Here is a 57,671-nt window from a genome sequence, read left to right on the forward strand (position 1 = left end):
CGGGAACCGAGCCGGAACGCGGTGTTTGCCACCGGGAATCCAACGGCTTCCCGCCCGCACCAATCATAACACCAATCAAACACACAGGGATCCATCATGATCAGCGGATAGCGCATGAGCAGCTCCGGGGTGACGGTCTCCACCTCGGCCAGAGGATGAGCCTGCGGAAAGACGACATGCATGCGGTCCTCGATGGCGAGCAGCACGTCGACGTCGGCGGCGTTCGTCGGGCCGCCGGTGATGCCTATATCGGCCTCCTCCGCTTCCACGAGCGCCAGAACGCGGCGGGCGATGACGTCACGAATGCGGAAATCGGCCCCGGCATGGGCGGCACGGAATGACTTGATCGCCTTGGGCAGCAGGGCGGCAGCCGCCGTGGGCAGCGCGGCGATCCTCACCAGACCCTGATAACCGGTTCCCTGGTTGCGAACCTCGCCGAGCAGGCCGTCCAGATCCTGGACCATCCGCCCCAGCACCGGCAGCATGTCGCGCCCGGTCTGCGTCAGCGCGACCGAGCGCGAGGTTCGGTCGAACAGCCGGACAGCGAGAGCCTCCTCGAGTTTCCTGATCTGCACCGTCAGGGTCGGCTGGGCCACATGCAGCAACGCGGCGGCGCGGGTGAAGCTGCCCAGCCGCGCGACGGCGACAAAGGCCCTGATTTGCCGAACGCTGAAATCCATAGAGAAAAGCTATTTCAGAGATTGAATCATTTCAATTGTTCGATCGCTTCCGCCGGCCCAGTGTTGGCCGCATGCGAACCATCAGGATCGGTGCGGAGGACGGGTTTCGCGGGGGATCGGATCGAGCCCGCCATCGCATCGGCTCTCTTGCCCGAAGGCCTCGTCGCGACGCGGCTGAGCTTCGTTGAGGTCTGACGCGATGAAGCTGCGCCAGACCGCGCATTCCCCGACCGGCGACATGGGCAATGTCTCGGTCATCGCCTTCGACGAAGCGGACGACCTTTTCATTGCCGAGGAGGTCACGGCGGCGCGGGGCGCGGGCATCGTGGCAGGGCCGGTCGCACGCTACGAGCTCCCGGGACTGGGCGCCCTGAACTTCGTCTTGCAGGACGCGCTCTGCGGCGGCGTCACCCGGTCGCCGGCGCTGCGCGCGCGCGACAAGGCGCTGAGTTCCGCGCGGCCCGAGCTCGACTTGCTCCATCTCGGCCTGTCCGCCCCGCCACGCTCGGGGAACGGCACGGCCTGACGAGGCAATCATCATCAAAAAAGGGGGATCGACCATGACCACAAGACGCGGATTTCTCGCCGGCATGACATCGGCGCTGAGCCTGCCTTCCATCGTGCGGGCACAGGGCGCCTCGGTTCTCAAATTCGTGCCGCAATCGGACGTCGCGATCCTCGATCCGATCATGAGCGTGTCCTACGTCACGCGAAATCACGCCATGATGATCTTCGACACCCTCTACGGAGCCGACGAACACAACCGCGTCCAGCCGCAGATGGTCGAGGGCCATCTCGTGGAGCAGAACGGCCTGCAGTGGACTCTCACCCTGCGGGAGGGCTTGCGTTTCCATGACGGGACACCGGTGCTCGCCCGTGACGTGGTCGCCAGCCTGAAGCGGTGGTGGGCGCGCGACAATGTCGGCCAGGTGCTGGCGGCGACCACGGACGAGCTTTCGGCCGTCTCGGACCGCGCCATCCGTTTCCGGCTCAAGCTCCCCTTCCCGATGCTGCCCGATGCGCTCGGGAAATTCGGCACCAACAACGCCGTGATCATGCCCGAGCGGCTGGCGCTGACCGAGCCCACGGTTCAGGTCACGGAGATGGTCGGCAGCGGCCCCTATCGTTTCCTGCCCAAAGAGCGCGTTCCCGGCAGCAGGCTCGTCTACGAGAAATTCGCCGGTTACGTCCCCCGTCAAAGCGGGCTCACAAGCGCTCTGGCCGGTCCGAAGCTCGTCCATTTCGACAGGGTCGAGTGGCTGGTCATGCCCGATGTCGCGACCGCAGCATCGGCTCTCCAGACCGGCGAGATCGACTGGTGGGAACAGCCCGCGGCCGATTATTGGGAGCTCCTGGGAGCCAACAAGAACGTCAGGCTCGACCTCATCGACCCGTTCGGATCGGCAGGCGTCATCCGTTTCAACTTCCTGCAGGGGCCGACCAGCAATGCGCTCGTGCGGCAGGCCGCGCTGGCGGCGATCAGCCAGAAGGATGTGATGACCGCCGTCATCGGCGAGGATCGCCAGCGCTGGAAGGACAAGGTCGGCTTCTTCCTGCCCGGAACGCCGATGGCGAGCGAGACCGGCCTCGACGCTTTGAAGGAACCGCCCGACGGGGACGCCGCGCGACGCCTGCTCAAGCAGGCGGGGTACAAGGGCGAGCCGCTCGTCTTCCTCGTGCCCGGCGACATCGCCTCGATCAAGGCGCAGGGCGAGGTGGTGACCGACGCGCTGACCCGGGCCGGCTTCACCGTGGATATGCAGATGATGGATTGGGGCACGGTCCTCGCCCGGGCCAATAACCGGCAGGCGCCCGACAAGGGGGGCTGGCATCTGGTTGGGACCTTCACCGCCGGTGTCGGCCTGCTCAATCCGTCGAGCAACAATTTCCTGCGCGGCAGCGGTACCTCCGCCATCTTCGGCTGGTCCGACGTCCCGCGCCTGGAGGAGCTGCGGATGAACTGGTTCCGGGCGCCCGACGAACAGGCGCAAGCCGCGATCTGTGCGGAAATCCAGCGCGTCGCCTTTGAAACGATGCCCTACGCGCCGACCGGCCTATATTTCCAGAAAACGGCCTATCGCAGCAACCTGACGGGCGTGCAGAAGGGCCTGCCGCTGTTTTACGGAGTCCGCCGGACATGAGCTCTGACACCGCGCAACCGCGCCAGTATCTTCCGCGCGGCGAGGACTTCCTGCTGCTCTCGCCGAGCTGGCAGGCCTATGCCTACCGCAATGTCGACCGCATCTTTGCGACGCGGGCGATCGCGCGGGGCGAGGCTGCCTTCCCCCTGGCGCGCGGCCCGGAGATCGCGCCGGACTATCAGCTCGGCGGCGCGCTTCACGGGGTCGAGGATTATATCCACCGCACCAATGTCGCCGGGCTTCTGGTGCTGCAGGGCGACACCATCCGGCTCGAGCGCTATGGGCTCGGGCTGGAGGAGCAGCTGCGCTGGTCGTCGATGTCGATGATCAAGTCGCTGACCTCGACGCTGGTGGGCGCGGCCCTCAAGGACGGCGCGATCGCCAGCCTCGACGATCCGGTCTCGCGCTATCTGCCGGCGCTGGCCGGCAGCGCCTATGATGCGGTCAGCGTCCGCACCCTCATCACCATGTCGTCGGGTGTCGACTGGAACGAGGACTACACCGACCGTACCTCGCATGTGAACCGCTACAGCAAATCCCTTGGCGACAAGGTGGCGGGCGGCGTGCTCGCCTTGATGCGCAGCGTGCGCGGCCTGCATCCGCCGGGCCACCGGTTCAACTACAATACCGGCGACACCTATGTGCTGGGCGCGCTGCTTTCGGCGGCGACCGGGCAGACCCTGGCCGACTACATGTCGCGCAAGATCTGGTCGCGCTTCGGAATGGAGTTCGACGCCTTCTACACGCTGGAATCGGAGGGCGGGCAGGAGATCGGCGGCAGCCGCGCCGGCATGGCGCTCAGGGATTTCGGCCGCTTCGGCCTCTTCCTGCTCGGCGGCGGCGTCATCGCCGGCGAGCCCATCCTGCCGGAGGGCTGGCTCGATGCCGCGGGCTCGCGCGTCTTTGCGCTGGATCCGGCGACGAACAGCTACGGGGCCGATGGCTATGGCTATAGCTGGTGGATCGATCCCGATGGCGCCATGGTCGCCTCCGGCTTCGCCGGCCAGACGCTCTACGTCAATCGCCGGGAGAATGTCGTCATTGTGACGCTGTCATGCCACCCGCAGCCGCCCTTCGCCGCAAGCTACGGCATGGATTTCAAGGCCGAACGCTTCGCCTTCAAGCGGGCCGTGCTCGACCAGCTCTAGGACACCGTTTGAGCAATGAGCCCTCATCCTGAGAGCCTGATTCGGAATGAACCGAGCGATATCAGAGACTTCCGATCGGTAGACATCCCCCACGCGGTCATCCCGGACAAGCGGCGAAGCCGCGCCGATCCGGGATCCATTCCTGAGCCTAACCAGGCAGCGCTCCGGCATGGATCCCGGGTCTCCGCTTCGCTACGCCCGGGATGACGGCGTGTAGGGTGTCAGGACATAGCCATTGAAATCTCTGGGTTCATTTCGGGCCAGCCTCTCAGGATGAGGGCTGAGGGAATTCTCGAACGGACTCTGAGATCCGGCGCCGCGGCCGGCGATGATGCCGCGCTGGCGCCGGCGAGACCGGCCGGGCCGGGGCACGCCAACGCGGCGGCACATGTCGGCACTGCATGCTGTCGGGGTTGAAACCAAGGCCCTCAGCGCCGCTATAAAGGCGCCGACACGCAATGATGCAATAGAATCGCAGGAAGGAATGCCCGAATGGCCCAGGAACTCACCGGCAAGGAACTCACCGGCAAGGAATTCACGGGCAAGGAATTCACGGGCAAGGAATTCACGGGCAAGCGCGTGATCGTGATGGGCGGCAGCCGTGGCATCGGGCGCTCCATTGCGCTGGGCTTCGCGGCATCAGGCGCATCCGTTTCGATCTGTGCCCGGGGTGCGGGACCGCTCGAAGCGACGCGCCGGGAGCTCGAGGCGCTCGGTGTCACCGCACACGCGGCGAGCGTCGACCTCGCCGATGCGAATGCGATCGCGGCCTATCTGCCTGAGGCGGTGCAGGCGCTGGGAGGGCTCGACGTCCTCGTCAACAACGCCTCGGGCTTCGGCCATTCCGATGACGAGGCGGGCTGGGCCGCCTCGCTCAATGTCGACATGATGGCCGTCGTTCGCGGCAGCCATGCGGCGATCCCCCATATGAAACCGGGCTCGTCGATCGTGAACGTCTCGTCGATCTCGGCCCTGCGGGCCTCGTCGCGCTCGGCGCCTTACGGTGCCGTCAAAGCGGCCGTGATGCACTATACGGCGAGCCAGGCGAAGATGCTGTCGCGGCAGGGCATCCGGGTGAACTGCGTCGCGCCCGGCTCGATCGAGTTCCCGGGCGGCACCTGGGAAGACCGCAAGACCTCCAACCCCGACCTCTATCAGTCGACGCTGGCCAACATCCCCTTCGGCCGGATGGGCAAGCCCGAGGAGGTCGCCGAGGTCGTGCTCTTCCTCGCTTCCGCGAGAGCCAGCTGGGTCACCGCTCAGACCATCGTGGTCGATGGCGGGCAACTCGTCGGGCCCTGATCCCAGCCCATATGAAGAGCCGCGGCAATCAGGAATCCGAAGCGCGTCATGGCCGGGCTTGACCCACTGCTGTCCGGTTGGGGGGGTGCCCCCTGAGCGGATCATCCGCGGCTCTCCCCTCGCGGACGAGATGAAGCGAAGTGCCGGATGAAGGGCGCGGGGAACCCTTCTCCCGGATGGGAGAAGGGCAGGGATGAGGGCCTGCCGCTGATTGTTGGGGCGAGACTGAGCCGCAGCGCCGTCTTCATCCTGAAAGCACAAGAGGCGATGCGGAGCCGCTTGCGCAATCTGGTTGTTTGGCCTGCCCTCACCCCTGCCCCTCTCCCACACGGGAGAGGGGTTCCCCGCGCCTGCCTCATTCGTCCTCGCCCACTAGAAAGCCTTCAATGAACGGGACTTTTCGATCGGATGCTCGCGGCGAACCCGGCAGTCGAGGGCCCGACCCGACCATCTCGTCAGCCGCAGCGCGCTGGTTGTGAGATTCTTAAGGCCCAAGCCCGAGAATGACGCGTTGTGATGGCTCCCGGTCGGCGCCGCGGCGGCGACGCCATGCCGCGTTGTCTCACCGGGCTTGCCAGCCACGCCCCGGGACGGCAATCTCCGCCCGGCCAGACAATCCCCGCTCGGCAAGACGCTCAGCGGGCTCGCGATGATGCTCTCGTCGGGCAACAGGATATGGGACGACCAAGATCATGATCATGAATGGTGGGAATGCCGCCCCCGGCGAGGATGCCGGCAAGCTGGACGCGAGCGCTCGGCTCAAGCCTCGGGCGGGGCTTCTCGACCGCCGCGCGTTCCTGGCGGGCTCGGCCGCCGGTCTCAGCGCGCTCGGGCTCGCCGGCTGCGCCACAACCGACGGCATGAGCCTCGCCGAGGCGCAGAAGGTCTACGGGCCGGTGCCGCAGGAGAAATTCCCGATTCCGGCGGTCGATGTCAGCAAGGTCGATCCGAAATATTTCCGCCGCACCGTGCGCTACGAGACCAAGGAAGCGCCCGGCACGATCATCGTCGATCCCGGCAATTACTATGTCTACCGCATCGAGGAAGACGGCTCCGCCACCCGCTACGGCGCCAATGTCGGCCGCGACGGCTTCCGCTGGAACGGTGACGCCTATGTCGGGCGCAAATCCGAATGGGCGACCTGGACCCCGCCCAAGGAGATGATCAAGCGCCAGCCCGAGGCCGCGCAATATGCGCGCGGCATGCCCGGCGGCCTCGACAACCCGCTCGGCGCCCGCACGCTTCATCTCTACCAGAACGGCGCCTACACGCTCTACACGATCTATGCCTCGAGCGACCCGGAAACGATCGGCTCGGGCATCACCAGCGGCTGCGTCGGCCTGCTCAGCCAGGACATGATCCACCTCTATGAGCGCACGCCGGTGAAGACGAAGGTCATCGTCCTGCCGGCGTAAGGTCCTGCCCGCGTAAGGTCCTGCCGGCGTTATTCTCTGCCGTCATTCCGGGACATGGCCCTCGGGTCCGACCTTTGGTCGACCCAATGATAAACTCCGCCATGGGCCCGGAACCCAGAACCGATGCGCGTCCTCGTGATGCGCGCCGGTGTGCACTTCGTTCGAAAACGCTCTACCCGCGCCTTCCCAAGCAGCGGCATCAGTTCTGAGTTCCGGGCTCGATCCTTCGGATCCCCCCGGAATGACGGGGGAGCCTCAGCCATGAACCGCTGAGGCACAGGCTCACTCATCTTCGGAACCACGCCGTCGTCCCGGGCGTAGCGAAGCGCAGACCCGGGATCCATGCCAGAGCGCTGCCTGTTAGGATCAAGAATGGATCCCGGATCGGCGCGGCGGCTGGAACATATTACCTCCTGGTTCGAGGCGCAGTAGCGCCCGTCCGGTTCGTGGCCGCTTTCGAAATCATCCGCCGACTCGACATCGGCTGCGTCAAGGGCGTACGAGCGAACCTACGCGGCTTTGGCGTCTACAATGGCATTCGGAGTATTTCCGGTCGTGGACACCAGCGGTTTGATGTCGATCGATCTGGGGTTACGGGGCGCCGTCGTCGCATTGTGCTTGCTGATCGCAGCCATGGCGCTGCGCGATCGCCGCGACAGCACGGCCGCGCTGCTGGGCGCCGCGCTCGCGATCGGCGCCGCGGCTTCGATGATCTGCTCGGCGCCGACCTTCCCGCGGCCATTTGCGTGGTGGGGCCTGTTGCTGCTGGCGTTGTCCAGCGCGAACTGTGTCGTGTTCTGGCTATGGGCGCGTGCCGCCTTCGATGACGATTTCGTGCCGCGGCCCTGGCATGGCGTCTTGTGGGCGGCCGTCGCCGTCGCGCAATGGCTGGACGCCAGCGGCATCACCCGATCGGCCGCGCTGGAGCGTGCGATCGAACGCACGCTGTCATCTGCCTTTCTCGGCCTGGCGTTGTTGGCGGTGGCGCAGACGCTGCTCACGTGGCGGGCGGATCTGGTGGAGGGCCGACGTCGGCTTCGGCTGGTCGTCCTGATCGGGGCGTCGGCCCAAATCGTTCTCAACTCTTACTTGAACTTCGTGCAGCAGCCCTCGATCCCCACTTTTTCCATGGCCAGCGTCGCCAACGCCTTCGCTCTGTTCGTGTTGGTTGGCTTGAGCGCATGGAATCTACTGGATGCGGGGACGCGGAAAGGTTCGATCCTGCTGCCGGCGACAAATGTCCCCTTAGGCGCGCCAGCCAAGGCGTCTGATGATCAGGGCAAGCCTGCCTCGATCGAACCGGCTCTCTTGCGCCGCTTGGAACGGCTGATGACCGTCGAGCGCATCTACCGGCGTGAGCGATTGACGATTGGATTGCTATCCGCCGAGTTGGGCGTGCCGGAATACCGGCTTCGGCAGCTCATCAATGAGGGCCTCGGTTACCGCAATTTCAATGCGTTCCTTAATCATTACCGGATCGGGGAAGCCAAGGCCGCACTGGTCGACCCCGAACAAGTGGAAGTCCCGGTGCTGACAATTGCGATGGACACAGGTTTCCAGTCGATCGGGCCGTTCAACCGCGCCTTCAAGGCCGCGACAGATCTGACCCCGACCGAATTCCGCCGTCTTGCAATGGCGGGAAATGCCGCCCCGAGGAACGAGCGATTGAAAATCGGCCAGTCGAGTTGAGGAATCGGCCAGCCGGATTGCAGGAATCGGCGAGAAGGAAGCGACAACATTCGACAGGCTGATGGCGGTTTTTCCTCGCAATAGCTGCGACAACGAGGCTGCCCATGCGATATCAGCAATTTGCCGTTTCATTGACCGCGCTGGCGGCGCTCACGCTCGGTCTGGTAGGTGCGGTGCTTGCCGACGATTTGCGGACCGTCGGCGATCCGGACAGTCTCGGCTTTTCGGCGCGGCGACTGGCCCGCATCACCTCCTGGTTTGAGGCGCAGACCAAAACGGGCGATCCCTCCGGCTTTGTCGTTGGGATCGCCAGAGGCGGAAAGCTGGCTTATTTGCAGCCCACCGGCTTTGAGGATCACGACAAGACAATTCCGATGCGGCCGGATTCGATCTTTCGTATCGGATCGATGTCCAAGCAGATCACCAGCGTCGCCACCATGATGCTGGTCGATGACGGCAAGCTCGAGCTTGATGCTCCCGTGGCGCAGTATCTGCCGGAGCTCAGGGATATGCAGGTCGTCAAGACCAATCCGGCTACAGGAGATGCGATCCTGCTGGAGCTTGAACCTGCCAGGCGGGCGATGACCATCCGGGACCTTCTGCGCAATACGTCCGGCCTCGTTTATGCTTCGCCGGACTACGCCGATCCCGGATTTGGCAATGCCGCGCTTCACGCACTGTACGGAGCCAAGGCCCCATTCCGACGCGACAAGCCCATCGCGTCCTTTATCGCAAGCCTCGGAACACTTCCGCTTCTGCATCAGCCGGGCGAAGTCTGGGAATATTCTATCGGCTACGATGTTCTCGGCCGCGTAATTGAAGTCGTATCGGGCCAGAATTTCGACCAGTTTCTGCAAAGCCGTCTATTCGGGCCGCTGCATATGGTCGATAGCGGCTTCTCGGTGCCGAAGGACAAGCTTGCCCGTCTCGTCGCCGTGCCCGGCGCCCAGCCCCGACCTCTTTCGGATGGCGACGTCGGCAAGCCGCAGACGTTCTTGTCCGGCGGGGGAGGAATCGTCTCGACGGTCCCCGACTTCCTGCGCTTCTGCCAGATGCTGCTCAACAGCGGCGAGCTTGACGGCGTGCGCATCTTGAAGCCCGAAACGGTCAAGCTGATGACGACGAATTCGCTGCCGCCGGATATGCACATGGCGGGACACGAAGCCGGCCCGGCTGTTGGCACGGGATGGGGGCTCGGCTTCGCCATTCGCACCGACCCGGATTTCAGCCTCATCCCAGGCGCGGTCGGCAGCTTCAACTGGCAGGGAAGCTGGGGCACGTTCTTCTCGATCGATCCGGCACAGAAGCTGATCCTGGTCATGATGATGCAGCGGAGCCAGTTCAGTGAAAACGGTTTCTATTTCAACGCGATCCGTCGCCTACCCTATGCGGCGTTGACGATTCCCCAAGCTCCCGCACCTGTGGTATCGGAACAGGAAAGCGCCGGCGCTCTCACCGAATATGTTGGACGTTACGAGTTCGGTGGGTCCGCAAGTTCGCTGGACAGACAGATATTGGTCGCCGACGGCAATAGTTGGACCGGGCTTGAATCCGTTGTCGTGGAGAGCGATGGCCTCAGGGTGATCAAGCCGGCCGAGGGCGGCCCCGCCGCAAGGGCGGGCGTCATGGCGGGAGATCTCATCACCGCTATCGGCGATAGATCGATCAAGGGCCTGACTCTGGAAGCGGCCTTTCGCCGGATTTCAGGTCCGGTCAACGCCCCCATCAAGCTCAAGATCATCCGCGAGCGGCACAACGATCCGATCGTGATCGCCTTTGCCAGGGAGGCGGTCCCCTCGCACAGTGTCGCGCTTCAAGTTCGTGTCGCGGACGGCAAGCTTGTCGTTGAAGCCATGGGCGCCTGGTCGATCCTTGATTTCGACAAGGGCGAGCCGATGCCCGTAGCGTTCCTTTCGAAGGATGAATTCCATGTCGAGAGCGGCGATCATACGCGGATCGCCTTCATTCGCGACGCCGCCGGCAAGGTCAACGGCGCGGTTCTCAATCCCGGACCATGGGAGCAACGCGGCGCAATCACCCGATAGCGCACACTGACAAATGGCGGAAGCTTGCGCGGCTCGAACATTAAGGTGCACGACGATCGCCCCAATGTCAGCGGTCCGACTTCCGCTTGGGGTCAATCGCTACACGGGCGACCCTGCGGCAAGTGGCGCTGGGACGATGCAGGTGGTGCCACCTATCGCCCCTCGGCTCCAAGCTGGTGAAGGAAGCTCCGGTAATCAGTCCGCACCCACTCCTCAACCAGATGACCGTGATCGTCGAACCGGAAGATGTTTGACAGATCCCAAAATACCCGCTTGCCATTCGGAGGCAGAGGGCCGGCCGGTGATTGTGTGAACTCGCGGACAAAACGTCCCTCGATCCAGGTCTGACAGGCTATGTAGTTGCCCTCGACGATTATGATGCCCCGACGGATCGAACGATCGTCGAACGCTGCGCGTACGGATTTGAAGTAGTTAGTGAGCCCGCTGTAGTCCGCTTCAAAGCCGCCAGGCCCGTGGAAGCGGAACTGCTCCGTGTCAAAATAGCTGTCGGTCTCAGCCTGATCCCCACCCATCACCTCAAGCTCGCCCGCTTTGACTAAACGGGCGATGAGTTCGTCGCGCATAAGATTCATGTCTTTTCCATCGGTCACATTCGTTCTAGTCTTGGCGCTAATTACACACGCAAGCTGAACAACTGAGCCTTGCGAAGGTTCTGTTTTGGGTCATTCGCGTCGATTTTCACATATAAGCACGTCCGCTATCCGGCCCTGACGACCGGTGAGGCTCACGATAATCGGCTCGTCACAGAGCTGCTGTCTGATTTAAAATCAGGCACGATGTTGCATGCTGATCGAGGACACGACGCGGATTGGATCAGAGCTTTCGCTGGTGAACATGCTGCGTGGGCTAACATTCCTCCTAGGCGAAATCGCAGAGACCCAATCTGTTTTAGCCCATATCTGTATCGGGCGCGCAATTTGGTCGAGCGCTTCTTCAACAGGATCAAGCAATGCCGCCGCATCGCAACCCGGTATGACAAACTCGCCGCGAACTACCTTGCTCTCATCAAGCTCGCAGCCATTCGGATTTGGCTACGCGCTTATGAGTCCACGCCCTAGAAGCCTCCTGAGCCCTCATCCTTCGAGACGCTGCTTCGCAGCCGTTCAACGGGAGGAGCGGGATGAGCGTCGCGCGGCGTCGGATGGCGTTTCGCCGAAACGGCGGCGAAAGGCCGCGGCGAAGCGGGACGAATTGGTGAAACCGTAGCGGCGCGCGACGGTGGTCACCGAGGCGCCGGATGCGCCAAGACCAGATGCGCCACCAGTCAGATCGTCGCGCGCCAGCTCGAGCCGGATGGCGTGCAGCATGCCAAGGGGCGTGCTGCTGCGGAAATGCTTGAACACATGCCCCAAGGTCCGCACGCTGCAGCCGGCAGCGGCTGCGACCTGCGCCATGCGGATCGGTTCCGCGCCATTTGCGCGCATGAAGTCCTCCGCGCGCCGAATATAGGCCGGGATCACACCGGAAGCGCCGCTGTCCAACTGATCGACGTAGTTATGTGGCGCGCCACGGAGCACCAGCGAGACGAGCAGATCGGTCAAAGACGCCAATGCGACAGGGTTGCTAGCCACGCCATCCGGCCGCTGAAACTCGTCCATGACAAAATCGAGCTGGCGCTTCAGGCTGGCTGCAAGCCCGCTGCCCCAATCGAGATCGGCCCAGAATTCGAGTGGTTGCCGCAGGCGCTCATCGAGCAGGTGCTCCAGCGCCTCCTCGACATCAGCGACCTTGAAGAAGACATTCCTGCGCGCGTTGTCATCGCTGATCAGGAGCCGGCCGCCGGGGCCGGGCCTCCAGACCAGGCCGCGACCGTCCGTGGTCGTCGTGGAATTGCCGTTTTTGACCAATGTGATGTGGCCGCTGAGCATCGTCGTGAAGCAAAACAGGTCGCCTTGGTCGCCATCGACCGAGACATCCGTTGCGAAGCTGCTATCGGCGTAGCTTGCCAGGATCGAGCCGGCGACACGGGTCGCGAGCGTAAAAATCGGCTTCTCGAACTTCGCGCTCCACAGCGCGCGGTTCTGGAGCTGGTAGGTGTAGATGCGCTCCGATTTGGCGACGCGCTCGGTGACGCGCAAGCGGCCGTCCAGATCTCCCGGATGCCTTGCCCGGACGACATCGAACATCGCCAGCAGCGCTGGATCGATCATAGGCGCGGCCATCGATATGTTCCCATCCCGGCCGCGTCAGCCGCGCACACCCATAGCATAGACAGATTTCGCGATGCGTGGACAGATTTGGCGACCAAGACGCAGGAACCTTCAGAATTGGCATCCGGCACGTCGATAACGTGGCAGGCTGAGCCGATCGCAAGCGGGTATTGTCAGGTTCGCCCCCTGCCCGGCCGCCTTGGGCAGCGGGGAATCTGTTTTGGTGGGGACTGACCAACTGGAAACGCCGCGCAGGCTCCTGGCCTTCGATGGCTTCATCCTCGACCTCACGCGCGGGGTTTTGACTGCTGAGGCGCGGGAGGTGGTGCTGCGCCCCAAGACCACGGCAGTGCTTGCGCATCTGCTCGCACATGCCGGTGAGATCGTGTCGCGTGAGACCTTGCTCACGGTCGTCTGGGGCGATGTTGCCGTCTCGGACGATAGCCTGACGCAATGCGTTTCGGAAATCCGGCGCGCGCTGGGAACGGCCCAGGCGGAGATGCTGCAGACCCATGCGCGGCGGGGCTATGTGATGGCGACGCGGTTGCGCCCGGTCGCGCCAGCCGCCGATCCGTCAGCGCTGCCCATCCCGGGTGCCGGCCCCAATGGCGCAATGCCGCCCGGCTCGGAAGCAGCGATGCAGGCCACCGCTCGACCGCGCAGCCGCATGGTCTGGGCCGCCCTTGTCATGGGTGGCTTCGCCCTTGTCGTGGGAGGCTTGGGTCTCGTGTTTTCGGCCACCACCTGGATCAGCGCAAACCGCCTGCCTGCTCCGGCAGCGCCGTCCGTCGTGGCGGAGCCCTCCTCTTGGGACGAGGGGCAGCGTCTGGTGCTGGAAGGGCGCATCGCCCAGCAGGGCGGCGGCACGTATGAGGAACGCCTGCGTGCGAGCCTGCCGCTGTTCCTGCGCGCGCTCGCGGTCGAACCGCGCCTGGCGGAAGCGGCGTCCGAGGCGGCCTTCGTCCATACGAATCTGCGCACCAACGGTAGCAGTCGAGACCCGGAGCTGGACTTACGCGAGGCGGAGCGCCTGGCCGCCCTGGCGATGGCCGCAATGCCTGAGGCGTCCCTTTCGCTATCGTCCCAGGCGGCCGTCCTGCGGCAGCAGCGCCGCTTCGCCGAGGCCATCGTTTTCTACGAGCGCGCTGGCGCAAACCCCGTCCGAGTCGTGGACCGTGCCAATGTCGGGATCATGCATCTGATGCTGGGCGACGCCGAATCCGCCCAGCCGCCGCTGCGCGCCGCCTTGCTGGAAAGCCCGCTTCACCGGTTCGCGGCGACATGGCGGGTCTATCTCGGCTTGGCGAAGCTGATGACGGGGCACCCGGACGAGGCAGCCGATGATTTTCTGACGTCGACCGGGCTCAATCTCCCAACTGAGGAACGGCTTTTTTATCGCCTGGTTGCGCTGCATGGCGCCGGCCGCCTGGCCGAAGCGCAGGCGCTCGATACCAATCTGCGGCAGCGGGACCTGGCGCTCCTGGCGCGTCCGCTGCGGGCGCTTGGCATGTCGGACGAGGCCGCCTATCGCACCCGTTTCGAGAGGGCGGTGCTGGCCCCGCTGCACCGGATGGGCTGGGTCCAAATTGGCCGTTAGAGCGCTCTCGAAAGCGTCGAGGACAAGCCTCACCCGTCGCGTTTCGGGTAAATTTCGGATGTTTTTCGTTCGGGTTTCAGGACGGACGCCGCCAGGTCTGCCTAGTTCCGCGCAGGGGTCATCTCGCCCTGCCGAAGACCTCGCCATGAAGAGCGCCACGGCCCGCCTGAAACTGTAGCCCCGCTTAACGGGTCCACGCACGACCGGCACTGCAAAGGCCGGGACCTTCAAACGCGATATCTGGGCTGCGGGGAATTTGTTTTGGTCTGTATTCTGGTCTCATCGGGCAGCATTCTTTCACGCAGCGATCGTCGAGGCGTGAATGCCTCGGAACGTCATCGCGGCCTGCTTCGCGCCACCGCGCTCGTCGGTCTCATGTCACTCGTCCAGGTCGCCGGACTGACGGTTTACCCCGTTCCGGCCGCCGCCGAAGGTGGCGACGGCGGCTCTAGCGGGGTCTTTGGCGGCAACGGTGGGGCTGCCGGCCAAGCGGGGGCGGACGGAATCTGCGGCTCTTGCGTAGCAGCGGGTAACATATCGGGCGGCGGCGGCGGCGGGGGCGGCGGTATCGGGAATACGGTCGGTGGCGCCGGCGGCCAAGGCGGTATTGGCGATGCTCCCGGTGACATAGGTGGCACCGGTGGCGTGGCCGGCACGGCTGGTGGGGCTGGCGGAGCAGGAGGCACAGGTACGCAATTCGGGGAAGGCGGCGGCGGCGGTGGCGGCGGTGGCGGCGCCATCGGCTCGACGATCGCGGGACCGGCCACGATCCTCGCTCCCGTGTCCGCCGGATTCGGCGGAGCGGGCGGCGCCGGCGGCGTAAGCGCGATGCCTGGCTCAGCTCAAACCACTGGCGGCGGCGGCGGCGGCGGTGCCGGCGGTATCGGACTTCTGGTGACGGGGGCTGCATCCATCAGCAACCTCTCCACCATCACCGGCGGTGCCGGCGGGGCAGGCGGCGCTCCTGGAGCGGCGACCGGCGGGGAGACTTCCGGCTATGGCGGCCAAGGTGGCGATGGCGGGGTCGGCCTCAAGTTCGCGGCTTCGGGTTCGACACTGACGAACAGCGGAACCATCACAGGTGGTGCCGGTGGCCCCAACGGCGCGAACAGCTTCGCCGGCATCCCCTTCGGCGGCGCCGGCGTCAGCGGTGCCAACCTGACTATCGTCAATAGCGGAACCATCGCCGGTGGCGTGAATCAACTCGGCAACACCAGCTCTGCGATTGAATTCACAGGTGGCGCCAACACGCTGACCCTCCTGCCGGGCTGGGTTCTGACCGGCGCCATCAGCGTCAGCGGCAGCGTGACGTTCAATCAGTCCTTCAATACCAATGTGGCCTCAAAGGTCACGGGTGATGGGGCGGTCATTCAGAATGGGACCGGAACCCTGACGCTGTCAGGGATAAACAACTACAGCGGTGGCACGACGATTTCGGGCGGTACGCTGGCCATAACGAATGTCTTGTCGGTCAGCAGCGAGCTCATCACGCTCGATGGTGGGACGTTCCAGGCTGCCGCTGCTGGTCTCTATATGACCAATGCCGTCGCGATCAACACGACCAACGGCACGGTCGACACGCAGGCGAACACTCTCACGCTCGCCCGAATCATTGCTGATGGCAACGGCTCCGGCGCGCTCAGCAAGAGCGGATCCGGCCGGTTGGTGCTGGGCGGTGTGAATACCTTTAGCGGTCTCACCTCGATCAATGAGGGCACGCTGGCGCTTGGCGTGGTGGGCGCTTGTAATGGCTTTTTCTGTTTTGCCGACGCATTCGGCAGCGTCGCGGCCTCGAGCGGCGTTGTCATAGCAGCGGGTGCGGTGTTCGACCTTTCCAATGCTCACGAACTTTCGGAGGCCCTCGGCACGACCATCAAGTCGCTGGCGGGTACTGGAACCGTGGTGCTCGGCTCCGGCACGCTCGCCCTGTCGAACGCAGCCGGCACGTTCGGCGGCGCGATCAACGGAGCTGGCGGGCTGACGCTGACGGCAGGCACCCAAACCCTGACCGGGAGCAATGGCTATACCGGCGCGACCACCCTCAACGGTGGCACGCTGGCGCTGAGCGGTGCCGGCAGCATCGCGGCTTCGAGCGGCGTGATCACCGCAGCGGGCGCGGTGCTTGATATCTCCGCTGCGACGGGCGGCGGCGCGACCATCCAGTCGCTGGGTGGCACTGGCGGCACCGTGACGCTCGGCACCAAGACGCTGACGCTGTCGAACGCCACTGCCGGCTTCTTTGACCCCTCCGGCACATTCGCCGGCGCCATCAATGGAACCGGCGGGCTGACGCTGACGGCCGGCAGCGAAGCTCTGTTCGGGAACAATGGCTATACCGGCGCGACGACCATCAATGGCGGCGTTCTGGCTATCGCCGGCAATGGCAGCATCGCCGCGTCCAGCGGCGTGAACCTTGCGGCCAATGCGGGGCTCGACTTCACTTGGACGAACTCCGGCGTGACTCTCCAGGCGCTGGCCGGCGCTGGAGGCACCGTGACGCTCGGTTCGCACACGCTGACCCTTTCAAACGCCTCGGGAACGTTCGGCGGCGCGATTATGGATACGGGCGGGGTGACGCTTGCGGCCGGCACGCAGATTCTCTCCGGCACGAACACCTATACCGGTGCGACCATGATCGACGGCGGCACGCTGGCGCTGAGTGGGGCCGGCAGCATCGCGGCCTCGAGCGGCGTGAGCATGGCATCGGGCGCGGTCCTTGATATTTCCGCTTCGACAGGCGGCGGAGCGACGATCAAGTCACTGGCCGGTACCGATGGCAGCGTGACGCTCGGCACCAGGACGCTGACGCTCTCGAACGCCTCAGGCACATTTGGCGGCGCGATTGCTGGAGGTGGCGGGCTGACGCTGACGGCCGGGACCGAGAGCCTGACCGGGAGCCAGGGCTATTCGGGCGCGACCACGATCAATGGCGGCACGCTGGCGCTGAGCGGCGCCGGCAGCATCGCCGCATCGAGCGGCGTGAGCACGGCAGCGGGTGCGGTGCTTGATCTGTCCGCTTCGACAGGCGGTGGCGCCACGATCAAGTCGCTGGCCGGCACCGGCGGCAGCGTGACGCTCGGCACCAGGACGCTGACGCTCTCGAACGCCTCAGGCACATTTGGCGGCGGCATCAATGGCAGCGGCGGGCTGGCACTCTCGGCCGGGACCGAGACCCTGACCGGGAGCCAGGGCTATTCGGGCGCGACCACCATCAATGGTGGCACGCTGGCGCTGAGCGGTGCCGGCAGCATTGCGGCCTCGAGCGGCGTGAGCACGGCCGCGGGCGCATTCCTAGATATTTCCGCTTCAACAGGCGGTGGTGGCGCCATCAGGTCGCTGGCCGGCACCGGCGGCAGCGTGACGCTCGGCACCAAGACGCTGACGCTGTCGAACGCCTCGGGCACATTTGGCGGTGCGATCAATGGCAGCGGCGGGTTGGCGCTCACGGCCGGCACCGAGACCCTGACCGGGAGCCAGGGCTATTCGGGCGCGACCACCGTCAATGGTGGCACGCTGGCGCTGAGCGGTGCCGGCAGCATTGCGGCCTCGAGCGGCGTGAGCACGGCCGCGGGCGCGTCCTTTGATATTTCCGCTTCGACAGGCGGTGGCGCAACGATCAAGTCGCTGGCCGGCACCGGCGGCAGCGTGGCGCTCGGCACCAGGACGCTGACGCTGTCTAACGCGTCAGGCACGTTTGGCGGCGTCTTTGTCGGAAGCGGCGGGCTGACGCTGACGGCAGGCACACAGACCCTGACCGGGAACAGCTCGGCTTTCACAGGCACGGCCACTATCAATTCCGGCAGGCTGCTGATGGGCGCGAGCGGAACGCTCGGCAACGGCGCGGCCGCCGTCAACGTCAACAATGGCGGCACGCTGGGCGGAACCGGCACGGTCGGCGGCAATGTCGCGGTCAATGCAGGCGGCACCCTGTCCGCGGGCTTCAGCCCGGGGACACTGACCATCACCGGCAATCTGGTTCAGGATACTGGCGCGATCAGCACTTTCGAGCTCGGGCAGTCCGGTGTCGTTGGCGGTGCGAGCAATGATTTCGTGAATGTCGGCGGCAATCTGTCGATGGGCGGCACGCTCAACCTCAATGCTGCCACGGCAGGCTGGTACCGCCTTTACGAGGTGGCGGGAACGATCTCGGGATCCTACGGCACCGTCAATTCCGGCGCGTTGACCAATACGATCTACGCGACGATTCCGAACCAGCTGAATGTGCTGCTGGCCGGGGCCGGTCAGATCGTTCAATTCTGGGATGGCACTGACACGACCGGCAACGGAGCCGTCAATGGCGGCACCGGCTCCTGGAGCGCCGCCAACACCAACATGACCTCGCAACCGGGCGCTGGGATCAACGACCAGTGGCGTGGCGGCGTCGGCGTTTTTGCGGGCGTGGCGGGAACAGTCACCGTCGCTGGCACGCAGAGCATCCAGGGCCTGCAATTCACGGTCGACGGCTATTCGCTGGTCGGCGGAACCTTGAACCTGACCGGCGATCCCTTCAGCGATCCGACCAGGAGTTTCATCACGACCGATGCAGGCGTCACGGCGACGATCGGCTCGACCATCGCCGGCACCGGCATCGGCCTGACCAAGCAGGGCGCCGGCACGCTCGTCCTGACCGGCGCCAATAGCTATGATGGCGGCACCACGATCAACGCCGGCACCTTGCGAATCGGCGATGGCGGCACCACCGGCTCGATTATCGGCGATGTCACCAACAACGCTGTCCTTGCGATCAACCGTTCGGACACGCTGACCTTCGCCAGTATCGTGTCCGGCACCGGCGCCCTGCATCAGAACGGCACCGGCACGCTCATCCTGACCGGCGCCAACAGCTATACCGGCGGCACCACGATCAGCGCCGGCACCTTGCAGATCGGCGACGGCGGCACCATCGGCTCGATCGTCGGCGATGTCACCGACAATGCGATCCTTGCGGTCAACCGCTCGGACACGCTGACCTTTGCCGGTGTCGTCTCCGGCAGCGGCGCGCTGCAGCAGAACGGCATTGGCACGCTCATCCTGACCGGCACCAACACTTACACAGGCGGCACCGCAATCAATGCCGGCACCTTGCAGCTCGGCAATGGCGGCACCACCGGCTCGATTATCGGCGATGTCAGCAACAACGCGATCCTTGCGGTCAACCGCACGGACGCACTGACCTTTGCCGGTGTCGTTTCCGGCACCGGCGCATTGCAGCAGAACGGCAGCGGTACGCTCATCCTGACCGGCGCCAGCAGCTATACCGGCGGCACCATGATCAATGCCGGCACCTTGCAGATCGGCAATGGCGGCACCACCGGTTCGATTGCCGGCGATGTCACCGACAACGCGATCCTTGCGGTCAACCGCACGGACACGCTGACCTTCGCCAATATCGTGTCCGGCACCGGCGCACTGCATCAGAACGGCAGCGGCACGCTCATCCTGACCGGCGCCAGCAGCTATGATGGCGGCACCACGATCAGCGCCGGCACCTTGCAGATCGGCAATGGCGGCACAACCGGCTCGATTATCGGCGATATCGCCAACAACGCTGTCCTTGCGGTCAACCGCACGGACACGCTGACCTTTGCCGGTGTCGTGTCCGGCACCGGCGCATTGCAGCAAAACGGCAGCGGCACGCTCATCCTGACCGGCGCCAGCAACTATACCGGCGGCACCACGATCAATGCCGGCACCTTGCAGCTCGGCAATGGCGGCACCACCGGCTCGATTGCCGGCAATGTCGCCGACAACGCGATCCTTGCGGTCAATCGCTCGGACACGCTGACCTTTGCCGGTGTCGTCTCCGGCAGCGGCGCGCTGCATCAGAACGGCAGCGGCACGCTCATCCTGACCGGCACCAACACTTACACAGGCGGCACCATGATCAATGCCGGCACCTTGCAGATCGGCAATGGCGGCACCACGGGCTCGATCGCGAGCAATGTCACCAACAGCGCGATCCTTGCGGTCAGCCGCTCGGACGCGCTGACGCTGCCCGGCGATATCTCGGGCACCGGCGCGCTGCAGCAGAACGGCACCGGCGTCACCACGCTGGCGGGCGCGGCGAGCTATCTCGGCGCAACAGTGGTCAATGCCGGTACGCTGCGGGCGAATGCAGCCAACCGGTTCAGCGCCGCGAGCGCGGTCACGATCGCAGCCAGCGCCGCCCTCGACGCCAACGGCTTCGATCAGGCCATCGCCTCGCTCGCGGGCGCGGGCAATGTGGCGCTCGGCGCCGGGCGATTGACCCTCGCCAACGCCGCATCCACCACATTTTCCGGTACGATCGCCGGCAGCGGCGGGCTAACGCTCGCCGCCGGCACGCAAACCCTGTCGGGCGTCAGCAGCTATACCGGCGCGACCGCGATCAATGGCGGCAAGCTGATCGTCAACGGCTCGATCCTCGCGTCGTCCGGCGTCACCGTGGCAGCCGGCGCCTCGATCGGCGGCTCGGGCCAGCTGCCCTCGCTGACCATAAGTGGCACGGTCTCGCCCGGGAACTCGCCGGGCACGCTGACGGTGAACGGCAATCTCGTGCTGGGGGCGGGCTCGACCTATCTTGCCGAGATTCAGGGCGCGGTGTCCGACCGAATCAATGTCACCGGCACCGCCTCGCTCGCCGGCACGCTGCGGCTGGTGCCGCTGGGCGGCGCCTTTCTGTTCACGACGCCCTACACGCTGCTTTCGGCGGCAGGCGGGCGGACCGGCAGCTTCAGCCCGGTCGATACGACAGGTGTCTTCGGCGACGGCGTCACCACCAGCGTCGCCTATACCGCGACCGAGGTGCAGCTGACCCTGACGTCAAAGCCGCTGGCGCCGATCGTTGCCGATCCCACCCCGACGCCAGCCCCGGATCCTGGTTTGGGCCAACCAGGCTCGGGCCAACCAGGCTCGGGGCAACCAGGCTTGGGCCGCTCGACCAATGCCTATGCCGTGGCACGGGGCATCGACGCGGCAGTGGCGAACGGCGCCGATCCGTCTGTGCTCTTCGCGATCTACAACCTGCCGGCGGCCGCGATTCCCGGCGCCGTGAACCAGCTCTCCGGCGAGGCCCACACTGCCGCGCCAGCCATGGCCAACAGCGCGGCGGGGCAGTTCCTGCGCACCATGCTCGACAGCTCCGCCACCGGGCGGCTCGCGAACGGCCCCGCGGGTGCAGCCGGCTTCACCGCCGATCTGCCATCGCGGCAGGACACGTCAAGGCAAGACGGGCCGGTACGGGCGAGCCTCGACCCGGCGCGCTTCTCGCTCTGGGGCGCGAGCTTCGGCTCGACCGGGCGCACCGACGGCGACAGGGCCGTGGGCACGGCGAACCGCAACCTCTCCGACGGCCATCTCGTTGTCGGCGCCGATATCCGGCTGGGCAGCAACACGGTGGTGGGCGCCGCGGTCTCGGGCGGCCAGTCGCGCGCCTCGCTTTCAGGCGGGCTCGGCAAGGCGCAGGCCGACGTCTTCCAGGCCGGCCTCTATGGCCGCACTGTCCTCGGTCCGGTCAATCTCGGCGCGGCGCTCGGCTATTCCAGGCTCGACACCGATACCAACCGCGCCATTCCCGCCCTCGCCCGCAGCGGCGTCGCCGCCTCCTATGTCACGCAGGCGTGGAGCGGGCGGATCGAGGCAAGTCTCCCGATGGCGACTGTCCCGATGGCAGGTTGGGGCGGGATCATTGTCGCGCCCTTCGCCGCGTTCCAGGCAGTGCAGGCCAGAAGCCCTGCCGCTGTCGAGCGCGACAAGGCCGGCGCAACAGCAGGCATGCTGACGCTAGCCCGGCGCTCCGACATGACCAGCCGCAGCGAGCTCGGCCTCCAGCTCGACGCCACGCTGATGCTCGGCGCGACCCCGGTCACCGGCTTCGTCCGCGCCGCCTGGGCGCGCTACTACCAGCGCGATGCGGAGCTCACCGCCTCGATCAACGGGCTTGCCGGTGCGAGCTTCAGCGTCACGGGAGCGAAGCCGGACCGCAACGCAGCCCTGCTCTCCGCGGGGGCCGACATCAAGCTCAGCCCCAGCGTCAGCCTCGGCATGCGCCTCGACTCCGAACTCGCGGCAAACACCCGCCGCATCGGCGGCACCGCCCAGTTGAGGGTCAGCTTCTGAGCTCAGCGATGCTGCTCTCCTGCCCCGGCTTGCCTGTCGCTGCGCCATGGCCCTCGCCCGGCTCAGCGTTCAGCGCGATGGCGCGCCTCACTTCGGCGAGTTGGTCGCCCGCGACAGCAGACGACGCCTGCGGAAGCAGCGGTATCGTAGTAGGTAAAGCCGGTCCCGCTATCGCGGCGTCCCTTCGAGAGAACGCCCATGCCGGCAGCCTTGCCCTGCGCTTCGGCAGCCCAGGCCGCGAAGCCCTGCGCGCTCGTCATGCCCGAGACGGGCTTGCGCGAAAGCCGCTTTGCCCGATGCCGACGCTACGCCATGAGCCGACATCGGCATCACTCCGGAAACCGGACCTTCGCCACCATCCCCGGGCTGGGTGAGCGCCTTGCGCAAGCAGTCGCCCGGCTCGACCAGACAATCAGGACAAATTCACACGGGCCTTGAGCTCACCGAAAGAGATGATCTCTCCGGCAATCGCACTCGCCGCCACGGTTGGCGGGCTAGCCAGCCAGACCTTGCCGGGCCCGGACCGGCCTGGAAAATTGCGGTTGATCGCGCTGATCGTGACCTCGTCTTCGCTCGAGGAAACACCAGGGCCGCATTGGGCGCAGGCGCCGCAGGCGGGATTCAGCAGCTCGGCGCCGACCTGGCGAAAGGCTTCGAGATAACCGCGCTCCTCGCAATATCGGCGCACGGCGAGCGTGCCGAACTGGAGATAGAACGTCACCCCCTCCGGTACCTTGAGCCCACGCGCCGCCGCCCAGGACAGGACCTCGTGATATTGGTCGAAGTCATCGCGCTTGCCGGCCGTGCAGGAGCCGCCATAGGCGATGCCGACAGGCACCGGCTGGCTTAGATCGCCATAGGCGATGCCGTTGCCGGGATCGCCCGGCGCGGCGAGCATCGGCGTCAGCGACGAGCAATCGAGCGTCAGCGTCGCGGCATAGGGAGCGCCGGGATCGCTCCTCATCCAGTCCTCCAGCATGACATCGACGCCGCGGCGCTCCTTGATGAAGCGAACCGTCTCGGCATCGGGCGCGACAATGCCGGTGAAGCCGCCGAGTTCGGCCGTCATATTGGTCAGGGTCGCACGCTCGTCGACCGACATGGCGGTCGTGGCAGGCCCGGCGAACTCGAAGACCTTGCCGAGCCCGAGGCCGGCGCGGATGCGAGGCTCAGCCAGCAGCTTCAGGACGACATCCTTCGCCGTCACGCCGATGGGCAGCGCGCCATCGAGCGAAATCAGCAGGGTTTGCGGAACAGTGAGCCGCACTGCGCCCGTCATGAAGGCGTTCGCCATGTCGGTCGTCCCGACGCCGAAGGCGAGGCAGCCAACTGCGCCTGAATGCGGCGTGTGCGAATCCGTGCCGACGCAGATCTCGCCGGGCATGGCGTAGCTCTCCGCCATCATGGCGTGCGAAATGCCCTCCGAGCCCTCCTCGCCCGGCAGATAGCCATGATCCTTCAGGCCGTAGTCGCTGACGAATGCGCGGTGGCCCTGCGAGAGCCGGCGGATCGCCGGCAGCAGGTTGCGCCGCAGATGCGTCGGAGAGCGATGGGCATAGGAGTTGTGATCCTCAAAACAGAGGATCGACTCCGGCTCGTGGAGCCGCAGCGGCCGGCCATAATGGCGATGCAGCATATGGGCCGCCATCGCCGTGTAGATTTCGTGGATGAAGCGGAAACGCGCCCGCACGAAGCCGCCCGTGCCGGGCGCAGCGTCCCAATTCTGGCCGTCACGGCTGAGGATGTTGCGCGCGATGATCTTCTGGACGAGCGTTCGCGGCTCGATCGTCGGCGCCGCCAGCTGCGGTGAAAGACCCATCAGGTTGTTCTGGCCGTATCTCAGCAGGCCGCCAGCCGAGAGGATGTCCGCCGCCAGCATGTCGCGGCCCTCCAGCAGCTCGGCGAGCGGGATGGCCTCGCCCGCCTTGATCCTCTCGACCAGTCCGGGATCGGTCGCGGTGAACAGGCCGATATTGTCGCAGTTCTGGCGGTAGATCCGTTCGAAGCTCTCGGCGATGACCAGCCGGATTCCGGCCGTGTATTCGGCGAGCGGCGAATGCTCGCGCGAGGAGCCCTTGCCGTAGCGGCGGCCCGCGACAAGGATGCCGAACCCGCCGTCGCGAAGCCCGTCGAGCGGGATGGGATGCGTCTCGCCCGCGCGGAAGCCGGTATGCGCATGCCGGCCGATCTCATCGTCATAATGGACGAGAGACGGCAGCGGGGTGATCTCGTCGGTCGAGATGTCGTCGCGCAGCCGCCCGGCGCCTGCGCGATCAATGTCCTCTCCGCCGATCTGGCGCCCGACGATATCGGGGTCGATCGAAAGGAACAGGATGCGCCCGTCAAATCGGATCGCGTGCATGGCAGGTCAGCTCTGGCTTTCGAATTGCGGTTGCCAGCGCAGCAGATAGCTCTGCAGCTGGCGCACGATGGTCGCGAGCACGATGCCGACGACCATCATGACGAAGATCGCGACCATCATCTCGGCGGCATTGGCGCGGGCCTCGGCCTCGATGATCAGCTTGCCGAGACCGCGCTCGGCGCCGATGAACTCGCCGACGATGACGCCGATCAGGGCAAAGGAGACCGCAGGTGTCAGCGAGGCGAAGACCCAGGCCAGAGCTGAGGGCACGACCACGGTCCGCAGCACAGTCAGCTCCGAGGCTCCGAGCAGCCTTGCCGCCGCGATCTGGTCGCGATCGACGGCGCGGGTGCCTTCGAAGGTGTTGAAGAAGACCACGAAGAAGACGACGATCCAGGCGGTGACGATCTTCGACATGTCGCCGAGGCCGAACATCAGGATGATCAGCGGAACCAGCGCGATGCGCGGGACCGAATTCATCGCCACGACATAGGGCTGGAAAATTCGCGAGAGATAGTCCGAGCGCCCGAGGATCAGGCCGCAGAGCACGCCCGACGCAGTTCCGAGCGCAAAACCCCACCACATGTTCTTGAGCGTGACGAGCAGCGCCAGCCAGAGATTGTTGTCGTTGCGGGCAAAGCAGGCGCCGAAGCCCGCCGCATCCCCAAAGCAGCTCAATTTCAGGAAGCTGGTCCAGATCATCGACGGCTTGGAGACGAAATAGGGGTCGAGGATGCCGGGCACGAAGGGCTTGAGCGCGGCGACGCTGCGCAGGCCATAGCCCCACTCCCAGATTCCGAGAGCGACAGCGAGGATGCCGATCTGCCAGAATAAGACTTTCGCGGAGCTGTGTTTCATCATCAGTCCGCCTTGGTCCGCCGGAATTCTTCGCCGAGCGAATGCCAGATATGCGAGTAGAGCCGCCCGAATTCCGGCGTTTCCCGCAGCGAGACCGCGTCGCGCGGTCTGATGAAGGGAACCTCGAAATCCTCCTTGAGCCGGCCGGGCCGGGCAGAGAGCAGGATGATGCGGCTCGCCAGCGTCAGCGCCTCCCCGAGATCATGCGTGACGAACAGCACCGTCTGCCGCTCGCGCTCCCAGATCTCCAGCAGCGTCTTGTGCATTTCGAGCTTGGTATGGGTGTCGAGCGCGCCGAAAGGCTCATCCATCAACAGGATCTCGGGCTCCATGATCAGGGTGCGCATCAAGGCGACGCGCTGGCGCATCCCTCCCGAGAGCATGCGTGGGAACTTGCCGCCGAACCCCTCCAGCCCGGCCGTCGCGATGGCGCGTGTGACCTTGTCCTTGCGCTCGGCTGCACTGACGCCGGCAATTTCGAGCCCGTAGCCGATATTGGCTTCGACCGTGCGCCAGGGAAACACCGTATCGCGCTGGAAGACGTAGCCGACCTTGCGATTGACCTCGCCCAGCCTGACCTCATCCCGGTCGATGGCGATATCGCCGCCGCTGCGGGGGATCAGCCCGGCCACCATATTCAGAATCGTGCTCTTGCCGCACCCGGACGGCCCGAGCAGCGCGACGAATTCGCCTTGCCTGACCTCGAACGAGACCTTGTCGACCGCCATGACGCCGCTTTCACCGGAGCCGTAGCGCTTGTCGAGATTCTGGACGGTGATGCGGACGCGTTCGCTGGCCGCATTCACCGCTGCGAGTTTCATTCGCTGCGGCGCCCCGATCATGACGTCACTTGAACTTCGCCTGGGCGGCGTCGAGGAAGCTCATATCGACGATGTCCTCATACTTCGCCGGCGGGATGTCCGTGCCGGGCCGGTACCAGACCTTGCCACCCCGCTCGAAAGAAGCCTTGTCGATGCGCCCGTCATAGTCCCAGGTCTGCTTGTCGAAGCCGAGCTCCGCCTTGACGGCGTCGGGGTTCTGGCCGCCGAAGTATTTTTCGCCGACCAGTGCATAGACCTCGTCGATCGGCGTCGCCTTCACCCACTTCATCGCCTGGTACATCGCGTTGACGAAGGCCTGGACCGTGGGCTTCTCCTGCTCGCAGGTCTCGGCGAGCGCATAGATCACCAGGACGGGCACCGTGCCGCCATAGGCCGAGACGAAGACGCCCGGTTTCGAGGTATCGAAGATCGCCTTGCCGAAGCCCTTGGCCTCGGCCTCGATCACCCAGCCGGGCACCCCCATGATGGCGTCGAACTGCTTGGTCTCCAGCCCGGGCAGCATGGTGTTCAGCCCGCCGCCCGCGACCCAGGTGACCTTGTCGCCCAGCCCCTTCGCCTCGAAGGTGTAGGTGCCGTACATCCAGGTCCCGGAGCCGATCGCGGTCGCGGCGATGATCGGCTTGCCGCCATTGGGGCGCTTATAGGCAGCGAGCTTCTCGACACTGTCGATGCCCGCATCATAAAGGTCCCTGCGGACGACGATGTTGGCGATCGAGGAGATCATCTGCGTCGCCAGGATGATCTTGCAGGGCTTGCCGCGGGTCGAGAGCTGCAAGGGGTGGCTCGCATCGCCATGGGCGAAGAGCGCCTGGCCTGCGGCGAGCGTCTGGCGGCCATGGGTCCCGGCATTGCCGACAACGAGCTTGAAATCCAGCTTTTCGGCCTTGAAGAGGCCGCGCGCCTCCGCGATCCCGCCGAGCGCATAGACGGCCGTCGACGGGCCATAGGCGAGCGAGGCGATGCCTGCCTGCGCCCGGGCCATAGCAGGGATCAAGCCGGCTCCGACGAGGGAACAGCCACCGGCAAGCATGTGGCGGCGCGAGAAATCCATGATGTCCTCCCGAGACATTGACTATCGTGACGTGCCGGTTTTCCGGTCTTGCAGTTCCGCCAGAACCTCTTGCGTGTGTTGGCCGACGGCTGGCGGATCGCGGCGCTTCTTCAGCCTCTGGCCGTTGAAAGTGAAGGGAAGCGCCGGCGTCTTCACCTTGCGCCCGTCATTCAGGGTGAGTTCGAGCAGGCCTTCCGATGCGTTGAGATGCGGATCGTCGAAGAGATCGCCCGGCCTGTTCACCGGCGCGAAGGGCAGGCCGAGACGCTCGAGGATAGGGCACAGCTGGGCAATTTCGTACCCGGCAATGATCGCCGCGATCTCCGGAATGATCCAGCTGCGGTTGTCGACCCGGCCCTGGCTGGTCGCCAGGCGAGGGTCGTCCAGCCAGGCTTCGCGCCCGAATGCGCGACAGAACCCGTCCCAGTGCTCCTCCCCGACGATCGAGACGAAGATCTTCTCGCCGCCCCTCGTGTCGAAGAGGTCGTAGACGGGCCAGGGCGATTCCTTGACCGACCAAGGGATCGAGCGCTCGCCGGTGACGCTCTCGAACATCATTGCCTGCGCCATCAGGAAGACGTTGTTCTCGAACAGCGCGCTCTGGATATATGCGCCCTTGCCGGTGCGGGCGCGTTGCGCCAGCGCAGCCTGGATGGCGATGACGCCGAACATGCCGCCCATGATGTCGTTGACGGAGGCACCTGCGCGCATGGGCTTGCCCGGCAGGCCGGTCATGAAGGCGAGCCCCCCCATCATCTGGACGACCTCGTCGAGCGCCAGCCGGTTCTCATAAGGGCCCGGCAGATAGCCCTTCAGCGAGCAGTAGATCAGCCCTGGAGCCTCGGAGGCCAGCGAGGCATAGTCCAGCCCGTAGCGGCCAAGCAGGCCGGGGCGGAAATTCTCGATCAGGACATCGGCGTCGATGATGAGCTTGCGCGCGGTCGCCTGCCCCTCCTCCGTGGTGGTGTCGATGACGACGCTGCGCTTGTTGCGGCTATAGGTGTTGAAGAAGCCCGAGGCGACGCTCTTGAAGTAGCGCGTCCGGTCGCCCTTGGGCGGCTCGACCTTGACGACGTCGGCGCCCAGATCGGCCAGGATCATCCCGCAGGACGGCCCCATGACCATCTGCGAGAACTCGATGACGCGAACGCCCTCCAGCGGCAGCGCGTTCATGCCGCGACCCCGTAGACTTTCGGCAGCCCCGCTTCGCGGAGATGGCTCCTGATCCGCTCCTCCGGCAAGGCGGCTGCGAGGATCTCCGTCGCCGCCAGCAGCCGGCCGAGATCGACGCCTGTCCTCAGGCCCATCTGTTCCAGCATGAAGACCAGGTCCTCGGTCGCGATATTGCCGGAGGCGCCGGGTGCGAACGGGCAGCCGCCGAGACCACCGCAAGCGGCGTCGAAGGTGGTGACGCCGGCTTCCAGCCCGGCGAGCACATTGGCGAGGCCGAGCCCCATCGTGTCGTGGAAGTGCAGGCGGATCGGCATGTTTGGGCCGACGGCTCCACGGACAGCCTTGACCAGCGAGCGCACGAGAGTGGGATCGGCATATCCGACGGTGTCAGCAAGGCCGATCTCATCGACGCCGCGCGCCACGAGCAGCTCCGCGACATGGCAGACGTCGCGCTGCGCCACCCGCCCCTCGATCGAGCAGCCGAAGGCGGTCGGAATTCCGCCCATCACATGCGGCCGCGTGCCCTCGCGCGCCCTAGCCTGCAAGACGATGCTGCCGACGATCTCGGCCTGCTCATCACGGGAGCGGCGGGTGTTGGCCATGCTGTGGCTGTGGCTGGCCGAGACGATGCAATAGAGCATCTGCGCGCCCGCTGCGATGGCGCGCTCGGCACCCTTGGCATTGGGCACGAGTGCGCCGACCCGCCATTGCGCGCTCGCGGCCCGGGCGGCCGGCACGATCTCGGCGGCATCAGCGAATTGTGGGAAGGCCTGCGGTGGCACGAAGCTCGTCGCGTCGATCTCCGGAAATCCGCATTGCGCCAGCGCTGCGATCCACGCGCGCTTGGTTGCCGTGGGCATGACCTGCCGGACGAGTTGGAGACCGTCGCGAGGCCCGACCTCGCAGATGTGAACGTCGCGCATGACCACCCTAGAGACGTTTATTTTGTTATTTGTCGCATAGAAATACAAAATGACCGATTGGATTGTCAACGGGGGGCTGATAGCTGTTTCCCTTGGAAAGAGCGGGAGCGCGTTGAGGCGGCGCGAGGCGGATATGAGCGAGATTGAGCCGATTTCGGCCAAAACGATGGAGTTGGCCGGCCAGATCGTCGAGATTGCGCGCAGCGAGAATGTCCGGCGCGGCGACAGGCTCTACGAACACCGGTTGGCTAATCGGCTCGGCGTCTCGCGCGGGCCGGTTCGCGCGGCCCTGCGTTCGCTCGCCCAGTCCGGCCTCGCCGAGGCGGTTCCCAATAAAGGCTTCGTGCTGGCGCAGGATCTCGACTCCGAGATCGCGCTGAGGGCGCTCCGAGCCGGCGACACCAGCGAGGCGGCTTACCTCGCCATTGCCAATGACCGGCTGACGGGCGCGCTACCCGATACCGTCAGTGAAGCCGAGCTGATGCGTCGCTATGATCTGAAGCGCGCCGAGCTCTTGCGCCTGCTCGACCGGATCGCTGCGGAGGGCTGGGTGGAGCGCCTGCGCGGTTATGGCTGGAAGTTCACCCAGACGCTCAACAGCCCCTTGGCCTATGCCCAGACCGGGCGGCTGCGCATGATGATCGAGCCTGGCGGCATCCTTGAGCCGACCTTCCAGTGGAACGCGGAATTGATGGGACCGGTGCGCGAGCATCAGAAGCGGGTGCAGGCCGATGGCATGCGCGTCTTCACCCTCTCGGAAATGTTCCGGTTCGGCTGCGAGGTCCATGAAGCCATCGCCGAATGCTCGGGCAATGCCTTCCTGGTCGAGACGCTTCGACGCATCAACCGCGTTCGCCGCCTCTTTGCCTACAAGTTCATCCCCGACCTCCAGATGGTCGAACAGCACACGCATGAGCACCTGCAGCTGCTCGACTTGCTGGAAAAAGGCGACCGCGCCGAGGCCGCCGCGCTCATGCGCAGCCACCTTCATTGGAGCGGAGGTGGCGATCAGATCGCCTGAAGCGCAGCTGTCGCGCATTCCTGCCAGGTCCTCTTGCTTGCCAAGTCACGCTTGCCAGATCTTGCTTAATTGGATGGCTTATATGGCGCCCACGGCAGGATCGGGCGTCCTTGCCGGAGCGAGCCCGGCCAATTCCGGGCAGTCAGGCCGACGGGCCGTCGATTGTCTGCGAGGGCTGGGCCAATACCAGCAAGGCTTCGCGGTCGCGGATTTCGATTGCCGGGCCGGACACGGCGACCCCGTAAGGGATCAGGGCCGAGATCGAGCGCGACAGAACCTCCGGGGCCATGCCCAGGCGCGCGGCCAGCACCTTCTTGTCGAAAGGCAGGGTGAAGCGGCCGCTCTGGCCGGTTTCGAGATCGTGGCTCAGCAGCCAGTTCGCGAGCCGCTCCAGGCTGGAGCGGAGCTTCTGGTTCTTCAACTCGCGCACGACGCCGCGATAGGCCATCGCCAGGTCCAGCGCCAAGGTTCGCGCGAAGGCGGCATCCTCGGCGAAGACCCGGCGCACCATCTCCGCCGGAATCAGCAGGACGCGCGAGGGAGCCAGCGTCCGGGCCGACTTCAGATAGACCCGGTCACTGATCACCGCCGCGACGATGAAGCCGTGCCCGGGCCCGACGATCGATATCGTCGTCTCCCGGTCGCGATAGGCGGAATACATCTCGATCTGGCCGTCGATGACGACATGCAGGAAATCGGCGGGATCTCCCTCCCGCGCCAATTCGACATGCGCGGGAAAGCGCTGCAGGAACGAAGCCCGCAGCATCATCTCGGCATGTGCCGGGCTCACGCCGTCGAACAGCCGAATCGTGCGCATCTCCTCGATTTCGTCGTTGCGCATGTCCAATCCCTGTCGCGTGGCGATACAAGTCGCAACTTGATTAATATCAAGAATACGAGCCGTTGATCAAGACAATTGAATTGTAGAAAAAAGCCCCGGCCCTTGATCAAACACCAGAGTATCCTTGAAAGATTTCGATGCTGCTTCCGCGTTGATTTGGATCAACGCCAAACTATAGCCGCCCTGAAAATCCTGTCGCCAGCAAGTATCGCTAGCTTGGCGAAGGACACGACACATGGCGGGCGCCCCAATCTCATCGGCTGAACAAGGCAGGGCCCTGTGGCTCTCCACGGTCGCCTTCACAGTCTGCTTTGCCGTCTGGACGATCTTCGCGATCATCGGAATCCAGATCAAGAAGGACCTCGGGCTGTCGGATACGCAGTTCGGCCTCCTGGTCGGCACGCCGATCCTGACAGGATCGCTGATCCGCCTGCTGCTGGGCATCTGGGCCGACCAGTATGGCGGACGGGTGGTCTACACCATCACCATGCTCTCGGCGGCGGTGATGACCGCGCTGCTGGTCTTCGCCTATGACTACACCACCTTCCTGATCGCGGCGCTTGGCGTCGGCATCGCCGGCGGCTCCTTCTCGGTCGGCGTCGCCTATGTCGCCAAGTGGTTTCCTAGGGAGAAGCAGGGCACGGCGCTCGGCATTTTCGGGGCGGGCAATGTCGGCGCGGCCGTCACCAAATTCGCGGCGCCCGTCATCATGGTCGCCTATGGCTGGAAGACGGTCGCGCTGGTGTGGGCGATCGTGCTCGCGCTCACGGCGGTGGTGTTCTTCCTCTTCACCAAGGACGACCCCGATCTCGCCCGTCGCCGCGCCTCCGGCGAGAAGCCCGAGCCGCTCTCGGCGATGATGGAGCCGCTGAAGAACATTCAGGTCTGGCGCTTCTCGCTCTACTACTTCTTCGTCTTCGGCGGCTTCGTCGCGCTCGCGCTCTGGCTGCCGCGTTACCTGATCGGCGTCTACGGCCTCGACATCACCACGGCGGGCATGGTCGGCGCCGCATATTCGATCCCGGCTTCAGTGTTCCGGGCCTATGGCGGGCATCTCTCCGACAAATACGGCGCACGCCGGATCATGTACTGGACCTTCCTGGTCGCGGTCATCTGCACCTTCGTTCTCGCCTATCCGCCGACCCAGTATGTGATCGAGGGCATTCGTGGTCCCGTCGCGTTCTCCACGCGGATGAGCCTGGGCGGCTTCATGGTGGTGGCCTCCGTGCTCGGCTTCTTCATGAGCCTGGGCAAGGCCGCGGTCTACAAGCACATCCCGGTCTATTATCCCGATCGCGTCGGCGCGGTCGGCGGCGTGGTCGGCCTTGTCGGCGGCCTCGGCGGCTTCGTCATGCCGATCGCCTTCGGCGCGCTCAACGATCTCACCGGCGTCTGGCAGAGCTGCTTCTGGCTGCTCTTCCTGGTCGCGTCCGTCTCGCTGATCTGGATGCATGTGGCCGTCCGGCAGATGGAGAAGGCCGCTGCCGAGGCCGGCGTGCCGGCGCGCAACCTGCCCGAGCTTCCCGAAATGCAGCCGGTCCATGGCGCGGCCCAGACGGGCGCGCTCGCGGCCAGCGGCGCCATCGCCGACTGGCGCCCCGAGGACGGGAGCTTCTGGGACACTGAGGGCAAGGCCATCGCGCGGCGCAATCTGTGGATCTCCGTTCCCTGCCTGCTGCTCTCCTTCGCGGTCTGGATGGTCTGGTCGGTGGTCGTCGCCAAGCTGCCCGGCGTCGGCTTCGCCTTCACCAATGAGCAACTGTTCTGGCTCGCCGCGCTGCCGGGCCTGTCGGGCGCGACGCTGCGCATCTTCTACAGCTTCATGCCGGCCATCTTCGGCGGCCGGCTCTGGACCACGCTGGCAACCTGGTCACTGCTGATCCCGGCGCTCGGCATGGGCTTTGCCGTGCAGGACCCGCAGACGCCCTACTGGATCTTCCTCGGCCTGGCGCTGCTATGCGGCTTCGGCGGTGGCAACTTCGCCTCCTCCATGGCCAATATCTCCTTCTTCTTCCCAAAGGCGGAGAAGGGCAACGCGCTCGCCATCAATGCCGGGCTCGGCAATCTCGGCGTCAGCGTGGTCCAGTTCGTGGTGCCGCTCGCCATCACGGCCGGCGTCTTCGGCAGCCTGGGCGGCCTACCCCAGACGGCGACCGTCGCAGGCGTCACCTCGACGCTCTGGCTGCAGAATGCCGGCTTCGTCTTCGTGCCCTTCATCGTCGCATCGGCCTTCGCCGCCTGGTTCGGGATGAACGACATCGCGACGATGAAGGCCTCCTTCGCCGACCAGGCGGTGATCTTCCGGCGCACCCATAACTGGATCATGTGCTGGCTCTACACCGGCACCTTCGGCTCCTTCATCGGCTTCTCCGCGGCGTTCCCGCTGCTCTCGAAGATCCTCTTCCCGGAGGTGAACGTCCTGCAATATGCCTTCCTGGGGCCATTGGTCGGCGCGGTCTCGCGCGCCGTCTCCGGCAAGGCCTGCGACAGGATCGGCGGCGGGCGGATCACCTTCTGGGTGTTCATCGCGATGAGCCTCGGCGTCGCCGGCGTGCTCTACGCCATCGGCATGAAGGGCGACCCGAGCGCCTTCCCGGTCTTCTTCGCGAGCTTCCTCTTCCTCTTCGCCGCGACCGGCATCGGCAACGCCTCCACCTTCCAGATGATCCCCGCGATCATGCGCATCGAGGTGGCGCGCCTCGAGCCCGGCCTGAATCCGGCGGAACGGGTCAAGCAATCCGACAAGGAGGCCGCCGCCATCATCGGCTTCACCTCGGCGGTGGCCGCCTACGGCGCCTTCTTCATCCCCAAGAGCTTCGGCACCTCGATCGCCGCCACCGGCGGCGCCTCGGCGGCGCTCTACGGCTTCCTCGGCTTCTATCTGAGCTGCATCGCGATCACCTGGTGGTTCTACACCAGGCGCGGCGGCCTGCTCTTCGAGACCGAGCACGGCCGCAAGGCAGCGCCCGCCGCCCCTGCCCTGACCGCAGCCGAATGATCCTCGCTTTGCGCCTCTGACCTCCCTGAGAGGGATCCGACATGAGTCATTTTCTCGATCGCCTGACCTTCTTCAACAAGGTCTCCGAGCCCTTCTCGAACGGTCACGGCATCATGACCAGCGAAGACCGGCGCTGGGAGGACGGCTACAGGAAGCGCTGGCAGCACGACAAGATCGTGCGCTCCACCCATGGCGCCAACTGCACCGGCTCCTGCTCCTGGAAGATCTACGTCAAGGGCGGCATCGTCACCTGGGAGACGCAGCAGACCGACTATCCGCGCACCCGGCCGGACCTGCCCAACCACGAGCCGCGCGGCTGCTCGCGCGGCGCGTCCTATAGCTGGTATCTCTACTCCGGAAACCGGGTGAAATACCCGCTGATCCGCGCCCGGCTGCTGAAGCTGTGGCGCGAGGCGCGCGCCACCCTGACGCCGGCCGCCGCCTGGAAAAGCATCGTCGAGAACCCCGACAAGCGCGCGGCCTATACCGCCAAACGCGGCCATGGCGGCTTCATACGGGCCGGCTGGGACGAGGTGACCGAGATCATCGCCTCCGCCAATGCCTATACGACCAGGACCTATGGCCCCGATCGCGTTTTCGGCTTCTCGCCGATCCCGGCGATGTCGATGGTCTCCTACGCCGCGGGCTCACGCTACCTGTCGCTGATGGGCGGCGTCTGCATGTCCTTCTACGACTGGTATTGCGACCTGCCGCCTGCCTCCCCCCAGACCTGGGGCGAGCAGACGGACGTGCCGGAATCGGCCGACTGGTACAATGCCGGCTTCATCATCCTGTGGGGCTCGAACGTGCCCCAGACCCGCACGCCCGACGCGCATTTCTACACCGAGGCGCGCTATCGCGGCATGAAGAGCGCGGTGATCTGCCCCGACTACTCCGAGGCCTCCAAATTCGGCGATATCTGGCTCAGCGTGAAGCAGGGCACGGATTCAGCGCTGGCGATGGCGATGGGCCACGTCATCCTCAAGGAATACCATGTCGACCGGCAGGCGGCGTATTTCCGCGATTATGTGCGCCAGTACAGCGACATGCCGATGCTGGTGAAGCTGGTGAAGCAGGGCGACAACCTCGTGCCCGACCGCTTCCTGCGGGCGTCGGATTTCGACGCCGGCCTCGGCGAGGCCAACAACCCGGAATGGAAGACCGTCGCCTATGACGAGACCTCCGGCAAGATCGTCGTGCCCGGCGGCACGATCGGCTTCCGCTGGGGCGAGAGCGGCAAGTGGAATCTCGAGGAGAAGGACGCAGGCGGCGTCGAGACGCGGCTGCGGCTTTCGCTGGCCGAGATCAGGGACGATCTGGCCGAGGTCGCCTTTCCCTATTTCGGCAATATCGAGCATGAGCATTTCGCCTCGACCGATCACGGCAGCATCCTGAAGCGCCGCCTGCCGGTGAAGCGCCTGGCACTGAGCGAGGGCGAAACGCTCGTGGCCTCGGTGCACGACCTCTTCCTCGCCAATTACGGCGTCGATTGCGGCTATGGCGGCGACAACGTCGCCGCCTCGCTGGATGACGACACGCCCTATACCCCGGCCTGGGCGGAGAAGATCACCGGCGTCTCGCGCGACAAGATCATCCAGGTCGCCCGCGAATTCGCGACGAATGCCGAGAAGACCAAGGGCCGCTCGATGATCATCATCGGGGCGGCGATGAACCACTGGTACCACGCCGACATGAACTATCGCGGCGTGATCAACATGCTCGTGATGTGCGGCTGCGTCGGCCAGTCGGGCGGCGGCTGGGCGCATTATGTCGGCCAGGAGAAGCTGCGCCCGCAAGCCGGCTGGGCGCCGCTGGCTTTCGGACTGGACTGGGGCCGCCCGCCGCGGCAACAGAATTCGACCTCGGCCTTCTACGCCCACACCGACCAGTGGCGCTATGAGACGGTCCGCGTCGGCGATCTCGTCTCGCCGACCGCGCCCGATGGCCCCTGGGACGGCGCGCTGATCGACTACAACATCCGCGCCGAGCGGATGGGCTGGCTGCCCTCTGCGCCGCAACTGGAAACCAACCCGCTTCAGGTCGCCAAGGATGCAGCAGCCGCCGGCATGGAGGCCAAGGACTATGTCGCGAAATCGCTGAAGGACGGCTCGCTGAAGCTCTCCTGCGAGGACCCCGACAACCCGGTGAATTGGCCGCGCAACCTGTTCGTCTGGCGCTCCAACCTGCTCGGCTCCTCCGGCAAGGGCCATGAGTATTTCCTGAAGCACCTTCTGGGCACGACCCATGGCGTGCTCGGCAAGGATCTGGGCCAGGAGGGCAAGGCGCGCTCGACCGAGGCGGTCTGGCACGAGAAAGCGCCGGAGGGAAAGCTCGACCTCCTGGTCACGCTCGACTTCCGGATGTCGACGACCTGCGTCTATTCCGACATCGTCCTGCCGACGGCGACCTGGTACGAGAAGAACGACCTCAACACCTCCGACATGCACCCCTTCATCCACCCGCTGACCAGCGCGGTCGATCCGGCATGGGAGGCGCGCTCGGACTGGGAGATCTACAAGGGGCTGGCGAAGGCCTTCTCGCAGGTCGCCCCCGAGGTGCTCGGCGTCGAGCAGGACGTCGTCCTCAACCCCATCAAGCACGACAGCGCCAACGAGATCGCCCAGCCCTTCGAGCCGAAGGACTGGAAGAAGGGCGAGTGCGAGCCGATCCCCGGCAAGACGATGCCGGTGGTGAGCGTGGTCGAGCGCGATTATCCCAACCTCTATGCCCGCTTCACCGCGCTCGGCCCGCTGATGGACACGGTCGGCAACGGCATCAAGGGCATGGCCTGGAAGACCGGCCATGAGGTGGAGCATCTGAAGGCGCTGAACGGCGTGCATCTCGAAGGCGCCAATAAGGGGCTTGCCCGGATCGTCAGCGACATCGACGCCGCCGAGATGATCCTGATGCTGGCGCCAGAGACCAATGGCGAGGTCGCGGTCAAGGCCTGGGCCGCGCTCGGCAAGGCGACGGGACGCGAGCACACCCATCTGGCGCTGCCGAAGGAAGACGAGAAGATCCGCTTCCGCGATGTCGTCGCGCAGCCTCGCAAGATCATTTCCGCGCCGACCTGGTCGGGGCTGGAAAGCGAGAAGGTCTGCTACAACGCCGGATACACCAACGTCCACGAGCTGATCCCGTGGCGCACGCTGACCGGCCGCCAGCAGCTCTATCAGGACCATCTCTGGATGCGCGCCTTCGGCGCGGGCTTGTGCGTCTACCGCCCGCCGCTCGACCTGCGCTCGGTCGCCCCGGTGATCGACCTGAAGCCCAACGGCGAGAAGCAGATCGTCCTCAACTTCATCACGCCGCACCAGAAATGGGGCATCCACTCCACCTATACCGACAATCTGATGATGCTGACGCTCTCGCGCGGCGGGCCGATCGTCTGGCTGAGCGAGACCGACGCCAAGCGCGCCGGCATCGTCGACAATGACTGGGTCGAAGCCTTCAACAGCAACGGCGCCCTGGTTGCCCGCGCCGTCGTCTCGCAACGCATGAAGGACGGCACGCTCTTCATGTACCACGCCCAGGAAAAGATCGTGAACGTGCCGGGCTCGGAGATGACCGGCAACCGCGGCGGCATCCACAACTCGGTCACGCGCATCGTCATCAACCCGACGCACATGATCGGCGGCTACGCGCAGCTGTCCTACGACTTCAACTATTACGGCACGATCGGAACCAACCGCGACGAGTTCGTGGTCATCCGCAAGGTCAAGACCGTCGACTGGCTGGAGCGCCCGCACAAAGACGCTGCGAACGCCTCCCCCCTCGCCCAAGCCGCCGAGTGAAAAGGACGACGACGATGAAAATCCGCGCTCAGATCGGCATGGTGCTGAATCTCGACAAATGCATCGGCTGTCATACTTGCTCGGTCACGTGCAAGAACGTTTGGACGAACCGCGAGGGCATGGAATACGCTTGGTTCAACAACGTCGAGACCAAGCCCGGCATCGGTTACCCCAAGGATTGGGAGAATCAGGACAAGTGGAAGGGCGGCTGGCGCCGCAAGTCGAACGGCAAGATCGAGCCGCGGATCGGCGGCAAATGGCGGATCCTGGCGAACATCTTCGCCAATCCCGACATGCCGGAGATCGACGACTACTACGAGCCCTTCACCTTCGACTACGAGCACCTGCAGAAGGCCCCGGAGCTGGAGGCCTTCCCGACCGCCCGGCCGCGTTCGCTGATCACCGGCGAGCGCATGGAGAAGATCGAATGGGGGCCGAACTGGGAGGAAATCCTGGGCGGCGAATTCGCCAAGCGCTCCAAGGACGCCAATTTCGAAGGCATCCAGAAGGAGATGTACGGCCAGTTCGAAAACACCTTCATGATGTATCTGCCGAGGCTCTGCGAGCACTGCCTCAATCCGACCTGCGCCGCCGCCTGCCCCTCGGGCGCGATCTACAAGCGCGAGGAGGACGGCATCGTCCTGATCGATCAGGACAAGTGCCGCGGCTGGCGCATGTGCGTCTCGGCCTGCCCCTACAAGAAGATCTACTTCAACTGGTCCTCGGGCAAATCCGAGAAATGCATCTTCTGCTATCCGCGCATCGAGGCCGGCCAGCCGACGGTGTGCTCGGAAACCTGCGTCGGCCGCATCCGCTATCTCGGCGTGATGCTCTTCGACGCCGATCGCATCCAGGAGGCGGCATCGACGCCATCCGAGCAGAATCTCTACGAAGCCCAGATGGACATCTTCCTGGATCCCAACGATCCGGCGGTCATCGCCCAGGCGCGCGCCGACGGCATCTCGGAAAACTGGCTCGAGGCGGCGCGCCAATCGCCGATCTGGAAGATGGCGATGGAGTGGAAGGTCGCCTTTCCGCTGCACCCGGAATACCGCACGCTGCCGATGGTCTGGTACGTGCCGCCGCTCTCGCCGATCACCGCCGCTGCGGAAGCCGGCAAGATGGGCATCGATGGCGGCATGCCGGATGTGAAGTCGCTGCGCATCCCGCTGAAATACCTCGCCAACCTGCTCACCGCGGGTGACGAGGCGCCCATCGCCAGGGGGCTCGAACGCATGCTGGCGATGCGCGCCTATATGCGCGCCAAGACCGTCGACGGCGTGATCGACGAGGCCATCGCCAGGCGCGTCGGGCTCACCGCCGCGCAGATCGAGGCGATGTACCACGTCATGGCGATCGCCAATTACGAGGACCGCTTCGTCATCCCCACCACGCATCGCGAGGTCAGCGAAGACGCCTATGAGCTTCGCGGCAGCTGCGGCTTCAGCTTCGGCGACGGCTGCCTGCCCTCCGATACGGGCGTCAACCTGTTCGGCGGCGTCAAGGCCAAGAACGACAAACCGAAGCTGGGAGCGCTGTGAGATGAAAACGCTGAAGGTTCTCTCCGCGCTGCTGTCCTATCCGACCGAGGAGCTGCTCGCGGCGCGCGGCGAGCTCATCGAGGTGATCGAGCGCGAGGGCGTCCTGCCGGGGACCGAGCGCGCCGCGGTGAAGCGGCTGATCGACGGCCTGGCGGATGGCGATCTGATGGATCTGCAGGAGCGCTACATCCTGCTTTTCGACCGGACGCGCGCGCTCTCGCTGCATCTGTTCGAGCATGTTCACGGCGAAAGCCGCGACCGTGGCCAGGCGATGGTCGACCTGATCAAGGTCTATGAGGATGGCGGCTACACGCCGACCGTGACCGAGCTGCCGGACTTCCTGCCGCTCTTCCTCGAATACGCCGCGACGCGCTCACCGGCGGAGGCTGTCGAGCTCATCGGCCAGCCCGCGCATGTCTTTGCGGCGCTGCGCGAGCGGCTGCGCAAGCGCAGCTCGCCTTACGAGGCCGTCTTCGCCGCGCTGGGCAAGCTCAGCAAGGTCAAGCCCGACGCCGCCATGATCGCGCGGCTTCTGGCCGAGCCTGATCCCGAGCCCGACGATCTCGAGGCGCTGGACGCCGCCTGGACGGAAGAGGAGGTGCTGTTTGGTCCAGGCGCCGCCGCCGAGGACTGCGGCAAGGACACGCTGTCGGCGAAGCTGCGCCAGGCGCGCCGCCCCGCCCCCGGGCTGGAGCCGGTCCCGGGCGCCAGGCCCCGCACCCAGATCACCCATTCCGGCGTTTCGCCCCGCACGGGAGCCTGAGCCATGCGCGACATGATCTTTCAAGTTCTCTTCGTCTGGTATCCGTATTTCTGCCTCACCGCCTTTCTGTTCGGCAGCCTGATCCGGTTCGACCGGGAGCAGTACAGCTGGAAGGCGAGCTCCAGCCAGTTTCTGCGCAAGCGCCAGATGCGCTGGGGCTCGAACCTCTTCCATGTCGGCATCCTGTTCCTGTTCTTCGGCCACGCGGCCGGGCTGCTGACGCCGAAATTCATCTACACCCTGTTCATCACGGTCGAGCAGAAGCAGCTGATCGCCATCGTCGCCGGCGGCATCGCCGGCAGCCTCTGCTTCGTCGGCCTGTCCTTGCTGCTGCATCGCCGGCTGTTCGATCCGCGCATCCGCCAGACCTCGACCACAATGGACATTGCGGTCCTCGCCATCTTGTGGGTGCAGCTCTGCCTTGGCCTCCTGACCCTGCCCTTCTCGTTGTCGCATGCCGACGGCTCGGTGATGCTGACGCTCGCCCATTGGGCCCAGGGCATCGTCACGCTCCAGCCTGTCGACGGCGCCACGCTGCAGGGGCTGGCCTGGCCCTATCTCGTCCATCTCGTGCTCGGGATGACGATTTTCCTGATCTTCCCGTTCTCGCGCCTCGTCCATGTCTGGTCCGCGCCGGTCTGGTATCTCGGCCGCAGGGGCTTCCAGCTTGTCCGGACCCGCCGCGCGCTCGCGCCGCGGACCGCCGGCCGATCCTCCACGCAGCCGGCGGAGTAAGACATCATGACCACACCCCTTGCCTCCCCCTGCGCGGTCAAGCCCGCCATCACGGCCAAGCCCAAGACCGTCAGCGTCAACGGCGTTGCGATCTCGCGTGCCGCGATCGGCCGCGAGACGCAAAACCACCCCGCCGCCAAGCCGATCGAGGCCTGGCAGGCGGCAGCCCGGGCGCTCGCCGTGCGTGAACTCCTGCTGCAAGAGGCCAGGCGCCTCGCGCTTCAGCCCGATCCGGCTGAGGATGACGAGGGCCGGCGCGAGACCGACGAGGAGGCGCTGATCCGCCAGCTCGTCGCGCGGGAAATCGTCACGCCCGAGGCCGACGAGGCCGCCTGCCGGCGCTATTTCGACGCCAACCGCCAGCGCTTCCAATCGCCGGCGATCATCGAGGCCAGACATATCCTGCTGCCGGCCGGGCCGAAGGATGAGGTCGCCCGCGCCGAGGCCCGCCAGCATGCCGCGCTGCTGATCCTGCAGATCCAGCAGGAGCCCACCTGCTTCGCCGATCTAGCGGCGGCGGTCTCGGCCTGTCCATCGGGCAAGACCGGCGGCCATCTCGGGCAGATCGGCCCGGGCCAGACCGTGCCCGAATTCGAGACGGCGCTCGGCCATCTGCCGGTGGGAACGGTCGGCGAGGCCGCGGTCGAAACCCGCTATGGCCTGCATGTCGTGTGGATCGAGCGTCGGATCGCCGGGCAGAAGCTGCCTTTCGAGGCCGTGCGCCAGCGGATCGGCGCCTGGCTCGGCGAGAAGGTCCGCCGCCTGGCGATCCAGCAATACATCACGATTCTCGCAGGCCGCGCCGAGATCACCGGGGTGGACATCGCGTCCAGCCCGTCACCGCTCGTCCAGTAGGAGGCCGCCATGCAGCTTGGAGCACTTCTGACCCGGTTGTCGGACGAGACCGATGCGGCGACCGCGCTCGACGCGCTCGGCGACGTCGTCCTGCTCGCGCAGATCCAGGCGCTGGGCGACGAGCATGACGAGACTCCAGGCGAATATGTCGCCAATGCCTCGCGCCGCTACGCCGCATTGGCGAGCGATGAGGACTGGCTGGCGCTGATGACGGCGATCGAGCGCGCCGAGGATCCAGGCCGGGCCGTGATCGGCAAGATGCTGCGCTGGGCGATCGCGCGCGACACCGCACCAGTTCCGGAAGCGGGCGGCTGCTCATGCGGCTCCGGAGGCTGCGATGGCCACTCATGAGCCGGCCAGCCGCGACCAGCTCAGCATCGAAGCCATTGCCCCGGCGCTCCTCGACGATCCGCTTGCATATATTTTCGCCGATCATTTCCGCCAGCGCCGTCTCTGCGCCGCGCTGCGCCACCATGCCGAGACGGGCCATGTCGACCGCGCGGAGGCCGGGATGATCGTGGCCTATCTGCGTCGCGACCTTGTCCTGCATTACCGCGACGAGGACGAGGATTTGTTTCCGCTGCTGCTGCGCCGCGCCCTGCCCGAGGACGATCTCGCCGCCGCGCTCAGCCGCCTTGCCGAAGACCACCGCCAGTCCCGGCAATCGCTCGAGGCCATCATCGGCGCCCTGACCGGGCGGCCGGCGGAAGACCCGGTGAAGCTGGCGCGCGGCATGTGCAAGCTGATGCTGGCCTATGCGGCGAGCGAGCATCTTCACATGGCAGCGGAGAACGGCATCGTCCTGGCCATCGCCCGGATTCGGCTGCGGCGCGAAGACCTGAAGGCGATGAGCCGGACCATGAAGGAACGGCGCGGAGTGCCGGCCTGATGTCGCGCACGCTCGACTATCTCTTCGACCGCAACGTCGCCTGGGCCTGGTCCAAGACGCAGGACGACCCGCGCTTCTTCCGGCGCATGGCTGAGCAGCAGACGCCGCGCTATCTCTGGATCGGCTGTTCGGACAGCCGCGTCACCGCCAATGACGTGCTCGGCCTCGACCCCGGCGAGGTCTTCGTCCACCGCAACATCGCCAATATCGTCCACACCAGCGATATGAACATCCTGTCGGTAATCGAATATGCCGTCGAGCAGCTGAAGGTCGAACACATCATCGTCTGCGGCCATTACGGCTGCGGGGGTGTCGAGCGCGCGCTGATGGCCGAACGCGGCGCCATTCTGGATCACTGGCTGCAGCCGATCTCGATGCTCCATCGCAAGCATCTTGCGACCTTCGACGCGATCCGCGGCGAGACCGCCCGCCTCGACCGGATGTGCGAGATCAATGTCGAGATGCAGGTTCGCCGGGTAGCGCAGACGCCGATCGTCGAGAACGCCTGGGCGCGCGGCCAGGAGCTCAACCTGCATGGCTGGATCTACCGCATTCAGGACGGCCTGCTGCGGGAGCTCGGCCCGCATCTGTCATCGATTTGCGAGCGCGACGCCTTGCCCTCGATCGACCAGCGCGTCCTCACCCCTGTCGGAGGTGCCGCGCCGGCCTGGCGCAAGGCTCACGCCGCCCCCGCGAACCGGGCGTGGCGCGATACCGCGACGGGCTGTTCCTGCCCGACAGCCGCGGAGCAACGCGCGTGACCCGGTCGAGCTTCCCTCACGATCTCCCCTCCGCATCCGGCACGGGCGGCGAGCCTCGCCTCGTCGACGTTTCGGCGCTCGCGCGCGCGCCGCTGGTCGATCCGTTTGGCCGCGATATCTCCTATTTGCGTATCTCGGTGACGGATCGCTGCGATTTCCGCTGCGTCTACTGCATGTCCGAGGACATGACCTTCCTGCCCAAGCGCGACCTGCTGACGCTGGAGGAGATCGACCGCCTCGCCACCGCCTTCGTCGCGCGCGGCACGCGCAAGCTCAGGCTGACCGGCGGCGAACCCTTGGTGCGGCGCGATGTGATGAGCCTGTTCCGCTCGCTCTCGCGCCATCTCACCACCGGTGCGCTGGAAGAGCTGACGCTGACCACAAACGGCTCCCTGCTCGACCGCTATGCGCAGGAACTGGCCGATTACGGCGTGCGCCGGATCAATGTCTCGCTCGACACGCTCGACCCCGACAAGTTCCGCAAGATCACGCGCTGGGGCGACCTCGACAAGGTGCTCGGCGGCATCGAGGCGGCGCGCAAGGCGGGCCTGCGGGTCAAGATCAACGCGGTTGCACTGAAGGGCGTCAATGAGGACGAGATCGAAGGGCTGATGACCTGGGCGCACGGCCTTGGCATGGACCTGACCCTGATCGAGGTGATGCCGCTCGGCGAAATCGAGCCCGGCCGCATCGACCAGTTCCTGCCGCTCTCGGTCGTCAGGGCGCGGTTGATGGATAGCTACAATCTGGTCGAGGATCCCTACCGGACCGGCGGGCCGGCGCGCTATGTCCGCGTCAAGGAGACCGGCGGGCTTGTCGGCTTCATCACGCCGATGACGCATAATTTCTGCGAGAGCTGCAACCGGGTGCGCCTGACCTGCACCGGCACGCTCTATATGTGCCTCGGCCAGGAAGACGCCGCCGATCTGCGCGCGCCCTTGCGCGCCTCGCCCGATGATGCGGGCCTCCACCGCGCCATGGAAGAGGCGATCTCGCGCAAGCCCAAGGGCCATGACTTCATCATCGACCGGCGCCGCGCCAAGCCCGCCGTCGGCCGCCATATGAGCGTCACCGGCGGCTGAAGCAGCCGGCTTCCATAAGAACGTGACCTGCGGCTGACCGAAAAGGAGATGACGGATGCCAGGAACTTTGCCAATCACCGCCTTGGTCTACACCGATGGCGAGGCGGCCGATCGGGCCCTGCGAAGCGTCTGCTCGGCGCTGCGGGACAGGGGCTGCAGGCTTGCCGGCCTGGTGCAGCATAACCGGCCCAATCCCGGGCGCTCGCGCTGCGATATGGAGCTGGAAGACCTGGCGAGCGGCGCGTTGACCGGCATCACGCAGGATCGCGGCCGTTTGGCGCGGGGCTGCTCGCTGGATATCGGCCAGCTCCTGAATGCGATGCAGATCACGCGTGCCTCGTTGCACCTGAAGCCCGACCTGGTGATTCTCAACAAGTTCGGGAAGACCGAAGCGGAGGGCGGGGGCTTGCGCCCGTTGATCGCGGAGACGATCGAGGCCGGCCTGCCGCTCCTGGTCGCGGTGCCATGGCGCAACATCGAGGGCTGGAGACATTTCACCGGCGAGATGGCGCGGGAATACGATCTCGGCGCCCTGCCCGCCGATGAGGCGGGCCTCTGCGCTGCGCTGGGGCTCACCATCCGCCCCGGCCTGCCGCGACATCGCGAGCCGCATTCCAGCCTTTCGCAGTAAGCCATGCCTGCAAGATCTCGAGCGAACCGGGTCAATTGATGTCAGTCCAGACGAGCCAGGCGGCGCGGCCCATGACCGGGGGGGCCGAACGCATAACCGAGGCCGATATCAGGACGCTGGTCCACGGCTTCTATGAGCGCGTTCTCGACGATGCCGAATTGGCGCCCATATTCGAGCAGGCGCTGTCCCATCGCTGGGATGCCCATCTCGAAACCATGGTGCGCTTCTGGTCGTCCGTCGTGCTCAAGACCGGGAGTTATTCCGGCAAGCCGCACCAGGCCCATATGCAACTTGGCCTGACGCCGGAGATGTTCGGGCGATGGCTCAGACTGTTTGCCGTAACGGCCGGGCAGGTCTGCGAGCCCGAGGTCGCGGCCCTGTTCATCGACCGGGCCGGGCGCATCGCCGACAGCCTCCAGATCAGCCTCGGCATCGGCCCGAAAGCGCTGAACCTTGCCGCGACCGGGCCGCGTTGAAGCGAATGGCGCGCCGGAGCCTCAGAATTCGTTCCAGCCCACCGCCGCACGCGTCTTCGCCTGCCTGAGAGCCGGCGGCGCAATCCGATCCGACATCACCCTGGCGACATCTCTGAGATCGCTCGCTTGTCCGGCCGGATCGTGGAAAGCCGCGTCCTGCGGCTTGGTCCTGGTCTTGAAGCGCGCAAGGCTCGCCCGCAATTCCGTGATCCTTTCGGTGAGGACCGTCGCGGAGGCGGCGCTTTCCTCGGCCAGCGACGAGTTCTGCTGGGTCATGCCGTCGAGATGCGCCACAGTCTGGCTCATCTCCTCGATGCCATGCGCCTGCTCGGCACTGGCCGTCGAGATCTCGCCGATGGTCGCAGACACGCGCGACGACGCCTCGTTGATCTGCGTCAGGACCGTGCCGGCAGCGCGCACCAGCTTCACGCCCTCGCTGACCTGCGCGTTCGAGGATGAGATCAGCGCCGTGATGTCCTTGGCCGCCGCGGCCGAGCGCTGCGCCAGCGCGCGCACTTCCGAGGCCACGACCGCGAAGCCCCTGCCGGCATCGCCGGCGCGCGCGGCTTCCACCGCCGCGTTCAGCGCCAGGAGATTGGTCTGGAAGGCGATATCGTCGATCACCCGGATGATCTCGGAGATCTTCTGCGACGCCGTCTCGATGCGCGCCATCGCATCGACCGCGTCGCCGACGACGGCGGCGCCGCTGCTGGCGGCCTCCTTCGCCTGATCGGCCATCTGCGCCGCCTGGCGAGCCGCCTGCGCGGAGGCCTTCACCGAGGCGGCGAGCTCCTCGGTCGTCGCGGCGGTCTCCTCGAGGTTCGAGGCCTGTTCTTCGGTGCGCTGCGACAGGTCGTTGGCGCCGGCGGTGATCTCGCGGGCGGTCAGGGTGACCTCGTTCGACGTCGCCTGGATGGTGTGGAGCGTCTCGGAGAGGCGCTCGATGGTTCCGTTGATCGCCTCTTTCAGCTGGGCGAAGCGGCCCTGATAGGTTGCCGTCACCATTTGCGTCAGGTCGGCATCGGCCAGCGCCGCCAGCACCGCGCCGGTTTCGCCGAGGCCGCGATCGACGGTCTCGACCAGCGTATTCACGTTGTTGGCCAGCTTGTTCAATTCGATGTCGGCGAACTGCACGGTCACGCGTTTGGAGAAGTCGCCAGCCACCGCCGAGGTGATGACGTCCCCGAACGCCCGCTGCAGATCCTGGCGCATGCGAGCCCGCTCGATACGCGTCAGATTGCGGCGGCCGAAATAGTTCGAGAACTTGGCATACAGCACCGGAAAACTGTCGATCAGCGGATCCTCGTAATCCTCGCCGACATCGGAAAAGAACACGATCGCAGACAGTGTCTGGTTGACGTTGATCCCGAAAAGCTCCCCGAAGGTCGAGAAGCCGGCGGCGGGAACCGGCCACAGGTTCCGGGCTCCCGCCAGAGCGTCGGGATTCGACAGCCGGCGCAGGATGCAATCATTCATCAGCACGGCGGACGGCTTCGGCTTGCCCTGCAGATAGGCGGCGATGTCCTTGCGCGTCTGCTCGACGAAATCGGTTTCCGCAAGCATCACGAGCCGGTCGCCAACCGAGATGTCGCAGTAGAAGGTGATCTTCCCGTCGGTAAAATCGAGGTTGGCGACAGACCGGACGAAGATCTCCCCGTCGAGCTCGATCCCGAACGCCTTGTTGGCCAAGGCGGCCTTGAGCCCGTCGGGGCGGCAATCGAAGCTCTTGCAGAGCGCGTCGATGAAGGTGTGAACCGTACCGGTCGAGGCATCGAAGACCGATTGCACCGAGCGCTGATTGACGTCGGCCTCGACGACGACGAAGGAGCGATCGAGCTGGCGGAAATTCTGGCTCTTGAACAGGCCGTAGCGCTGGCGCGGCGCGAGCTTCACGAAGGCGATCACGGCATGGTCTTCGAGAATGCGCGTGCCATCATACAGGGATGTCTTGACGAAATCGAGCTTGCCGCCGGCCGAGCCGCCGGTGAACATGCAGGGGAACTTGGCGGCGCGATAAACCGCCTCCATGAAGTAGTTCTCGGATTTCGACAGCCCGTCGATGAAGGTCAGCGCGAAGCTGTCGCGCGCATCCAGGCGAAAGGACGGGGTGACGCGGGCCAGTTCCGTCGTGATCCTGTCGACACGCTCTTCATGTTCGAGCGCAATCTTGGATTTGCCGCGAATGTCCTGGCAATGCAGCGGAACCGAAAAGATTTCAGCACGCTCGATCAGCGCCGGCGAAAAGACCTGGACCACGATCGTGCGCCAGTCGTTCGGCGTATCCAGATAGACGCGACCGTCCGGCTGCGAACAGAGTTCGCCGGCCGTCGTCATGGCGATGATCGGCGTCCCCCCCGCCAAAGTCGAGAGCTTGCGCGAAACCTCGGCGAAATCGACGTTCGGAGAGATGAAGGCCAATGCCAGCGGCGAGCTGCGCCCGGCAAAGCGGAACAGCTTCGGATCGATCCCGTCGAGCTGCTCGTTCGTCACAGCCTGGCGAACCATGTCCTTGCACAAACTGGCACTGGCGCTCTTCAGAGCGCTCTCGAACAAACCCATCATCATCTCCCAGGTAGAACGGACGCGCTCTCGCCCTCATCGCCGTCGAGGCCATCTCTCAGTATCGAAAAGTATATCTTCTGAATAAAGCCGATTTAATTACTCCATTTTATCGACGATCGTCAGAAGAAATACTCGTGATTCGAGGCACATACCGGACGCCGTCGCAATCCGATCGACTTACGCTGAGTTTAATTCCGGATTTATTAATTATCGATTTATTCTGCCGCGTATTCAGCGAGTATTGATCCAGATCAATATCTCGGCTTCCCAGTCGTCGAATTCCTCGAGCTTCAGACCGGTCAACAATGGTTGACGGTTGCGGTGTTGAAGACCGCAACTGGGATGATGAGGCGGCTCATCCCGCCATTGCGCTAATCTTCCCGGATCATGTCGTCGGGCGGAGAGGCGGGCCGCGATGGCGACAAAGCGCCACAAAGCATAAGCGCTCGCCGCGAACCCGCGGCAGGCCGATGCGCTGGTCTTGCAAGAGCAACCCGTTGCTGGCGCGGTTTGTTCGATCGATCGGCGTGGCGGAAGCGATCAAGGGCTAGCGCCACCCGGGTGTTTCCAGGAGGAACGTCCGGCCCAACCGTCACTCAAGTTGATCGATGTCAACCGAAAGGATTGATCCAGATCAATTTACAGCATAAATCATCCTTTGTAGAATTTGCTTCAGATATTTTTAACATAAGCCTCCCCCAACTGTGCCCAACAGAGAAAAATAGAGCCCTTTTTGGGCTCATCCGAGGGGGCACCATGTCGTTTTCGCTTTTTGAGTCATCCGCCGAACGTGAAGCTGCCGCGATCCGCCGTACGCAGGCCGTCATCGAATTCACGATGGATGGCCGCATCATCGAGGCGAATGCGAACTTCCTCAATGTCGTCGGCTATCGACCCGAAGAAGTGGTGGGACAGCACCATTCGATGTTTGTCGAGCCCCGCTATGCCAGTTCGGACGACTATCGCGCGTTCTGGGCAAAGCTTGGCCGCGGCGAGGCGATCGAAGCGGAATTTCTTCGGATCGCCAAGGGCGGAGCCCAGGTCTGGCTGCAAGCGATCTACACCCCGATCCTGGGACGTTCGGGGAAGCCGGAAAAGGTGATCAAATTCGCCACCGACATCACGGCGCGGAAAGGCGTCATGGCGAATTATGAGGGGCAGGTCGCCGCGATCAGGAAATCGCAGGCAGTCATCGAGTTCGACCTGGCCGGTATCGTCCTCGATGCCAACGAGACCTTCCTGTCCGTGCTCGGTTACTCCCTGGCGGACATCAAGGGCAAGCATCATTCGATGTTCGTCGATCCGCAGGCACGCAGCGGCGAGGCCTATACCCGCTTCTGGCAGAAACTCGGACGCGGCGAATACGATGACGGCCAGTATCTGCGCATCGGCAAGGGCGGCAAGCAGGTCTGGATCCAGGCCAGCTACAACCCGATCCTCGATGCACTCGGCAAGCCCTACAAGGTGGTCAAATACGCGACCGACATCACGGCCAACAAGCAGGCCCAGGACATGCTCAGCCAGGCTGTCGAGGAGACACAGAGCGTCGTCCAGGCCGCCAAGTCCCGGGACCTGACCCAGCGCGTCTCGCTTCAGGGCAAGAGCGGCGCCATCGGCGAGCTCTGCGGCGGCGTCAACGAACTCCTGGAATCCGTCGCCGACATCGTTCGGACCGTCAGCGACATCTCGTCGAACATCTCGGCTGGCGCCACGCGCATCGGCAATGACAGCCGCGAGCTTGCCCAACGCACCGAAGAGCAGGCGACGAGTCTGGAAGAAACCGCCGCGACCACGGAAGAACTCGCCGCATCGGTCAAGCAGAGCTCCGAGCGGACCCGCGACGCCACCACTCTCGGCGCGGGAGCCAATGAAGAAGCAAGCCGAGGCGGCACCATCGTCGCCGAAGCGGTCGTCGCGATGGCGCGCATTGAGAAAGCGTCCAGCGACATTTCGGACATCATCAGGGTGATCGACGACATCGCCTTCCAGACCAATCTCCTGGCGCTGAACGCGGCAGTCGAGGCGGCGCGCGCGGGCGATGCCGGCAAGGGCTTTGCCGTGGTTGCAAGCGAGGTCAGAACGCTGGCGCAACGCTCGGGCGAAGCCGCCAAGAATATCTCGACGCTCATCTCCAATTCGACGCAGCAGGTCGCCAACGGCGTCAAGCTGGTCAAGGACGCCGGCGCCGCACTGGCTGGCATCGTCGACTCCTCGACGAATGTCGCCTCGGCGCTCGGCGACATCTCGAGCGCTTCGCATGAGCAGGCCAACGGCATCGAGGAAGTCGCCAAGGTCGTGGCGCATATGGACGAGATGACCCAGCGCAATTCGCTCATGGCCGAGCAGAGCGCGACGATCGCCAGGCAACTGGAGCAAGCGACCGGCGAGCTTCAGACAATGGTTCAGGACTTCAAGATCGATGACCGGCCAAGAGCCGATCTCGCCTCAAGGCCCGACCGCGTCTCCGGCCTGGTCACCCAGCTGCGTCAGGTCTCGGCGCCTCCTGCCAGGCCGGCTGCCACCGCCCCGCGTCCGCAGCGGCGTGCGGCTGGCGGGTCGGCCGGAGGCTGGTCCGAGTTCTGACCGGCCGACATATCCCGGACGAAAAATCTCGCGAGCCCAGGAAGGGCGAGGAGGCAGAACGTGCACAATCAAATCGCCCATGAGCAGGCCGCTCGCCAGGCCCCTCAGATCGAGAAAATGGTCGTCTTCCGTTTGGCGGGACGCGCCTTCGGCATCGATGTCGACCGTGTCCGCGAGATTCGCGGATGGCAGCCAACGACGGAGTTGCCTCAGTCGGCGGACCACATGCTCGGCGTGATCAATCTGCGCGGAGCCATCGTGCCGGTATTCGACCTGCAGGCCAGGCTCGGTTTCGGCCGGAACGCGATCGGCCTCGCCAGCGTCGTCGTCGTCGCGGATTTCGGCGACCGCATGATCGGCATTCTGGCGGATGCCGTCTCCGACATCGTCGATATTCTGCCCGGCGAGCTTCTCCCGACTCCCGCCGATTGCTGCGACGCTGCCCTGCTGCATGGGTTGATCGCCCGGGACAACGAGATCATCGGCCTGCTCGACCTGGTCGCGATCGGCGGTGCCGAAGGCGAGCGCGCATGAAGATCATGATCGTCGACGACAACCGCACCTATCTGATGGTGCTGCGCGGTGTCGTGAACAATATCGGCCAGCACGAGATTTCCGTCTTCGCCAACCCGCTGGAGGCGCTGGCGACGGCGGCGACCACCGAATTCGACCTGATCCTCGTCGATTATCTGATGCCGGAAATGGATGGCGTTGCGTTCATCCGCGCGCTGAGACAGCTGCCGAACCATCGTCACCAGCCCATCGTCATGGTCACCACGGCCGAACAGCGCGAAACGCGGATCGCGGCGCTGGATGCGGGAGCGACCGATTTTCTGCGAAAGCCCGTCGAGCCTGTCGAGCTGCGCGTTCGCGTTCACAACCTGCTTCAGCTGCGCGAGGCGCAAACGCTGATGCGCGACCACGCGGCCTGGCTCGCCAGGGAGGTTCGCCAAGCTACGCAGGAGCTCGTCGAAAGCCAGCGCGACATGGCGCGCCGCCTCTCGCGCGCGATCGACTGCCGCGACGGTCACACCGGGGACCATGTCGCGCGCATGGCGGGGCTGTGCCGCCTCATCGCCGAGGGGCTCGGCCTGGACGAGGAGCAGTGCGAGACGATCTTCGCGGCTGCGCCGATGCACGATGTCGGCAAGATCGGCATCCCGGATTCCATTCTGCAGAAGCCAGGCCGCCTCACCGAGGAGGAGATGGCGCTGATGCGCACGCATGTCTCGATCGGCGAGGCGATCCTGGCGGATGGGCAGTCGAGCCTCATGCGCTGCGCCGAGCGGATCGCGAGCTCTCATCACGAACGTTGGGACGGCAAGGGCTATCCGCGCAGCCTGGCCGGCGAGGCGATCCCGATCGAGGGGCGGATCGCGGCCGTGGCCGATGTCTTCGAGGCGCTTTGCGCCGACCGCGTCTACCGGCCCGGCTGGCCGCTCAGCGATGCGCGCGACTTCATCAGATCCGGCTCCGGCAGCCATTTCGATCCGGCCTGCGTAGCGGCCTTCGAGGCGCGCTGGAGCGAGATCTCCGCCTTGATGCGAGCGTCGCAAGCTTCCGCGTCACCCGCTGTCGCACGAGCAAGCTGAGCTCACAGAACCATGTCAACGAAGGGGATCGAAACCATGCTCAAGCGTTTAGCCATAGCCTGCCTCGCCTTGTTCGGCGCGGCCGGCCTCGCCAGCGCCGACACCATTCCGGCGCCCAAGGATCCGGTCATTCTGACCGTTACCGGCAAAGTCACGAACCGCAACAGCGCGGAGGGCGCTGCGTTCGATGCCCAGATGTTGCAGGCTCTCCCGAGCCGCGTGACCGTCACCAACACGCCATGGTATCCGGAGAAGACCCGGTTCGAAGGCCCGATCGGAGCTGCCTTGCTCGATCTGGTCGGCGCGAACGGGACCATGCTGCGGGTCACGGCGCTCAACGACTATGTCGTCGAGATTCCGGTCGCCGATTTCCGGAAATGGCCGGTCATCCTGGCGACGAAGATCGACGGCAAACCGATCTCCGTTCGTGAGAAGGGCCCGATCTTCGTGATCTATCCCTTCGATCAGGAGCCGTCCCTCTACAATGAGCTCTATTTCGGACGCTCCGCCTGGCAGCTGAAAACGATAGAGGTGCGGTGACGGCGCGCCGGAGCAAGGTCGCATCCGATGCCGACACGCAAGGCTCGATTGTTCGACTACGGCGTGATGGCGCTGGTGGGCGTCAGCATATTGCTCGGCTGCGCCGTCGTGGCGACGTTCTCGGCGATCGGCGCGCGCCAGCGCGCCACCGAAGAAAGCGTGCGCGAGGATGCCGTCTGGGCGGCCTATCAGCTCGATAGCGAGGTCAAGAAGCTCATCGGGGCCATTCGCGACCTGGAGAACGAGTTCACCGGCACAAGGCGCGCGGACGTGACCCTGCGCTACGACATTCTGTACAGCCGCGCGAGCGTGCTCACGAGCGACCATTACGCCGTGAAATTCGGCGGTGAGACCGAGCTCATCACGCTGGCGCAGGAGGCGCGGCAGCACATCCTGAAGCTCGCCCCGCAGATCGATGCGCTCGATCTCGCCGGTGAGCCGGCGCGGCAAGTGTCACCGCTGCTGTTCGAACTCGAGACGATGGCCCATCTCTCCGAGCGTCTGCTCAACGTCTCCAATCTCGCCCATTCCCGCATCAGGGTTCAAGATCGCGCCGAACTGAGATCGATTTACGAGCAGCTGGCGAGCGTGATGACGGCGTTGATCGCGTCGCTGGCGCTGATCGTGATCTATCTCTGCATGCAATTGCGCCACATCCGCATCGCCAGACGCCGCTTCGAGCGCCTCAGCATCGACAATGCGGACGCCGCCAAGCGCGCGGAGGCCGGCGCGCGCGCCAAGTCTATCTTCCTGGCCACCATGAGCCACGAGATCCGAACACCGTTGAACGGCATCATCGGCATGGTCGACATCATGCGCGATTCCGTCATGAGCACGGGCCAGCGCGACAAGCTCGCCGTCATCGGCGACTGCAGCGACACGCTTCTGGCGCTGATCGACGACATCCTCGACTTCTCCAAGCTGGAATCGGGGGTGGTGGAATTCGAGCTCGCCCCCTTCGAACTCGGCGAGGTCTGTTCCGCGGTCAGCAATGTGATGGGGCAGCGCGCTCGCGAGAAGGGCATCGCGCTGCATGTCGACAATCCGCAGGCTCTCATCACGACGGACGCGACGCGCCTTCGGCAAATCCTGTTCAATCTCGTCGGCAATGCCGTGAAGTTTACCGATAGCGGCTGGGTCAGGCTGGTCTGCAGCCTGGACCAGGGGGACTGCCTGCGCGTCGAGGTCGAGGATACCGGCATCGGCATCCCGCCCGAGGCCCGCGACCGGCTATTCCAGGACTTCAGCCAGCTCGATATCACGATCAAACGCCGCTTCGGCGGCACCGGGCTCGGCCTGGCGATCTGCCGCCGGCTGATCGGCGCGCTGGGTGGCGAGATCGGCGTCAGCCCGCGCGAGGGCGGAGGCACCCGCTTCTGGTTCACATTGCCCGTCGGCCCGGTCGCGGCATCGCAGGGCGCAACGGCTTCAGCGCTCGCCCAAGATCCTGCCCAAGATCCTGCCCGTGATCGAAGTTTTTCAGGCCGGATTCTGGTGGCGGAAGACAACCTGATCAATTTCGCCGTCGTCAGCGAATTGCTGCAGCGCCTCGGCCTTCAGGTGGACCATGCGCCCAATGGCGAGATCGCCGCTCATCTGGTCGGCGCTACGCATTACGACCTCGTCCTGATGGACATGCAGATGCCGGTCATGGACGGTCTCGAGGCAACGCGAGCGATCCGTCGACTGGGTCTGGCAACCCTGCCGATCATCGCGCTGACGGCAAACGCGTTCTCGTGCGATCGCGAGGATTGTCTGGCGGCCGGCATGAGCGACTTCGTCGCCAAGCCGATCAATCGTGCGAAAATGACGGCCATTCTCGCGAAATGGCTTCCGGGCTACGCCTCGACCATCGAACCGCAATCCGATGCGGCGAAGGCCGGGGCTCTCGATGAGGATGGCGGGCCGGGGCTGATCGACCACGCTGCGAGGGACGAATTGCGGCGCGAGATCGGCGGCGATCTCTTGGACGAGCTGACGCGGGATTTCTGGCCCGACGCGACACGCATGGTCTCAGTCGCGGGCAAGGCCTTCGCCTCGGGCGAGACCGGCCTCGCGATCCGCGAACTGCACACGCTCAAGGGCGTGGCTGGAACGCTCGGCCTCGTCGCCGTCGCAGCCGCCGCAGAGACCGCCGAGCACGCGCTCAAGGCGAGCGGGGCTGCGGACCTGGCCGTGCTTCAGGCAACGCTGCTGCGCACGATCCTGACGATGGAAGCCAGCGACGCCGCGCCGGAACTCGCGGCGCGCGCAGCGTCTGCATGACGCGCCTCGGTGACCGGCCTGAGAGACAGTCTGGACATGTCCTGAGCCCGCGTCCCGAGAGCCTGGCCGATACTGTGAGCAAGGCTTTCAGCCGGTTGGAATTTCGGGAAACGCGCCGTCATCCCGGGCGACTGCAAGGAGACCCGGGATCCATTCCGGAACCTCACTCGCAAGAGCAGGATGCGAAAAAGTGGGAACCGGTTTTTCGCATTGATCCTGCTCTCACTCTTTGACGAGAGACGGATTCAGACTTCAGACGGGATCACTCCGTGATTCCGTCTGAAGTCATCCGGCTCTGGCGCTCCGGAATGGATCCCGGATCGGCGCCGCTGACGCGGCTTGTCCGGGATGACGGCGCGTTTTTCCGTGATGTTCAAGCTTTGGACAATAGCGGTATCGTTGTCGGCCAGCCTCTCAAGATGAGGGCTCACATGCCCTAGCGGGCACTGAGAGCCCGTGCGACCTTTCAGGGATTTTCGGGGGCACGGCCGTTCCGGCCGGCACAGCCCGAAAGCCAACTTGCCCGGAAGCCGCCCTGCCCTCCAGCCGCCCTGCCCTATCAGTCGAGCTGCCCTCCAGCCGCCCTGCCCCGTCAATCGGCTTGCCTCTTCAATCGACTTGCCGGCGCGGGTTGAGCACGTCGCGCAGATGGTCGCCGATCAGGTTGATCGCGACCACGGTCGCGAGCAAAGCGAGGCCGGGATAGAAGCTGATCCAGAACTTGCCCGAGAGCATGTACTGGTAGCCATTGGCGATCAGCATGCCGAGACTCGGCTCGGTCACGGGCACGCCGAGACCGAGAAAGGAGAGCGTCGCCTCCAGCGCGATGGCGCGCGCGATCTGCACGGTGGCGATCACCATCAATGGCGGCAGGCAGTTGGGCAGGAGATGGCGCCACAGGATGCGCATCGGCCGCGCGCCCATGGCGCGGGCCGCCTCGATATACTCCTTGCGGCTTTCGATCAGCGCGCTGGCGCGGGCGGTGCGGGCATAGGTCGCCCATTCCACGATGACGAGCGCGAGCACGACATTGGCGATGCCCTTGCCGAGGAAGGCGAGGATCATCAGCGCGATCAGGATGGTCGGAAAGGAAAGCTGCAGGTCGACCAGCCGCATCAGCGCGGTCTCGATGCGCCCGCCGGCATAGGCGGCAAACAGGCCAAGCGTGGTGCCCACCGCTGCCGCCAGCAGGGCCGATGCGATGCCGACGAACAGCGAGATCCGCAGGCCGTAGAGAATGGCCGAGAGCATGTCGCGGCCCTGGTCGTCGCTGCCCAGCCAAAAGGTCATGCCCGTGCCCGAAACCGCGCCCGGCGGCAGGCGCCCGTCCAGGATGTCGAGCTGCATCAGGTCGTAAGGGTTCTGCGGCGAGATCCAGGGCGCCAGCAATGCGGCCAGCACGATCGCCGCAAAGGCGACGAGGCCTGCCATGGCGAGATGCGAGGAGGCGAAGGCGCGCAGGAAGCGGCGCAGCGGCGTCGCGCGCGGTGGGCTCGCAATCTCTGCGCTTGAGGCCGGCGCGCTCATCGGCCGATCCTCACGCGCGGATCGAGCGCCGTGTAGAGGCAGTCGACCAGCAGGTTGATGATCACGAACATCAGCACGATGATCATGAGATAGGCCACGATCATCGGCCGATCCAGCACATGGATGCTGTCGATGATCAGCTTGCCCATGCCGGGCCAGGCGAAGATCGTCTCCGTGACCACGGAGAAGGCGATCACCGAGCCGAATTCGAGCCCGATGATGGTGACAACCGGGATCATGATGTTCTTCAAAAGGTGCCGGAAGATGACCTTGCCCTCGGGCAGGCCCTTGGCGCGCGCCGTGCGGATGAAGTCCTGGGGCACGACCTCGCGGGTCTCGGCCCGCACCAGCCGCATCACCAGCGAGATCTTGAACAGCGCCAGGTTGAGCGCCGGCAGCACGAGATGCTGCAGGCCGTCGAGCGTCAGGAAGGACCAGCCGATGCCGAGGAACACCCTGGTCTCGCCACGCCCGCCCGAGGGCAGCCAGCCGAGCTGCACCGCAAAGACCATGATCAGCAGCAGGCCGACCCAGAAGCCCGGCAGGGAGAAGCCAAGGATCGAGCCGGTCATCAGCACGCGCGCCAGCGGCGCGTTGGGCTTGAGGCCGGCATAGAGACCCAGCGGAATGCCGATGAAGGTCGCCAGCAGCATGGCGCAGACGGCGAGTTCGAGCGTCGCCGGCATGCGCTGCAGGATGATCTTCAGGGCAGGCTCGTTAT

The 57,671-nt window shown here is 65.2% G+C and carries 40 protein-coding genes and 1 pseudogene (1 of these 41 running past the window's edge); 28 read left to right on the forward strand and 13 right to left on the reverse strand.

From position 1 onward, the window contains the following. A partial coding sequence (locus tag BMZ97_RS27370) for a LysR family transcriptional regulator (RefSeq protein WP_092177438.1) occupies nucleotides 1–680 on the reverse strand: 680 nt, incomplete at its 3' end. Nucleotides 681–879: 199 nt separating this feature from the next. Between BMZ97_RS27370 and BMZ97_RS27375 the strand changes: the two genes are divergently transcribed. From BMZ97_RS27375 to BMZ97_RS27405, 7 genes are all read left to right on the forward strand, one after another. Further along, entirely contained in the window at nucleotides 880–1,206 is a 327-nt protein-coding gene (locus BMZ97_RS27375; protein ID WP_092177440.1) for an AtuA-related protein, read from the forward strand. A 34-nt stretch (nucleotides 1,207–1,240) separates the two neighbouring features. Continuing rightward, complete coding sequence (locus BMZ97_RS27380) at nucleotides 1,241–2,821, forward strand: ABC transporter substrate-binding protein (protein WP_092177442.1); 1,581 nt, start codon at nucleotides 1,241–1,243, stop codon at nucleotides 2,819–2,821. Continuing rightward, nucleotides 2,818–3,969, forward strand: coding sequence for a serine hydrolase domain-containing protein (locus BMZ97_RS27385; protein ID WP_092177444.1), 1,152 nt, complete (start codon nucleotides 2,818–2,820; stop codon nucleotides 3,967–3,969). Before BMZ97_RS27380 ends, BMZ97_RS27385 begins: the two co-directional genes overlap by 4 nt. Before the next feature lie 492 nt (nucleotides 3,970–4,461). Continuing rightward, complete coding sequence (locus BMZ97_RS27390; RefSeq protein ID WP_092177446.1) at nucleotides 4,462–5,271, forward strand: SDR family NAD(P)-dependent oxidoreductase; 810 nt, start codon at nucleotides 4,462–4,464, stop codon at nucleotides 5,269–5,271. A 692-nt stretch (nucleotides 5,272–5,963) separates the two neighbouring features. Beyond that, the gene (locus tag BMZ97_RS27395) at nucleotides 5,964–6,686 is read left to right on the forward strand and encodes a L,D-transpeptidase (RefSeq protein ID WP_092177448.1); all 723 of its coding nucleotides are present in this window, start codon (nucleotides 5,964–5,966) and stop codon (nucleotides 6,684–6,686) included. 573 nt (nucleotides 6,687–7,259) lie between these two features. Then, on the forward strand, nucleotides 7,260–8,375 hold the full coding sequence (locus tag BMZ97_RS27400) for an AraC family transcriptional regulator (RefSeq protein ID WP_244546631.1): 1,116 nt from the start codon (nucleotides 7,260–7,262) through the stop codon (nucleotides 8,373–8,375). Between the two features lie 104 nt (nucleotides 8,376–8,479). Next, nucleotides 8,480–10,420, forward strand: coding sequence for a serine hydrolase domain-containing protein (locus BMZ97_RS27405; RefSeq protein WP_092177452.1), 1,941 nt, complete (start codon nucleotides 8,480–8,482; stop codon nucleotides 10,418–10,420). 152 nt (nucleotides 10,421–10,572) lie between these two features. Here the strand turns inward: BMZ97_RS27405 and BMZ97_RS27410 are convergent, their stop codons facing one another. Next, nucleotides 10,573–11,013 carry an ester cyclase gene (locus tag BMZ97_RS27410; protein WP_092177454.1) on the reverse strand — a complete coding sequence of 147 codons (441 nt, stop codon included), beginning with the start codon at nucleotides 11,011–11,013 and terminating at the stop codon, nucleotides 10,573–10,575. Between the two features lie 132 nt (nucleotides 11,014–11,145). Between BMZ97_RS27410 and BMZ97_RS27415 the strand changes: the two are divergent. Beyond that, nucleotides 11,146–11,499 (forward strand): annotated as a pseudogene (locus BMZ97_RS27415) (IS5 family transposase); the annotation flags it as partial. Between the two features lie 45 nt (nucleotides 11,500–11,544). Here the strand turns inward: BMZ97_RS27415 and BMZ97_RS27420 are convergent. Further along, nucleotides 11,545–12,603, reverse strand: coding sequence for a helix-turn-helix domain-containing protein (locus BMZ97_RS27420; RefSeq protein WP_092177456.1), 1,059 nt, complete (start codon nucleotides 12,601–12,603; stop codon nucleotides 11,545–11,547). A 187-nt stretch (nucleotides 12,604–12,790) separates the two neighbouring features. Here BMZ97_RS27420 and BMZ97_RS27425 point away from each other — a divergent pair, with 187 nt between their 5' ends. Next, entirely contained in the window at nucleotides 12,791–14,188 is a 1,398-nt protein-coding gene (locus BMZ97_RS27425; protein WP_175525767.1) for a winged helix-turn-helix domain-containing protein, read from the forward strand. 318 nt (nucleotides 14,189–14,506) lie between these two features. Continuing rightward, a complete protein-coding gene (locus BMZ97_RS27430) occupies nucleotides 14,507–22,285 on the forward strand; it encodes an autotransporter-associated beta strand repeat-containing protein (RefSeq protein WP_175525768.1) in 7,779 nt (2,592 codons plus the stop codon). A gap of 412 nt (nucleotides 22,286–22,697) precedes the next feature. Here the strand turns inward: BMZ97_RS27430 and BMZ97_RS27435 are convergent, their stop codons facing one another. The 6 genes from BMZ97_RS27435 to BMZ97_RS27460 are packed head-to-tail and all read right to left on the reverse strand — an operon-like array spanning nucleotide 22,698 to nucleotide 29,494. Continuing rightward, the gene (locus tag BMZ97_RS27435; RefSeq protein ID WP_092177462.1) at nucleotides 22,698–24,647 is read right to left on the reverse strand and encodes an aconitase family protein; all 1,950 of its coding nucleotides are present in this window, start codon (nucleotides 24,645–24,647) and stop codon (nucleotides 22,698–22,700) included. Between the two features lie 6 nt (nucleotides 24,648–24,653). Next, nucleotides 24,654–25,505, reverse strand: a complete 852-nt coding sequence (locus BMZ97_RS27440; protein WP_092177464.1) for an ABC transporter permease — start codon at nucleotides 25,503–25,505, stop codon at nucleotides 24,654–24,656. Between the two features lie 2 nt (nucleotides 25,506–25,507). Beyond that, nucleotides 25,508–26,326 (reverse strand): ABC transporter ATP-binding protein, encoded by an 819-nt coding sequence (locus BMZ97_RS27445; RefSeq protein WP_244546632.1) that lies wholly within the window; start codon nucleotides 26,324–26,326, stop codon nucleotides 25,508–25,510. A 25-nt stretch (nucleotides 26,327–26,351) separates the two neighbouring features. Beyond that, nucleotides 26,352–27,398 (reverse strand): ABC transporter substrate-binding protein, encoded by a 1,047-nt coding sequence (locus BMZ97_RS27450; RefSeq protein WP_092177468.1) that lies wholly within the window; start codon nucleotides 27,396–27,398, stop codon nucleotides 26,352–26,354. Between the two features lie 21 nt (nucleotides 27,399–27,419). Beyond that, nucleotides 27,420–28,571: a CaiB/BaiF CoA transferase family protein gene (locus tag BMZ97_RS27455; protein WP_092177470.1), complete on the reverse strand. Its 1,152-nt coding sequence runs from the start codon at nucleotides 28,569–28,571 to the stop codon at nucleotides 27,420–27,422. Beyond that, on the reverse strand, nucleotides 28,568–29,494 hold the full coding sequence (locus tag BMZ97_RS27460; protein WP_092177472.1) for a hydroxymethylglutaryl-CoA lyase: 927 nt from the start codon (nucleotides 29,492–29,494) through the stop codon (nucleotides 28,568–28,570). The genes BMZ97_RS27455 and BMZ97_RS27460 overlap by 4 nt, the downstream gene beginning before the upstream one ends. Nucleotides 29,495–29,627: 133 nt before the next feature. Here BMZ97_RS27460 and BMZ97_RS27465 point away from each other — a divergent pair, with 133 nt between their 5' ends. Then, nucleotides 29,628–30,515, forward strand: a complete 888-nt coding sequence (locus tag BMZ97_RS27465; protein ID WP_175525769.1) for a GntR family transcriptional regulator — start codon at nucleotides 29,628–29,630, stop codon at nucleotides 30,513–30,515. Nucleotides 30,516–30,657: 142 nt separating this feature from the next. On the opposite strand, the gene BMZ97_RS27470 is transcribed toward BMZ97_RS27465, so the two are convergent. Further along, the gene (locus BMZ97_RS27470; protein WP_092177476.1) at nucleotides 30,658–31,356 is read right to left on the reverse strand and encodes a cyclic nucleotide-binding domain-containing protein; all 699 of its coding nucleotides are present in this window, start codon (nucleotides 31,354–31,356) and stop codon (nucleotides 30,658–30,660) included. A gap of 235 nt (nucleotides 31,357–31,591) precedes the next feature. Between BMZ97_RS27470 and BMZ97_RS27475 the strand changes: the two genes are divergently transcribed. The 12 genes from BMZ97_RS27475 to BMZ97_RS27530 all read left to right on the forward strand — a co-directional run bounded on the left by BMZ97_RS27475 (nucleotide 31,592) and on the right by BMZ97_RS27530 (nucleotide 45,881). Continuing rightward, entirely contained in the window at nucleotides 31,592–34,354 is a 2,763-nt protein-coding gene (locus tag BMZ97_RS27475) for a nitrate/nitrite transporter (RefSeq protein ID WP_092177478.1), read from the forward strand. Between the two features lie 41 nt (nucleotides 34,355–34,395). Further along, a complete protein-coding gene (locus BMZ97_RS27480; protein WP_092177480.1) occupies nucleotides 34,396–38,148 on the forward strand; it encodes a nitrate reductase subunit alpha in 3,753 nt (1,250 codons plus the stop codon). A gap of 14 nt (nucleotides 38,149–38,162) precedes the next feature. Further along, complete coding sequence (narH, locus tag BMZ97_RS27485; RefSeq protein ID WP_092177482.1) at nucleotides 38,163–39,689, forward strand: nitrate reductase subunit beta; 1,527 nt, start codon at nucleotides 38,163–38,165, stop codon at nucleotides 39,687–39,689. 1 nt (nucleotide 39,690) lies between these two features. Next, nucleotides 39,691–40,452, forward strand: a complete 762-nt coding sequence (narJ, locus tag BMZ97_RS27490; RefSeq protein ID WP_092177484.1) for a nitrate reductase molybdenum cofactor assembly chaperone — start codon at nucleotides 39,691–39,693, stop codon at nucleotides 40,450–40,452. 3 nt (nucleotides 40,453–40,455) lie between these two features. Continuing rightward, entirely contained in the window at nucleotides 40,456–41,187 is a 732-nt protein-coding gene (gene narI, locus BMZ97_RS27495) for a respiratory nitrate reductase subunit gamma (protein ID WP_092177485.1), read from the forward strand. Nucleotides 41,188–41,193: 6 nt separating this feature from the next. Continuing rightward, complete coding sequence (locus BMZ97_RS27500; protein ID WP_092177487.1) at nucleotides 41,194–42,042, forward strand: peptidylprolyl isomerase; 849 nt, start codon at nucleotides 41,194–41,196, stop codon at nucleotides 42,040–42,042. 9 nt (nucleotides 42,043–42,051) lie between these two features. Then, on the forward strand, nucleotides 42,052–42,393 hold the full coding sequence (locus tag BMZ97_RS27505; protein ID WP_092177489.1) for a hypothetical protein: 342 nt from the start codon (nucleotides 42,052–42,054) through the stop codon (nucleotides 42,391–42,393). After that, the gene (locus BMZ97_RS27510) at nucleotides 42,380–42,931 is read left to right on the forward strand and encodes a hemerythrin domain-containing protein (RefSeq protein WP_092177491.1); all 552 of its coding nucleotides are present in this window, start codon (nucleotides 42,380–42,382) and stop codon (nucleotides 42,929–42,931) included. The genes BMZ97_RS27505 and BMZ97_RS27510 overlap by 14 nt, the downstream gene beginning before the upstream one ends. After that, entirely contained in the window at nucleotides 42,931–43,692 is a 762-nt protein-coding gene (locus tag BMZ97_RS27515; protein WP_092177493.1) for a carbonic anhydrase, read from the forward strand. The genes BMZ97_RS27510 and BMZ97_RS27515 overlap by 1 nt, the downstream gene beginning before the upstream one ends. Before the next feature lie 92 nt (nucleotides 43,693–43,784). Beyond that, a complete protein-coding gene (gene moaA / locus BMZ97_RS27520; RefSeq protein ID WP_244546636.1) occupies nucleotides 43,785–44,774 on the forward strand; it encodes a GTP 3',8-cyclase MoaA in 990 nt (329 codons plus the stop codon). A 55-nt stretch (nucleotides 44,775–44,829) separates the two neighbouring features. Next, on the forward strand, nucleotides 44,830–45,405 hold the full coding sequence (locus tag BMZ97_RS27525) for a DUF2478 domain-containing protein (RefSeq protein WP_092177495.1): 576 nt from the start codon (nucleotides 44,830–44,832) through the stop codon (nucleotides 45,403–45,405). A 71-nt stretch (nucleotides 45,406–45,476) separates the two neighbouring features. Continuing rightward, on the forward strand, nucleotides 45,477–45,881 hold the full coding sequence (locus tag BMZ97_RS27530; RefSeq protein ID WP_092177614.1) for a group III truncated hemoglobin: 405 nt from the start codon (nucleotides 45,477–45,479) through the stop codon (nucleotides 45,879–45,881). 21 nt (nucleotides 45,882–45,902) lie between these two features. Here the strand turns inward: BMZ97_RS27530 and BMZ97_RS27535 are convergent, their stop codons facing one another. Further along, complete coding sequence (locus BMZ97_RS27535) at nucleotides 45,903–48,440, reverse strand: methyl-accepting chemotaxis protein (protein WP_175525770.1); 2,538 nt, start codon at nucleotides 48,438–48,440, stop codon at nucleotides 45,903–45,905. 513 nt (nucleotides 48,441–48,953) lie between these two features. On the opposite strand from BMZ97_RS27535, the gene BMZ97_RS27540 reads away from it, so the two are divergent. The 5 genes from BMZ97_RS27540 to BMZ97_RS27560 are packed head-to-tail and all read left to right on the forward strand — an operon-like array spanning nucleotide 48,954 to nucleotide 55,423. Continuing rightward, complete coding sequence (locus BMZ97_RS27540) at nucleotides 48,954–51,026, forward strand: methyl-accepting chemotaxis protein (protein WP_175525771.1); 2,073 nt, start codon at nucleotides 48,954–48,956, stop codon at nucleotides 51,024–51,026. A 60-nt stretch (nucleotides 51,027–51,086) separates the two neighbouring features. Further along, the gene (locus BMZ97_RS27545) at nucleotides 51,087–51,560 is read left to right on the forward strand and encodes a chemotaxis protein CheW (RefSeq protein ID WP_092177501.1); all 474 of its coding nucleotides are present in this window, start codon (nucleotides 51,087–51,089) and stop codon (nucleotides 51,558–51,560) included. Then, nucleotides 51,557–52,618 carry an HD domain-containing phosphohydrolase gene (locus BMZ97_RS27550; protein ID WP_092177503.1) on the forward strand — a complete coding sequence of 354 codons (1,062 nt, stop codon included), beginning with the start codon at nucleotides 51,557–51,559 and terminating at the stop codon, nucleotides 52,616–52,618. The genes BMZ97_RS27545 and BMZ97_RS27550 overlap by 4 nt, the downstream gene beginning before the upstream one ends. A 36-nt stretch (nucleotides 52,619–52,654) precedes the next feature. Beyond that, the gene (locus BMZ97_RS27555; protein ID WP_092177616.1) at nucleotides 52,655–53,158 is read left to right on the forward strand and encodes a putative pterin-binding protein; all 504 of its coding nucleotides are present in this window, start codon (nucleotides 52,655–52,657) and stop codon (nucleotides 53,156–53,158) included. Nucleotides 53,159–53,185: 27 nt separating this feature from the next. After that, nucleotides 53,186–55,423 carry an ATP-binding protein gene (locus tag BMZ97_RS27560; protein WP_092177505.1) on the forward strand — a complete coding sequence of 746 codons (2,238 nt, stop codon included), beginning with the start codon at nucleotides 53,186–53,188 and terminating at the stop codon, nucleotides 55,421–55,423. A gap of 609 nt (nucleotides 55,424–56,032) precedes the next feature. Here BMZ97_RS27560 and BMZ97_RS27565 read toward each other — a convergent pair. Further along, complete coding sequence (locus tag BMZ97_RS27565) at nucleotides 56,033–56,950, reverse strand: ABC transporter permease (protein ID WP_092177507.1); 918 nt, start codon at nucleotides 56,948–56,950, stop codon at nucleotides 56,033–56,035. Next, a protein-coding gene (locus BMZ97_RS27570) for an ABC transporter permease (RefSeq protein WP_092177618.1) crosses the window boundary here: on the reverse strand, nucleotides 56,947–57,671 show its 3' portion. Its footprint extends 244 nt past the window's final position; only the last 725 of its 969 coding nucleotides appear in the window; its start codon lies off the right edge, out of view; the stop codon is at nucleotides 56,947–56,949. The genes BMZ97_RS27565 and BMZ97_RS27570 overlap by 4 nt, the downstream gene beginning before the upstream one ends.

This window comes from Allobosea sp. OK403, from assembly GCF_900113835.1.
Taxonomy (GTDB): Bacteria; Pseudomonadota; Alphaproteobacteria; order Rhizobiales; family Beijerinckiaceae; genus Allobosea.

Coding starts and splice junctions, on each gene's coding strand:
- BMZ97_RS27375 (WP_092177440.1), top strand. CDS start 880: ATGAAGCTGCGCCAGACCGCGCATTCCCCGACCGGCGACATGGGCAAT.
- BMZ97_RS27380 (WP_092177442.1), top strand. CDS start 1,241: ATGACCACAAGACGCGGATTTCTCGCCGGCATGACATCGGCGCTGAGC.
- BMZ97_RS27385 (WP_092177444.1), top strand. CDS start 2,818: ATGAGCTCTGACACCGCGCAACCGCGCCAGTATCTTCCGCGCGGCGAG.
- BMZ97_RS27390 (WP_092177446.1), top strand. CDS start 4,462: ATGGCCCAGGAACTCACCGGCAAGGAACTCACCGGCAAGGAATTCACG.
- BMZ97_RS27395 (WP_092177448.1), top strand. CDS start 5,964: ATGATCATGAATGGTGGGAATGCCGCCCCCGGCGAGGATGCCGGCAAG.
- BMZ97_RS27400 (WP_244546631.1), top strand. CDS start 7,260: ATGTCGATCGATCTGGGGTTACGGGGCGCCGTCGTCGCATTGTGCTTG.
- BMZ97_RS27405 (WP_092177452.1), top strand. CDS start 8,480: ATGCGATATCAGCAATTTGCCGTTTCATTGACCGCGCTGGCGGCGCTC.
- BMZ97_RS27410 (WP_092177454.1), bottom strand. CDS start 11,013: ATGAATCTTATGCGCGACGAACTCATCGCCCGTTTAGTCAAAGCGGGC.
- BMZ97_RS27420 (WP_092177456.1), bottom strand. CDS start 12,603: ATGGCCGCGCCTATGATCGATCCAGCGCTGCTGGCGATGTTCGATGTC.
- BMZ97_RS27435 (WP_092177462.1), bottom strand. CDS start 24,647: ATGCACGCGATCCGATTTGACGGGCGCATCCTGTTCCTTTCGATCGAC.
- BMZ97_RS27440 (WP_092177464.1), bottom strand. CDS start 25,505: ATGAAACACAGCTCCGCGAAAGTCTTATTCTGGCAGATCGGCATCCTC.
- BMZ97_RS27445 (WP_244546632.1), bottom strand. CDS start 26,326: ATGAAACTCGCAGCGGTGAATGCGGCCAGCGAACGCGTCCGCATCACC.
- BMZ97_RS27450 (WP_092177468.1), bottom strand. CDS start 27,398: ATGGATTTCTCGCGCCGCCACATGCTTGCCGGTGGCTGTTCCCTCGTC.
- BMZ97_RS27455 (WP_092177470.1), bottom strand. CDS start 28,571: ATGAACGCGCTGCCGCTGGAGGGCGTTCGCGTCATCGAGTTCTCGCAG.
- BMZ97_RS27460 (WP_092177472.1), bottom strand. CDS start 29,494: ATGCGCGACGTTCACATCTGCGAGGTCGGGCCTCGCGACGGTCTCCAA.
- BMZ97_RS27465 (WP_175525769.1), top strand. CDS start 29,628: ATGAGCGAGATTGAGCCGATTTCGGCCAAAACGATGGAGTTGGCCGGC.
- BMZ97_RS27470 (WP_092177476.1), bottom strand. CDS start 31,356: ATGCGCAACGACGAAATCGAGGAGATGCGCACGATTCGGCTGTTCGAC.
- BMZ97_RS27475 (WP_092177478.1), top strand. CDS start 31,592: ATGGCGGGCGCCCCAATCTCATCGGCTGAACAAGGCAGGGCCCTGTGG.
- BMZ97_RS27480 (WP_092177480.1), top strand. CDS start 34,396: ATGAGTCATTTTCTCGATCGCCTGACCTTCTTCAACAAGGTCTCCGAG.
- narH (WP_092177482.1), top strand. CDS start 38,163: ATGAAAATCCGCGCTCAGATCGGCATGGTGCTGAATCTCGACAAATGC.
- narJ (WP_092177484.1), top strand. CDS start 39,691: ATGAAAACGCTGAAGGTTCTCTCCGCGCTGCTGTCCTATCCGACCGAG.
- narI (WP_092177485.1), top strand. CDS start 40,456: ATGCGCGACATGATCTTTCAAGTTCTCTTCGTCTGGTATCCGTATTTC.
- BMZ97_RS27500 (WP_092177487.1), top strand. CDS start 41,194: ATGACCACACCCCTTGCCTCCCCCTGCGCGGTCAAGCCCGCCATCACG.
- BMZ97_RS27505 (WP_092177489.1), top strand. CDS start 42,052: ATGCAGCTTGGAGCACTTCTGACCCGGTTGTCGGACGAGACCGATGCG.
- BMZ97_RS27510 (WP_092177491.1), top strand. CDS start 42,380: ATGGCCACTCATGAGCCGGCCAGCCGCGACCAGCTCAGCATCGAAGCC.
- BMZ97_RS27515 (WP_092177493.1), top strand. CDS start 42,931: ATGTCGCGCACGCTCGACTATCTCTTCGACCGCAACGTCGCCTGGGCC.
- BMZ97_RS27525 (WP_092177495.1), top strand. CDS start 44,830: ATGCCAGGAACTTTGCCAATCACCGCCTTGGTCTACACCGATGGCGAG.
- BMZ97_RS27530 (WP_092177614.1), top strand. CDS start 45,477: ATGACCGGGGGGGCCGAACGCATAACCGAGGCCGATATCAGGACGCTG.
- BMZ97_RS27535 (WP_175525770.1), bottom strand. CDS start 48,440: ATGGGTTTGTTCGAGAGCGCTCTGAAGAGCGCCAGTGCCAGTTTGTGC.
- BMZ97_RS27550 (WP_092177503.1), top strand. CDS start 51,557: ATGAAGATCATGATCGTCGACGACAACCGCACCTATCTGATGGTGCTG.
- BMZ97_RS27555 (WP_092177616.1), top strand. CDS start 52,655: ATGCTCAAGCGTTTAGCCATAGCCTGCCTCGCCTTGTTCGGCGCGGCC.
- BMZ97_RS27560 (WP_092177505.1), top strand. CDS start 53,186: ATGCCGACACGCAAGGCTCGATTGTTCGACTACGGCGTGATGGCGCTG.
- BMZ97_RS27565 (WP_092177507.1), bottom strand. CDS start 56,950: ATGAGCGCGCCGGCCTCAAGCGCAGAGATTGCGAGCCCACCGCGCGCG.